The organism is Pseudomonas sp. BRM28 (genome assembly GCF_002939405.1).
GTDB lineage: Bacteria > Pseudomonadota > Gammaproteobacteria > Pseudomonadales > Pseudomonadaceae > Aquipseudomonas > Aquipseudomonas palmensis.
On sequence record NZ_PEFV01000001.1, the window covers coordinates 961139 to 1015122 of the forward strand.

General features: G+C 66.5%; 56 protein-coding genes and 1 pseudogene (2 of these 57 running past the window's edge). 31 read left to right on the forward strand and 26 right to left on the reverse strand.

Annotation, left to right across the window (positions count from 1 at the left end; translation table 11 throughout):
• Together CR917_RS27010 and CR917_RS04565 are read left to right on the forward strand one after the other, a co-directional pair.
• Positions 1-43, forward strand: the final stretch of a protein-coding gene (locus tag CR917_RS27010) for a nucleotidyltransferase family protein (protein ID WP_116055232.1). The gene continues 98 nt to the left of window position 1, outside the view; only the last 43 of its 141 coding nucleotides appear in the window; its start codon lies off the left edge, out of view; the stop codon is at positions 41-43.
• 14 nt (positions 44-57) lie between these two features.
• Positions 58-990: an alpha/beta fold hydrolase gene (locus tag CR917_RS04565; protein ID WP_104571950.1), complete on the forward strand. Its 933-nt coding sequence runs from the start codon at positions 58-60 to the stop codon at positions 988-990.
• Positions 991-1032: 42 nt separating this feature from the next.
• Here the strand turns inward: CR917_RS04565 and CR917_RS04570 are convergent, their stop codons facing one another.
• The 4 genes from CR917_RS04570 to CR917_RS04585 all read right to left on the reverse strand — a co-directional run bounded on the left by CR917_RS04570 (position 1033) and on the right by CR917_RS04585 (position 3047).
• Entirely contained in the window at positions 1033-1374 is a 342-nt protein-coding gene (locus CR917_RS04570; protein WP_043860432.1) for a HopJ type III effector protein, read from the reverse strand.
• Complete coding sequence (locus CR917_RS04575) at positions 1367-1663, reverse strand: DUF1244 domain-containing protein (RefSeq protein WP_104571951.1); 297 nt, start codon at positions 1661-1663, stop codon at positions 1367-1369. Before CR917_RS04575 ends, CR917_RS04570 begins: the two co-directional genes overlap by 8 nt.
• A gap of 26 nt (positions 1664-1689) precedes the next feature.
• A complete protein-coding gene (folM, locus tag CR917_RS04580; protein WP_054914885.1) occupies positions 1690-2388 on the reverse strand; it encodes a dihydromonapterin reductase in 699 nt (232 codons plus the stop codon).
• A gap of 86 nt (positions 2389-2474) precedes the next feature.
• Positions 2475-3047: an antibiotic biosynthesis monooxygenase gene (locus CR917_RS04585; protein ID WP_043860429.1), complete on the reverse strand. Its 573-nt coding sequence runs from the start codon at positions 3045-3047 to the stop codon at positions 2475-2477.
• A 229-nt stretch (positions 3048-3276) separates the two neighbouring features.
• Between CR917_RS04585 and CR917_RS04590 the strand changes: the two genes are divergently transcribed.
• The gene (locus CR917_RS04590; RefSeq protein ID WP_043860428.1) at positions 3277-4227 is read left to right on the forward strand and encodes a MerR family transcriptional regulator; all 951 of its coding nucleotides are present in this window, start codon (positions 3277-3279) and stop codon (positions 4225-4227) included.
• A gap of 85 nt (positions 4228-4312) precedes the next feature.
• On the opposite strand, the gene CR917_RS04595 is transcribed toward CR917_RS04590, so the two are convergent.
• Positions 4313-4921: a hypothetical protein gene (locus tag CR917_RS04595; RefSeq protein WP_043860427.1), complete on the reverse strand. Its 609-nt coding sequence runs from the start codon at positions 4919-4921 to the stop codon at positions 4313-4315.
• A 69-nt stretch (positions 4922-4990) separates the two neighbouring features.
• Complete coding sequence (locus CR917_RS04600) at positions 4991-5452, reverse strand: PAS domain-containing protein (RefSeq protein ID WP_054914883.1); 462 nt, start codon at positions 5450-5452, stop codon at positions 4991-4993.
• 150 nt (positions 5453-5602) lie between these two features.
• Between CR917_RS04600 and CR917_RS04605 the strand changes: the two genes are divergently transcribed.
• Positions 5603-6058 (forward strand): flavodoxin, encoded by a 456-nt coding sequence (locus CR917_RS04605; RefSeq protein ID WP_043860425.1) that lies wholly within the window; start codon positions 5603-5605, stop codon positions 6056-6058.
• On the opposite strand, the pseudogene CR917_RS04610 reads toward CR917_RS04605, so the two are convergent.
• Positions 6059-6947, reverse strand: a pseudogene (locus CR917_RS04610) (LysR family transcriptional regulator).
• A gap of 96 nt (positions 6948-7043) precedes the next feature.
• Here CR917_RS04610 and CR917_RS04615 point away from each other — a divergent pair.
• The 4 genes from CR917_RS04615 (at position 7044) to CR917_RS04630 (ending at position 10227) form a co-directional block, all read left to right on the forward strand.
• Positions 7044-7430 (forward strand): CidA/LrgA family protein, encoded by a 387-nt coding sequence (locus CR917_RS04615; protein ID WP_043860423.1) that lies wholly within the window; start codon positions 7044-7046, stop codon positions 7428-7430.
• The gene (locus CR917_RS04620) at positions 7420-8106 is read left to right on the forward strand and encodes an LrgB family protein (RefSeq protein ID WP_043860422.1); all 687 of its coding nucleotides are present in this window, start codon (positions 7420-7422) and stop codon (positions 8104-8106) included. Before CR917_RS04615 ends, CR917_RS04620 begins: the two co-directional genes overlap by 11 nt.
• A 192-nt stretch (positions 8107-8298) precedes the next feature.
• The gene (locus CR917_RS04625) at positions 8299-9204 is read left to right on the forward strand and encodes an alpha/beta fold hydrolase (RefSeq protein ID WP_058540843.1); all 906 of its coding nucleotides are present in this window, start codon (positions 8299-8301) and stop codon (positions 9202-9204) included.
• Positions 9205-9315: 111 nt separating this feature from the next.
• Positions 9316-10227 (forward strand): SDR family oxidoreductase, encoded by a 912-nt coding sequence (locus tag CR917_RS04630; RefSeq protein ID WP_104571952.1) that lies wholly within the window; start codon positions 9316-9318, stop codon positions 10225-10227.
• A gap of 293 nt (positions 10228-10520) precedes the next feature.
• Here the strand turns inward: CR917_RS04630 and CR917_RS04635 are convergent, their stop codons facing one another.
• Positions 10521-11300 carry an IclR family transcriptional regulator gene (locus tag CR917_RS04635; protein ID WP_043860419.1) on the reverse strand — a complete coding sequence of 260 codons (780 nt, stop codon included), beginning with the start codon at positions 11298-11300 and terminating at the stop codon, positions 10521-10523.
• Positions 11301-11418: 118 nt separating this feature from the next.
• On the opposite strand from CR917_RS04635, the gene hmgA reads away from it, so the two are divergent.
• Genes hmgA through maiA form a run of 3 tightly spaced genes read left to right on the forward strand, consistent with a single transcriptional unit; the run spans position 11419 to position 14654 of the window.
• Positions 11419-12720: a homogentisate 1,2-dioxygenase gene (gene hmgA / locus CR917_RS04640; RefSeq protein ID WP_043860418.1), complete on the forward strand. Its 1302-nt coding sequence runs from the start codon at positions 11419-11421 to the stop codon at positions 12718-12720.
• A gap of 2 nt (positions 12721-12722) precedes the next feature.
• The gene (fahA, locus tag CR917_RS04645) at positions 12723-14015 is read left to right on the forward strand and encodes a fumarylacetoacetase (protein WP_104571953.1); all 1293 of its coding nucleotides are present in this window, start codon (positions 12723-12725) and stop codon (positions 14013-14015) included.
• 12 nt (positions 14016-14027) lie between these two features.
• A complete protein-coding gene (gene maiA / locus CR917_RS04650; protein WP_058540845.1) occupies positions 14028-14654 on the forward strand; it encodes a maleylacetoacetate isomerase in 627 nt (208 codons plus the stop codon).
• A gap of 77 nt (positions 14655-14731) precedes the next feature.
• On the opposite strand, the gene CR917_RS04655 is transcribed toward maiA, so the two are convergent.
• Positions 14732-15538: a SirB1 family protein gene (locus tag CR917_RS04655; protein ID WP_043860415.1), complete on the reverse strand. Its 807-nt coding sequence runs from the start codon at positions 15536-15538 to the stop codon at positions 14732-14734.
• A gap of 116 nt (positions 15539-15654) precedes the next feature.
• On the opposite strand from CR917_RS04655, the gene CR917_RS04660 reads away from it, so the two are divergent.
• Positions 15655-16677: a Glu/Leu/Phe/Val dehydrogenase dimerization domain-containing protein gene (locus tag CR917_RS04660; protein ID WP_104571954.1), complete on the forward strand. Its 1023-nt coding sequence runs from the start codon at positions 15655-15657 to the stop codon at positions 16675-16677.
• Positions 16678-16680: 3 nt separating this feature from the next.
• On the opposite strand, the gene CR917_RS04665 is transcribed toward CR917_RS04660, so the two are convergent.
• A complete protein-coding gene (locus CR917_RS04665) occupies positions 16681-16944 on the reverse strand; it encodes a YebG family protein (RefSeq protein WP_043860413.1) in 264 nt (87 codons plus the stop codon).
• 255 nt (positions 16945-17199) lie between these two features.
• On the opposite strand from CR917_RS04665, the gene CR917_RS04670 reads away from it, so the two are divergent.
• The gene (locus CR917_RS04670) at positions 17200-17670 is read left to right on the forward strand and encodes a phosphate-starvation-inducible protein PsiE (protein WP_043860412.1); all 471 of its coding nucleotides are present in this window, start codon (positions 17200-17202) and stop codon (positions 17668-17670) included.
• Between the two features lie 7 nt (positions 17671-17677).
• Here the strand turns inward: CR917_RS04670 and CR917_RS04675 are convergent, their stop codons facing one another.
• The 5 genes from CR917_RS04675 to CR917_RS04695 all read right to left on the reverse strand — a co-directional run bounded on the left by CR917_RS04675 (position 17678) and on the right by CR917_RS04695 (position 22631).
• On the reverse strand, positions 17678-17986 hold the full coding sequence (locus CR917_RS04675; protein ID WP_104571955.1) for a DUF3509 domain-containing protein: 309 nt from the start codon (positions 17984-17986) through the stop codon (positions 17678-17680).
• Positions 17987-18122: 136 nt separating this feature from the next.
• Positions 18123-18536, reverse strand: coding sequence for an HPF/RaiA family ribosome-associated protein (locus CR917_RS04680; RefSeq protein ID WP_043860410.1), 414 nt, complete (start codon positions 18534-18536; stop codon positions 18123-18125).
• A gap of 248 nt (positions 18537-18784) precedes the next feature.
• Positions 18785-21115 carry a TonB-dependent Fe(3+) dicitrate receptor FecA gene (fecA, locus tag CR917_RS04685; protein WP_054914875.1) on the reverse strand — a complete coding sequence of 777 codons (2331 nt, stop codon included), beginning with the start codon at positions 21113-21115 and terminating at the stop codon, positions 18785-18787.
• Between the two features lie 89 nt (positions 21116-21204).
• On the reverse strand, positions 21205-22134 hold the full coding sequence (locus tag CR917_RS04690; RefSeq protein ID WP_058540849.1) for a FecR domain-containing protein: 930 nt from the start codon (positions 22132-22134) through the stop codon (positions 21205-21207).
• On the reverse strand, positions 22131-22631 hold the full coding sequence (locus CR917_RS04695; RefSeq protein ID WP_054914873.1) for a sigma-70 family RNA polymerase sigma factor: 501 nt from the start codon (positions 22629-22631) through the stop codon (positions 22131-22133). The genes CR917_RS04690 and CR917_RS04695 overlap by 4 nt, the downstream gene beginning before the upstream one ends.
• 201 nt (positions 22632-22832) lie before the next feature.
• Between CR917_RS04695 and CR917_RS04700 the strand changes: the two genes are divergently transcribed.
• The 6 genes from CR917_RS04700 to CR917_RS04725 all read left to right on the forward strand — a co-directional run bounded on the left by CR917_RS04700 (position 22833) and on the right by CR917_RS04725 (position 29101).
• Positions 22833-23138, forward strand: a complete 306-nt coding sequence (locus CR917_RS04700) for a DUF3649 domain-containing protein (RefSeq protein WP_043859706.1) — start codon at positions 22833-22835, stop codon at positions 23136-23138.
• Positions 23135-24712, forward strand: coding sequence for a PepSY domain-containing protein (locus CR917_RS04705; RefSeq protein WP_104571956.1), 1578 nt, complete (start codon positions 23135-23137; stop codon positions 24710-24712). The genes CR917_RS04700 and CR917_RS04705 overlap by 4 nt, the downstream gene beginning before the upstream one ends.
• Complete coding sequence (locus CR917_RS04710) at positions 24712-25038, forward strand: DUF3325 domain-containing protein (protein WP_043859708.1); 327 nt, start codon at positions 24712-24714, stop codon at positions 25036-25038. Before CR917_RS04705 ends, CR917_RS04710 begins: the two co-directional genes overlap by 1 nt.
• Before the next feature lie 4 nt (positions 25039-25042).
• Entirely contained in the window at positions 25043-25606 is a 564-nt protein-coding gene (locus tag CR917_RS04715; RefSeq protein ID WP_088515556.1) for an RNA polymerase sigma factor, read from the forward strand.
• Positions 25603-26583, forward strand: coding sequence for a FecR domain-containing protein (locus tag CR917_RS04720; RefSeq protein WP_043859710.1), 981 nt, complete (start codon positions 25603-25605; stop codon positions 26581-26583). The genes CR917_RS04715 and CR917_RS04720 overlap by 4 nt, the downstream gene beginning before the upstream one ends.
• Before the next feature lie 103 nt (positions 26584-26686).
• Positions 26687-29101: a TonB-dependent receptor gene (locus CR917_RS04725; RefSeq protein WP_104571957.1), complete on the forward strand. Its 2415-nt coding sequence runs from the start codon at positions 26687-26689 to the stop codon at positions 29099-29101.
• Between the two features lie 65 nt (positions 29102-29166).
• Here CR917_RS04725 and CR917_RS04730 read toward each other — a convergent pair whose 3' ends face one another.
• On the reverse strand, positions 29167-30042 hold the full coding sequence (locus tag CR917_RS04730; protein WP_104571958.1) for an AraC family transcriptional regulator: 876 nt from the start codon (positions 30040-30042) through the stop codon (positions 29167-29169).
• Positions 30043-30177: 135 nt separating this feature from the next.
• Here CR917_RS04730 and CR917_RS04735 point away from each other — a divergent pair, with 135 nt between their 5' ends.
• Complete coding sequence (locus CR917_RS04735) at positions 30178-31092, forward strand: DMT family transporter (RefSeq protein WP_104571959.1); 915 nt, start codon at positions 30178-30180, stop codon at positions 31090-31092.
• Between the two features lie 37 nt (positions 31093-31129).
• Here the strand turns inward: CR917_RS04735 and CR917_RS04740 are convergent, their stop codons facing one another.
• Both CR917_RS04740 and CR917_RS04745 read right to left on the reverse strand, forming a co-directional pair.
• Positions 31130-32101, reverse strand: a complete 972-nt coding sequence (locus tag CR917_RS04740; protein ID WP_054914865.1) for a D-glycerate dehydrogenase — start codon at positions 32099-32101, stop codon at positions 31130-31132.
• Positions 32102-32174: 73 nt separating this feature from the next.
• A complete protein-coding gene (locus CR917_RS04745; protein WP_043860975.1) occupies positions 32175-33122 on the reverse strand; it encodes a LysR family transcriptional regulator in 948 nt (315 codons plus the stop codon).
• 186 nt (positions 33123-33308) lie between these two features.
• Between CR917_RS04745 and CR917_RS04750 the strand changes: the two genes are divergently transcribed.
• From CR917_RS04750 to CR917_RS04765, 4 genes are read left to right on the forward strand one after another with little or no spacing between them, the layout of a single operon-like run.
• Entirely contained in the window at positions 33309-34820 is a 1512-nt protein-coding gene (locus CR917_RS04750) for an efflux transporter outer membrane subunit (protein ID WP_104571960.1), read from the forward strand.
• Positions 34817-37003, forward strand: coding sequence for an FUSC family protein (locus CR917_RS04755; RefSeq protein WP_054914863.1), 2187 nt, complete (start codon positions 34817-34819; stop codon positions 37001-37003). Before CR917_RS04750 ends, CR917_RS04755 begins: the two co-directional genes overlap by 4 nt.
• On the forward strand, positions 36993-37193 hold the full coding sequence (locus CR917_RS04760; protein ID WP_043860978.1) for a DUF1656 domain-containing protein: 201 nt from the start codon (positions 36993-36995) through the stop codon (positions 37191-37193). Before CR917_RS04755 ends, CR917_RS04760 begins: the two co-directional genes overlap by 11 nt.
• 11 nt (positions 37194-37204) lie before the next feature.
• Positions 37205-38062 (forward strand): HlyD family secretion protein, encoded by an 858-nt coding sequence (locus tag CR917_RS04765; protein WP_043860979.1) that lies wholly within the window; start codon positions 37205-37207, stop codon positions 38060-38062.
• Between the two features lie 26 nt (positions 38063-38088).
• On the opposite strand, the gene CR917_RS04770 is transcribed toward CR917_RS04765, so the two are convergent.
• Together CR917_RS04770 and CR917_RS04775 are read right to left on the reverse strand one after the other, a co-directional pair.
• The gene (locus CR917_RS04770; RefSeq protein WP_104571961.1) at positions 38089-38865 is read right to left on the reverse strand and encodes an enoyl-CoA hydratase; all 777 of its coding nucleotides are present in this window, start codon (positions 38863-38865) and stop codon (positions 38089-38091) included.
• A 38-nt stretch (positions 38866-38903) separates the two neighbouring features.
• Positions 38904-39356, reverse strand: a complete 453-nt coding sequence (locus tag CR917_RS04775) for a universal stress protein (RefSeq protein WP_043860981.1) — start codon at positions 39354-39356, stop codon at positions 38904-38906.
• A gap of 170 nt (positions 39357-39526) precedes the next feature.
• On the opposite strand from CR917_RS04775, the gene CR917_RS04780 reads away from it, so the two are divergent.
• From CR917_RS04780 to CR917_RS04800, 5 genes are all read left to right on the forward strand, one after another.
• The gene (locus CR917_RS04780) at positions 39527-40438 is read left to right on the forward strand and encodes a LysR family transcriptional regulator (RefSeq protein WP_043860982.1); all 912 of its coding nucleotides are present in this window, start codon (positions 39527-39529) and stop codon (positions 40436-40438) included.
• Positions 40439-40628: 190 nt separating this feature from the next.
• Complete coding sequence (locus CR917_RS04785) at positions 40629-42182, forward strand: MFS transporter (RefSeq protein WP_043860983.1); 1554 nt, start codon at positions 40629-40631, stop codon at positions 42180-42182.
• A gap of 20 nt (positions 42183-42202) precedes the next feature.
• Positions 42203-43279: an HlyD family secretion protein gene (locus CR917_RS04790; protein WP_043860984.1), complete on the forward strand. Its 1077-nt coding sequence runs from the start codon at positions 42203-42205 to the stop codon at positions 43277-43279.
• On the forward strand, positions 43276-44766 hold the full coding sequence (locus tag CR917_RS04795) for an efflux transporter outer membrane subunit (RefSeq protein WP_054914860.1): 1491 nt from the start codon (positions 43276-43278) through the stop codon (positions 44764-44766). The genes CR917_RS04790 and CR917_RS04795 overlap by 4 nt, the downstream gene beginning before the upstream one ends.
• 75 nt (positions 44767-44841) lie before the next feature.
• On the forward strand, positions 44842-45636 hold the full coding sequence (locus tag CR917_RS04800) for an SDR family NAD(P)-dependent oxidoreductase (protein WP_043860986.1): 795 nt from the start codon (positions 44842-44844) through the stop codon (positions 45634-45636).
• A gap of 45 nt (positions 45637-45681) precedes the next feature.
• On the opposite strand, the gene CR917_RS04805 is transcribed toward CR917_RS04800, so the two are convergent.
• From CR917_RS04805 to CR917_RS04820, 4 genes are all read right to left on the reverse strand, one after another.
• Entirely contained in the window at positions 45682-47373 is a 1692-nt protein-coding gene (locus tag CR917_RS04805) for an alpha-keto acid decarboxylase family protein (RefSeq protein ID WP_043860987.1), read from the reverse strand.
• Between the two features lie 40 nt (positions 47374-47413).
• Positions 47414-48775 (reverse strand): phenylacetate--CoA ligase PaaK, encoded by a 1362-nt coding sequence (gene paaK / locus CR917_RS04810; RefSeq protein WP_104571962.1) that lies wholly within the window; start codon positions 48773-48775, stop codon positions 47414-47416.
• 114 nt (positions 48776-48889) lie between these two features.
• Entirely contained in the window at positions 48890-50032 is a 1143-nt protein-coding gene (locus tag CR917_RS04815; RefSeq protein WP_104571963.1) for an acyl-CoA dehydrogenase family protein, read from the reverse strand.
• 71 nt (positions 50033-50103) lie between these two features.
• Positions 50104-50517, reverse strand: coding sequence for a thioesterase family protein (locus CR917_RS04820; RefSeq protein ID WP_043860990.1), 414 nt, complete (start codon positions 50515-50517; stop codon positions 50104-50106).
• A gap of 465 nt (positions 50518-50982) precedes the next feature.
• Here CR917_RS04820 and CR917_RS04825 point away from each other — a divergent pair, with 465 nt between their 5' ends.
• Together CR917_RS04825 and CR917_RS04830 are read left to right on the forward strand one after the other, a co-directional pair.
• Positions 50983-51723, forward strand: coding sequence for an SDR family NAD(P)-dependent oxidoreductase (locus CR917_RS04825; RefSeq protein WP_104571964.1), 741 nt, complete (start codon positions 50983-50985; stop codon positions 51721-51723).
• Between the two features lie 45 nt (positions 51724-51768).
• A complete protein-coding gene (locus CR917_RS04830) occupies positions 51769-52674 on the forward strand; it encodes a CoA ester lyase (RefSeq protein WP_043860993.1) in 906 nt (301 codons plus the stop codon).
• Here the strand turns inward: CR917_RS04830 and CR917_RS04835 are convergent.
• Positions 52663-53331 (reverse strand): TetR/AcrR family transcriptional regulator, encoded by a 669-nt coding sequence (locus CR917_RS04835; RefSeq protein WP_052504232.1) that lies wholly within the window; start codon positions 53329-53331, stop codon positions 52663-52665. The genes CR917_RS04830 and CR917_RS04835 overlap by 12 nt on opposite strands.
• A 241-nt stretch (positions 53332-53572) precedes the next feature.
• Positions 53573-53984 carry the end of an SDR family oxidoreductase gene (locus CR917_RS04840; RefSeq protein ID WP_054914855.1) on the reverse strand. Its footprint extends 413 nt past the window's final position, so 412 of the gene's 825 nt are visible here — the last part of the coding sequence; the start codon falls outside the window, past its right edge; it ends in the stop codon at positions 53573-53575.

Below are 53984 nucleotides of genomic sequence, written 5' to 3' on the forward strand. Positions count from 1 at the left end.
CTGGCCCACCCGCTGGCCGATGCTGCGCTGCGAAGGGCCCTGAAGGAGCCGGCACCGATGAATCAACCCCTCACCACCCAGGCGCCCAGCGTTGCCCAGCCGTTTCGCGAAGAGGCGGCAGACGGCTTCAGCCTGGGCGGCTTCACCTGGCGCCACGGCGCGGCGGACCCCACGCGGGCGGTGGTCATCATCAACGCCGCCACCTCGGTGCGCTGCCGTTTCTATTCGCGTTTTGCCGACTACCTGTTCGCCCATGGCGCCGACGTGATCACCTACGACTACCGCGGCATCGGCGAATCGCGCCCTGCCGCCTTGCGGGGTTTTCAGGCCAGCTGGTCGGACTGGGGCCGGCTGGATTTCGAGGCGATGCTCCAGCGCGCCCGGCGCGAGTTTCCCGGGCAGCCCATCGACGTGGTCGGGCACAGTTTCGGCGGTTGCGCGCTGGGCCTGGCGGCGTCGGCGGCGAGCATCCGGCGGGTGGTCACGGTGGGCGCGCAGTTCGCCTACTGGCGTGACTATGCCCCGGGCAGCCGTTGGCAGCTGCTGTGCAAATGGCACCTGGCAATGCCGCTGCTGACCCGCGTGTTCGGCTACTTTCCCGGCAAGCGCCTGGGCTGGATGGAGGACACCCCGGCCGGCGTGGTGCGCGACTGGGTGACACCCGCCGCTACCTATGAACAGCGGCCCAGCGGTCGCACGCTGGGGGCGTTGGGCTTTGGCCAGGTGCAGGCCAGTATCCTGGCGATCAGCCTGACCGACGACCCGTTCGGTACGGTGCCGGCCATCGAGCGCCTGCTGGGCTACTTTACCGCCAGCGCGTGCACGCACCTGCGTATCGCCGCACAGCAGGTCGATGCCAAGGGGGTCGGTCATTTCGCGTTCTTTCACAGCCGCTTTCAGGCGCAGCTGTGGCCCATAGCCCTGGGCTGGCTGCGCAGTGCACAACTGCCGGCGCAGGTGCCCGGGCAGGTGGTCGAACCCCAGGCATGAAAAAACGGCCCAGGCGGGCCGTTCTTGTGCAGCGGTGTGGCGTCAGCCCTTGCGTTGCAGCGGCGCGCCGGCGAACGTCACGCCGGCCAGGCCGTGCTGCATCAGCGCACGGATATTGGCGTGGTCGCTGCCCTCGGGGGTGGCCAGCACCGAGCGGTAGTGCTCGCCGAACGCCAGCAGCGCGTGCTGGTCGCTCAGGCCTTCGAGCAGTGCCAGGCCCAGGGTCTTGCACGACCCTTCGTTCTGCCCGGCGGCGTTTTCCACACCGCCATTGGTGAAGGCCTGTGGCTGGTAGGTGTAGCCCTGGGCGATGAACGCCAGCGTGTCGGCGAATACGTGTTCGCCACTGTCGAGTTGGCTGCGCAGGGTGTTCAGATCAGTCATGGGTTTTTCCTTTGGCGAACGCCGCTTGCTGTTCGGCGCTGGCTTCTTTCTGGTATTGGGTTTTCCACTCGGCGTAGGGCATGCCGTAGACCACTTCGCGGGCGTCATCCAGGCTCAGGTCGATCTGGCGCTCGTCGGCGGCGGCCTTGTACCACTTGGACAGGCAGTTGCGGCAGAAGCCGGACAGGTTCATCAGGTCGATGTTCTGCACATCGGTGCGCTCGCGTAGGTGCGCTACCAGGCGGCGGAAGGCCGCCGCTTCAAGTTCGAGTTGCTGTTGCGGGTCCATGGGGGTTCCCTTCACGGTGCAGCGGCTCATCCGGCCGCGATGCGGTTCTTCAAATGGCGGCCACCGTTGATGACCACGTTGCTGCCGGTGCTGTACTGGCTGTCGAGCAGGAACATCACGGCCTCGATCAGCGGCTGGGCACCGGGTTCGAATTCAAGCAGGGCCTTCTTCAGCGCCTGCTGGCGGTACTGCTCGTCGCCGTCTTCCTTGAAGATCAGCAGGCCGGGCAGGATGGCGTTGACGCGCACGCTGGGGGCGTACTTCTCGGCGAACGACAGCACCATGTTCTGCAACGCCGCCTTGGTGGCGGCATAGCCGATATGGCTCTTGCTGCCGCGCGAGGAGGTTTCGTCGCAGATGTGGATGATGTCCGACTTGTCCAGCTTGAGCAGTTGCTCACCCAGTGCCAGGTTCAGGTGGTACGGCGCTTCCACGTGCAACTTGAACATGGTGTTCAGGTTGGCCAGGTCATCGTCGAGCCACAGCGAGGCGTTGTGGATGATCGCCCGCAGGCCGTCATAGCGGCTGCGCAGGTGGTCGATCAGGGCCAGGCGGTCCTGCTCCAGGCACAGGTCGGCCTGGAACTGCACGATGTTCGGGTGGGGCGCCTGCGCGCTGATGCTGCGGCTGGCGCTGACGACCGTGTGGCCGGCCTGCGCCAGTTTGATGGCCAGCGCGAGCCCGACTCGCTGGCTGGCCCCGGTAACAAGAATTGGGCTGTTCATGTAATGGGCGGTCAACTTCAGATATTCGCTTGGGTAGGCCCCAGCATACCCGAACTCGCCGCCGTTGCACGCCCCGGGGCGCTGCGTCAGCGGGTGCCCACGGGCGGCGCGGCAACGCTCTGCGGGGCAGGCTTGGGGTGCAGCCAGCTGGCCAGCAGGTGGGTCGACAGCGGGATGAACAGGTAGACCATCAGCGGTGTCAGGGCCAGGGTGCTCAGCAGTACCCGTGGCACCAGGCCGAGCTCGCCCAGCCAGTGGCCAAACAGCAGGTTGAAGGCCAGCGACACCGGAAAGAACGCCAGCCAGATGGCCACGGCCTGTTTCCAGCGCGGTGGACGTTGTGCCAGGGCCGGGCCGAACCAGCCGTCGATGCCGCTGACCCGGTGCTCGTGGGGCTGCTGGAACAGGCCGTTGCCGCGGGCCAGCCAGGCGCTGCGCGAGGCAGAAAACTCCCAGGCATGCAGGGTTTTCTCGTCGGCGAAGCGGAAGATGATCTGGAATTCGTCGTCGTTGGGCGGCGGGGCCAGTACGCCGGAACCCAGGTAGCCGGGAAAGTCGGTAGCCAGCTGTTCGCCTTCGCGCAGCCAGGCGATCAGGTCTTCGTAGCGACCCTCGGCAACGCGGCGCGCCACCATCAAGGTAACCGGAGGGGTAGACATCGTGTATCTCCTGGTAAAAACCGGCGCGGCGGGTAGCCACGGCCATGCAACGCTGCCCGGGGTGGTGGGTGGCGTTCGAGTGTTCGTGTGGGAACAAGCAAGGATTATTCCGCAAATAAGCTGACTCGTCAGTGCTGATGTGTCGGCTGCCCGGCGCATGGTGCTTGCGGCGGGCTGGTACAAGGGGAGTAGAATTGCCTTTCACTACGCAATCACGGTCTTTACGGCGATGATCGAGCCTGATTCGGCTTCCCTCCCTGATGCTCCCCACCGCCAGGAGGAGCTTTTCCCCATCCGTGAAGTGGCGCGCCTGACCGGCATCAACCCGGTCACCCTGCGTGCCTGGGAGCGCCGTTATGGGCTGATCCAGCCGGTACGCACCGAAAGTGGGCACCGCCTGTATTCCCAGGCCGACATCGATGACGTGCGCAGCATTCTGGGCTGGATCGAGCGCGGCGTGGCGGTGAGCAAGGTCGGCAAGATCCTTGCGCGCAACCAGGCGACCCAGCAGCAGGCCCCCTCGGCCCAGGCGCCCGGCACCCAGGCGGACTGGAAGCAGTGGCAGGTGCAGCTGCGCCAGGCCGTCAAGGCATTCGACGAGAGGCGCCTGGAGCAGGTGTACGGGCAGGTCTTCGCCAGCTATCCGCTGGTGGTGGTGTTCCAGGACATCCTGATGCCGGTATGGCACGACCTGTGCGCGGCCGGCGAGGCATTCGGTGCGCAGAGCGAGTGGCTGTTTCTCGACGGCTTCCTGCGTGCCCGGGCCTTGCAGCGCCTGCAGCTGGCCCGCGAGCAGCAGGAGGTAAGCGTGGTGCTGGCGGCGATGCCGGGGCACTGCCGCGAGCTTGAGTTGCTGGTGGCGGCCCTGATGCTGGGCAGCAGCGAGGTGGTGATCAGGGTGTTGGCCGTGGGGCAGCCGCTGGAGGAACTGAGCCTGGTGTGCGAGCGCATGGCGCCGCAGGCACTGGTGCTGTTCTCCAACCATTCACCGACGGCCGAGCTGCCCAAGCGCTTGATGCGCCTGGCCCAGGGCCTGGATTGCCCGTTGCTGTTCGCGGGGGAGGCGGCGGAGCTGGCCCAGGATGCGCTGATGCGCTCGCAGGTGGCGTGCCTGGGCAGTGAGGGGCGCTTGATGCGTCGGCGCCTGCAGCAGTACCTGGCAGAGCACCTGGATACCTGAAACCCCTTCGCCGGCAAGGCCGGCTCCTACAGGCAGTTGCAACCCTGCAGGGGCCGGCCTTGCCGGCGAAGGCCGCGCTGCGGTGTTAATCCGGATGCAATTCGGGATGCGCCAACCGGTGCTGGCGCAGGATGTACTGGCGCAACCGCTCGATCTCTTGGGGTTGGTGCTGGCTCAGCCGATACGCCGCCAGCCCGTCGGCCGTCTTGCGCTGCAAGGTGCCCTGCAGGTTGATCGGCGCGTCGGCCTCAGGGCTGAACCACAGGTTGAAGGTCTTGGGCGGCTTGCGATTGCGCGGTACCTGCACCAGCACACCGCGAAACGACATCTCGCACACCTTGAGGTCGGTGCTCAGGCCCAGCTCGTCGTCCAGCGCAACCGGCGGCTCCAGCGTGAGGCGCCAGGGGCGCATCATCGGCCCGTCTTCATAGATGCTCGGTGCGCCCAGTTGCAGGCTCACCGCATGGAACTCGTCTTCCACCAGCTGCAGTGGAAAGCTCATCTGCTGGTTCTCGAAATTCGCCTGCAGGGTCACCTGCTCCTGGGCCACCAGCCGGGTCAACAGTTGCTGCACCTCGCTGCCGCCATCAAGGCGCAGGCTGGAGGTGACGTCCGTCAGGTTCAGCTGTGGCGAACGGTGCATGGTCTGAATGAAATCCAGCTCATCCTGGGTCAGGAGGGCATCTGATTGCATGGGCGAACTCGGCAATTTCAATCGGGAATCATTTCTTCGTGGGTGATGGACAACGATTCGCTGGCTTTGTTAAGACCGTCCGTCGGGTTTCTGCGCGTGGAGCTTGGCGTACGCCCGGGCCAGTTCCTGCTCCAGTTCCAGCACCCGCTGCTCGGCGGCCACCTGGCGGCTCACGTCCTTCTGGATACCGATGAAGTACTTGAGCTGGTCGGCCTCGTTGAACACCGGGGTGATCGACAGCTCGTTCCAGAACGGCGTGCCGTCCTTGCGGTAGTTGAGCAGCACTTCCCGGCATGGCTGGCCGCTGCGGATGGCGTCGCGGATGCGTGCCCGGGCCGCATCGTCGCGCGGCTCGCCCTGCAGGAAGCGGCAGTCGCGGTACAGAATGTCGTTGGCCGCGTAGCCGGTCAGGCGTTCGAAGGCCGGGTTCACATAGATCAGGATGGTGTCGTCGTCGCCTTCCTGTTCGGCTACCACGATCCCGTCGTTGGAGGCATCAATCATGCGTTGCAGCAGCTTGGCGTTGATCATCGTGTCGAACCGAATGTGAAAGGGGCACCCAGGCGAAGGATTCTAGTGGATTGCCGAGCGGTCGGCATCTGCATGCGGGCCAATTGCCAGCGTCCGGTACCCGCATCAGGTGGTAGTATCCTACGCTTTTACTCAGCTTCGGGATTAGTTATGAAAGTTGCCATTCTTTCCGGCTCGGTCTACGGCACTGCCGAGGAAGTTGCACGCCATGCCGCCTCGCTGCTCCAGGCGGCGGGTTTCGAGACCCTGCTGGCCAACCGTGCCAACCTGCAGGACGTTCAGGGCTTTGCCCCGCAGGCCTTTCTGGCGATCACGTCCACCACCGGCATGGGCGAGCTGCCCGACAACCTGGTGCCGCTCTACAGTGAGATCCGCGATGTGCTGCCAGGTGCCTGGCGCGGCTTGCCCGGTGCGGTGATCGGCCTGGGCGACTCCTGCTATGGCGACACCTACTGCGGCGGCGGCGAGCAATTGCGCGAGCTGTTCGCCGAACTGGGCCTCGACGAAGTGCAGCCGATGCTGCGTCTGGACGCCAGTGAAACCGTCACCCCCGAAACCGACGCCGAGCCCTGGCTGGCCGAGTTCATCGCCAGGTTGCGCGGCTGATCACAGCGGTTGCGGGCGCTCGCGCAGCAGCGCCAGCCAGGCCTGCGCCGCCCGTGACAGGTAGGCGCCCTGGCGCCAGATGAAGGCGATGTCCCAGCGCAGGTCGCTGGGCTCGCTCAAGGTCACACGCACCACCCCCGGCCGTTCCAGGCCCCGCGCCACCACCCGTGGCAGCAACACCACGCCCTGGCCTGCCGCCACCAGTGCCGCCAGAAAATCCGCCTGGCCGCTGCGTCCGCCTTCCTTCGGGGGTAAAGCCATAGGCCTGGCAGGCCGCCAGCAGGCGATCATTGAGCACGAAGCTGCGCTGGTACAGCAGAAACGGCGTGTCGGCCAGTTGCCCCAGGTTGATGCTGCCGGCAGTGGCCAGTGGGTGGGCTACCGGCAGCAGTGCATCCAGCGGTTCGTTGCAGAAGGGCTGGCACTCGAAGCCCGGCGTGGTGGGCGTGAGGCTGCCGCCCAGCTCCAGCTCGCCGCTGCGCACGGCGTGCTCCACGTTCAGGCTGCCGCCTTCGAGCAGTTGCACGGTGATGTTCGGGTAGCGCCGCCGGTACTCGGCGAACAACCCGGCAAACAGCGCGTCGCTGCCCAGCAGCGGCAGCCCCAGGCGCAACTCGCCCCGCGCCAGCTGGCCAAGGTCGTCGAGTTCGTTGTGCAGTTCCTGGCGCAGCCGCAGCATGGCCTCGCCGCGGGCCAGCACGATCTTGCCGGCGTCGGTCAGGTGCAACTGCGAGCCGTGGCGATCGAGCAGGGCCATGCCCAGGTCGTGCTCCAGCTGCGCCACCTGCTTGCTTACGGCCGACTGGCTGATATGCAGGGTCTGCGCGGCCTGGGTGAAGCCGCCGCGATGAACCACTTCGACAAAACTGCGTAGTTGCTTGAATTCCATTGCCTGAATTCCATTATGGAATGGAGGCCAGTCTAACAATTCGCTTTTTGCATGGGCAGCGGGATTTTAAACTGCAGGCCTCAGAGGACCCCTTCGATGACTGCCGTTTCATTCAAGAAATTTTCGCGCTTGCTCGCTGAACTGGGCGTGCTGCTGGTGCTGTACCTGCTCGGTTGCCAGCTGTCGGCCTGGCTGCACTGGCCGATCCCGGGCGGTGTGGTGGGCATGGCGCTGTTGCTGCTGGTGTTCGCCACCGGGCGGGTCAAGCCGGCCACCCTGCAGACCGGCGCCACCCTGCTGATGGCAGAGATGCTGCTGTTCTTCATTCCGGCGCTGATGAGCCTGCTCGACTACGGCCCGCTGCTGCGCAGCGAAGGCTGGCGCATTCTGCTGGTGATCGGTGCAAGCACGCTGCTGGTGATGCTCGCCACTGCCTTCACGGTGGAGTGGGCGTGCCGCTGGAGGCTGCGCCATGACGCTTGAGCCGATGTCGCTGTTCTGGCTGGCGCTGACTCTGCTGGCCTACCTGGGCAGCCGCTGGCTGTACCGACGTACCGGGCGCTACCTGCTGTCGCCGCTGATCCTGGTCCCGGTGGTGCTGCTGGCGGTGGCGGTGCCATTGCACACCGGTTACGCCGAGTATGCGCGCAACACCCACTGGCTGATGTCGGTGCTGGGCCCGGTCACCGTGGCCTTTGCGGTGCCTATCTGGCAGCAGCGGGCGCTGCTGGCACGCCACTGGCCGGCCCTGTCGCTGGGCATGCTGGTGGGCAGCGCGGCGTCCATTGGCAGTTCGTGGGCCCTGGCCCATGCGTTGTCGCTGGACAATCAGGTGAGCCTGTCGCTGCTGCCACGCTCGATCACCACACCCTTTGCCATGCCGCTGGCCCACGACCTGGGCGGTGTGCCGGAACTCACCGCGGTGTTCGTGATGTTCACCGGGGTGCTCGGTGCCCTGATGGGCGGGGTACTGCTCAAGTACCTGCCCTTGCGCACGCCGCTGGCACGCGGGGCGCTGTTCGGGGTGGGGGCGCATGGTGCCGGGGTCAGCCGAGCGCATGAGGTGGGCGGCGAAGAGGGCTCTGTGGCGGGGCTGGTAATGGTGCTGACGGGCATTTTCAACCTATTCATGGCGCCACTGTTACGTCACCTGCTGTAACTATTTACTGCCCTGACCCGGTGGGCCAATAAGCTGGCTGGCAATGCAACACCCGCTATCGAGTCGCGCCTCTAGACTGACCGGCAGCAGAGCACACCCATGTGCCGAGGTGATTGCAATGACCGCCGCCAACCCTTTGCCCGACAACGCGCTGCCCCCAGGAAGTTGCAGCCCCGAACCAGGACCTGCGTGATGCCCCTCGCCGAGATTCCCTTGAGTGTCTGGCGTACCCGTGGTCGCAGTTTCACGTTTCGCCAGCAATCGATTCGCTACTGGAGCGCAGGGCAGGGCGAGCCCCTGCTTCTGCTGCACGGCTTCCCCACCGCCAGCTGGGACTGGCACTACCTGTGGCAACCCCTGGCCCAGCGCTTTCGCGTGATCGCCTGCGACATGCTCGGCTTCGGTGACTCGTCCAAGCCGTTGCACCACACCTACAGCCTGCTGGAACAGGCAGACGTACAGCAGGCCCTGCTCGAACACCTGCAGGTTCAGGAGCCGGTGCACCTGCTGGCCCATGACTATGGCGCCACGGTGGCCCAGGAACTGCTGGCCCGTCACCACGAGGGGGCGGCCCAGGTGGCCAGTTGCGCGTTTCTCAACGCCGGCCTGTTCCCGGAGTGCCACCGTGCGTTGCTGGTGCACAAGCTCCTGCTCAGCCGGCTTGGCTGGCTGGTGGCGCGCTCGTTCGGGCGCGACGACCTGGTCAAGAATGTCACCCACCTCTATGGCCGCAGCACACGCCCCAGTGAAAGCGTGCTGGATGACTGCTGGAGCCTGATCGCCTCCAACCGTGGCAATCGCATCCTGCACAAGCTGGCAGCCTATGTACCCGAGCGCGTCACCTGGCGCGAGCGCTGGGTGGCGGCCTTGCAGCAGTCAGGCGTACCGCTGCGCCTTATCAATGGAGCCGCCGACCCGGTATCGGGCGCGCATGTGGTGGCGCGTTACTGCGAACTGGTGCCCCAACCCGACACCGTGACCCTGCAGGGCATCGGCCATTATCCGCACACCGAGGCACCGGTACAGGTGCTGCGCCACTACCTGGCATTTCGGCAGCAACCCCTGCCAAGCCTGGCGCACAAGGTCGCCTGGTCCTGATCATCCCGCTGCCTTATTGCCTGCCATTCAGCGTCCGCCCGGTTGATTGTCCGGGGCCGGGCGCTGGCTGACACTGGCTGCCATATTCCTTGCAGTTAACGGAGTGCCGAGATGACCGAGTCGATTCGCCTGGATGAAAAAGTAGTGATTGTGACCGGCGCTGGCGGGGGCCTCGGGCGTGCCCATGCGCTGCTGTTCGCCCGTCATGGTGCCCACGTGGTGGTCAACGACCTGGGAGGCTCCACCCATGGTGAAGGCGCCAGCGCATCGGCGGCCGACCGTGTGGTGGCCGAGATTCGCGAAGCGGGCGGCACGGCGGTGGCCAGCCATGACTCGGTCACCGATGGCGAGCGTATCGTCCAGCAGGCGCTGGACACCTTCGGTCGCGTGGATGTGCTGGTCAACAACGCCGGCATCCTGCGGGACAAGACCTTTCACAAGATGGAGGACAGCGACTGGGACCAGGTGTACCGCGTGCATGTGGAGGGTGCCTACAAGCTCACCCGCGCCGCCTGGCCGCACCTGCGCGAGCAGAACGCGGGGCGGGTGATCTTCACCTCGTCCACCTCGGGCATCTATGGCAATTTCGGCCAGGCCAACTACGGCATGGCCAAGCTGGGCCTGTACGGGCTGACCCGCACCCTGGCGCTCGAGGGGCGCAAGCACGGCATCCTGGTCAATGCCATCGCCCCCACCGGTGGCACGCGCATGACCGAGGGGCTGATTCCGCCGCAGGTGTTCGAACAGCTCAAGCCCGAGCTGATCAGCCCGCTGGTGGTGTACCTGGGCAGTGATCGCTGCCAGGACACCGGCGGGCTCTACGAGGTCGGTGGCGGCTGGGTGGGCAAGGTGCGCTGGGAACGCAGCCTGGGGGTGGGCTTCGACCCGCGCCAGGGCATGAGCGTGGAAGACATCGCCGCAAGTTGGGATGCCATCGGCGATTTCGAGGGCGCAGTGCACCCGCGGGACAGCCTCGAGGCGTTGCAGCAGATGATGGCCAATCTGCACAGGCACGCAGGCTGAACCGGCCCGCACAAATAAAAAAGGCCGCTGCAAAAGCAGCGGCCAAGCAAGACGTAGATCAAGGAGCTTCAAAATCAACGTCGGTGAACCTGAAGGGGGAGGGTTCAACGTGTCAGGTGGTTACTCTAGGGGGAGAGGATTAACCTGACATTAACCGCCAAACCATCGGCCCAGCGCCTGGCGAAACCGCGTTTCGCTGCAAGCACGGCCAGCATAGCCAGCCCCCCTACCGAAAAAAATAGACGTTTCGGACATTCACTGTTGCAAAGTGGGTAACAGTGCACCAAAACAGGTCACTGTGGTTCATAGCCCATGCGCCAGCTGATTGCCTGAGCCGCCGCCTGCAGCTGCTGCGCCGCCGGGCCCTGTTCATCGGCATGGAAAATCGAGGTAGGGCCCACCACGGTCAGCACGGCAGCGATGTTGCCCATGGCGTTGAACACCGGTGCCGACAGCGCATCCACCCCCGGCATCAGCAGGCCATGCACATGGTGCAGGCCGCGTGCGCGGATCTGCGCAAACAGCGCTTCGTAGTCTGCGGCGTCCTGGCCCAGGGCAAGCAGTTCCTGGTCGCGCAACTCGATGGTCTCGCGCTGGGGCAGGTAGGCCCCGAACACCAGCCCGGTGGACGAACTGAGCAACGGCAGCACCGAACCGATCTGCGTCACCACCGTCACGGCGCGCACCGCAGGTTCGATGTTCACCACCGTTGCGCCCTGGTTGCCCCACACCGCGATAAAGCAGCTTTCATTGAGCGCGTCACGCAGCTGTGACAACGGCATGGCCGCCACTTTGAGCACGTCCATCCCGCCCAGCGCGGCCAGGCCCACGCGCAGGGCTTCACGGCCCAGCCCGTAGTGGTTGGTGGCCGGGTTCTGCTCGGCAAAGCCGCTGGCGATCAGGGCCTGCAGGTAGCGATGCACCTTGCTCGCGGGCATCTGCACATGCTCGGCCAGGCGCGACAGCGAGGTGGCCGGCGAGAGCTGGGCCAGCGCCTTGAGAATGTCGGTACCGACCTCCGCCGAGCGGACCTTCTGTTTGCCGTTGCTGTCGGCGGTGCTGGTTTTGCTCATGGGAAAGGGGTCCGTGTTGACAGGTGGGCGTCTTTATAGCTTGACGGGTTACAGGTATCAAATTACGTTATGCGTAATCAGTTTACGATAATAATAACGCTACCTGACTGGAGGCTCGATGAACGTCGATTCCACTCCCGCCCTCGCTTACCAGAGCGGCTTCGGCAACGAATTTGCCAGCGAGGCATTGCCCGGCGCCCTGCCGGTTGGCCAGAACTCCCCGCAAAAAGCCCCGTATGGCCTGTATGCCGAGCTGTTTTCCGGCACCGCATTCACCATGGCGCGCAGCGAGCAGCGGCGTACCTGGCTGTACCGTATCCGGCCATCGGCACTGCACCCGGCATTCGAACGCCTCGAGCGCCAGTTGAGCGGCGGCCCGCTGGGCCCGGTAACTCCCAACCGGCTGCGCTGGAGCCCGCTGGACATCCCGGCCGAGCCCACCGACTTCATCGACGGCTGGGTGGCCATGGCGGCCAACTCGGCGGCGCAAAAGCCGGCCGGCATCAGCATCTACAACTACCGCGCCAACCGTTCCATGGAGCGGGTGTTCTTCAACGCCGATGGCGAACTGCTGCTGGTACCCGAGCAGGGTCGCCTGCGCCTCGTCACCGAGCTGGGCGTGCTGGACGTGGAGCCGCTGGAAATCGCCGTGCTGCCCCGTGGCCTGAAGTTTCGCGTCGAGCTGCTCGACAGTCAGGCGCGTGGCTACATTGCCGAGAACCACGGCGCGCCGCTGCGCATTCCGGACCTGGGCCCGCTGGGCAGCAACGGCCTGGCCAACCCGCGCGACTTCCTCGCGCCGGTGGCCCACTACGAAGAGCAGCAGGGCCCGGTGCCGCTGGTACAGAAGTTCCTCGGCGAGCTGTGGGGCTGCGAACTGCAGCACTCGCCGCTGGACGTGGTGGCCTGGCACGGCAACAACGTGCCGTACAAATACGACCTGCGCCGTTTCAACACCATCGGCACGGTCAGCTTCGACCATCCCGACCCGTCGATCTTCACCGTGCTCACTTCGCCCACCAGCGTACCGGGCATGGCCAACATCGATTTCGTGATTTTCCCGCCGCGCTGGATGGTGGCCGAGAACACCTTCCGTCCACCGTGGTTCCACCGCAACCTGATGAACGAGTTCATGGGGTTGATCAAGGGCGAGTACGACGCCAAGGCCGAAGGCTTCCTGCCCGGCGGCGCCTCGCTGCACAGCTGCATGAGCGCCCACGGCCCGGATGCCGAAACCTGCGCCAGGGCGATTGCCGCCGACCTTGCACCGAGCAAGATCGACAACACCATGGCGTTCATGTTCGAGACCAGCCAGGTGCTGCGCCCGACCCGCCATGCGCTTGAATGCCCGCAACTGCAGGCCGACTACGACACGTGCTGGGCCACCTTGCCGAGCACCTTCACCCCGAATCGGAGATAACCATGAACCAGTCCGCCATTGCCCGCAGTTGGGTCGAGCACGCCAACGGGCATAGCGATTTCCCGCTGCAGAACCTGCCGCTGGGTATCTTCAGCCGTGGCAGCGACGAGCGTCGCTGCGGTGTGGCCATCGGTGACGCGATTCTGGACCTCGACGCGGGCCTGGCCGCCGGGCTGTTCGACGGCCAGGCCCGCAATGCGGTGCAGGCCACCCGCGGTGGTGCGCTGAACGCCTATTTCGCCCTGGGCCGTGAGGCCCGCGTGGCCCTGCGCGAGCGCCTGCTCGAACTGCTGGGTGCCGACAGCCCGCACCAGGCTGCGCTGAAGCCGGCCCTGTACCCGGCCGCCGAGTGCCAGTTGCACCTGCCGGCGCGCATCGGCGACTACACCGACTTCTACGTAGGCATCGAGCACGCCAAGAACGTCGGCAAGCTGTTTCGCCCCGACAACCCGCTGCTGCCCAACTACAAGTACGTGCCGATCGGCTACCACGGCCGAGCCTCGACCATTCGCCCGTCGGGTACCGATGTCCGTCGGCCCAACGGCCAGACCCTGCCCGCCGGGCAAACCGAGCCGAGCTTCGGCCCGTGCGCGCGGCTGGACTACGAACTGGAGCTGGGCATCTGGATCGGCCAGGGCAATGCCATGGGCGATGCCATCCCGGTAGCGCAGGCAGGCGAACACGTTGCCGGCTACTGCCTGCTCAACGACTGGTCGGCCCGCGACATCCAGGCCTGGGAATACCAGCCGCTGGGCCCGTTCCTGTCCAAGAGCTTCATCTCCACCGTGTCGCCCTGGGTGGTCACCGCCGAAGCGCTGGAGCCGTTCCGCTGCGCCCAGCCGGCACGCCCCGAAGGCGATCCGCAGCCGCTGGCGTACCTGCTCGACCCGCGTGACCAGGCGGGTGGCGCGTTCGACATCGAGCTGGAAGTGCTGCTGCTGACCGAGCGCATGCGCGAGCAGAACCTGCCGGCGCATCGCCTGACCCTGAGCAACACCCTGAGCATGTACTGGACCGTGGCGCAGATGGTTGCGCACCACAGTGTCAACGGCTGCCAGTTGCAGCCAGGCGACCTGTTCGGTTCGGGCACCCTGTCGGGCGCCAAGCCTGGCCAGTTCGGCAGCCTGCTGGAGATTACCGAGGGCGGCAAGGTGCCGATCGAACTGGCCAGTGGCGAGGTGCGCAGGTTCCTCGAAGACGGCGACGAGATCATCCTGCGCGCGCGCTGCAAGCGTGATGGCGTGGCGTCGATCGGTTTTGGCGAGTGCCGCGGCAAGATCCTGCCGGCACATTGAGAGGGTACGAGCATGGAACTGTATACCTACTACCGTTCTACCTCGTCGTACCGCGTGCGCATTGCGCTGGCGCTCAAGCAGCTGGATTACCAGTCGCTGCCGGTCAATCTGCTCAAGGGCGCGCAGCGCGAGGCCGAGTTCCTGGGGCTGAACCCCCAGGGGCGCATCCCGGCGCTGCGTATCGACTCGGGCGAGCTGCTGGTGCAGTCGCCGGCCATCATCGAGTACTTGGAGGAGGTTTATCCACAGCCTGCGCTGTTGCCGCAGTCGCCGGTGGCGCGGGCGCAGGCGCGCGCCGTGGCGGCGTTGATCGGTTGCGACATCCACCCGCTGCACAATGTCAGCGTGCTCAACCAGCTGCGTGAGCTGGGGCATGACGACACCCAGGTGAACGCCTGGATCGGCCACTGGATCACCCAGGGGCTGGCGGCGGTGGAGCAGATGATCGGCGAGGCGGGGTTCTGTTTCGGCGATGAGCCGGGGCTGGCGGATGTGTACCTGATCCCGCAGGTGTATGCGGCCGAGCGGTTCAATGTGGACCTGTCGGGCTGGCCACGGATTCGCCGGGTGGTGGCGCTGGCCGGTGAGCATGATGCGTTCGTGCAGGCGCATCCTTCGCGTCAGCCGGATACCCCCTGATGGCCCATTCGCCGGCCAGGCCGGCTCCTGCAGGCGCTGCGCGGCCCGTGTAGGAGCCGGCCTGGCCGGCGAAGCTTTCAGTGCACCGAAGGCGTCGGCGGCGGCAGGTGGCTCAGCCGCTCGGTCAGGCGCAACCGCTGGATCGGGTCATCCGTCAGCATCAGCGCATGCTCCAGGTCAAACCGCTCTGCCTGCGGGCAATCCAGCCGCTGATACAGTGTCGCCCGCGCCAGGTAGTCGCTGGCGCTGGCCGAGCCCAGCAACAACACCCGCTCGGCATCCTTCAGCGCCGCAAGGTCATCATCATTGCTCGCATGCAACTGACGCAGGTTGCGCGACAGTCGTTGCAGCATCTGCTGTGCGCTGGCCGTCACCAGATGCTCGGCGCTCAACGGCAACTGCGGGCCGAACTGGCGGCTGAGCAACTCGCGACAATCGGCCGGGTACAACCGGCGCCCGCCGCAGGGGTCCAGCAGGTGATCGGCCCCCGGCACGCGCAACAGGAAATGCCCCGGAAAATTCACCCCCTCCAGTGGTATCGACAGCCCGCGGGCCAGCTCCAGCGTGAGGATCGCCAGTGCCAGTGGTTGTCCGCGACGACGTTGCAGCACCTTGTTCAGCAGCGCCGCCTGCGGGCGCAATGGGTGATATTCGTCCTGCTGGAAGCCCGCCGCGCTGAGCGCCCGCAGCAACGGCTGCGCCAGTTCGCTCACCGGCAGCATGGGCAGGCTCTGGCTGACCTGCTGCTGCACGAGCTGCAATTCGCCCAGCACCTGGGCCGGCTGCACGCTGGCATCGTGTTCGGCAGCGATCCACAGCGCCGCCTCGAACAGGGCGGCGGGGTTGCGTTCCAGGCAGGCCAGGCAGGCTTGGCGTGGGGTCATGGCAGTCTCCGCTCAAGCTTCTGTTGTAGCGCCGGCAGGGGCGTTCGTCCAGTGCCGCAACGTGTGCCTTCGCGCCGCCTATACTGGTGGGAGCACTGACTCACGAGGGCTGGGCAATGTTCGCTCTCATGCAAAGCACGCGCACCCACTCACTGCACCTGTGCGTCGACCCGGCCACGGGCCTCAAGGCGGTGATCGCCATTCACAACCAGCGGCTGGGCCCGGCCATGGGCGGTTGTCGCTATCTGCCTTACCCGGACGACGAAACCGCAATGACCGATGCCATTCGCCTGGCCCAGGGCATGAGCTACAAGGCTGCCCTGGCGGGCCTGCCGCTGGGCGGTGGCAAGGCGGTGATCATCCGCAACCCCCATGTGGAAAACCGCGCTGCGCTGTTCGAGGCCTTCGGGCGCTTCGTCGACAGCCTGGAGGGGCGCTACATCACCGCGACCGATAGCGGCACCTCGACCCTGGACATGGACTGCATCGCCCAGAGCACCCGGCACGTCACCAGTACCACCACCGCCGGCGACCCTTCGCCGCATTCGGCCATGGGCGTGTTCGCCGGCATCCGCGCCACGGCGATGGCGCGCCTGGGCACCGACAACCTGGAAGGGTTGCGCGTGGCTGTGCAGGGGTTGGGGAATGTCGGGTTTGCCCTGGCCGAGCAGTTGCATGCGGCGGGGGCGGTACTGCTGGTCAGCGACCATGACCCGGGGCGGGTGCAACTGGCCATGGAGCAGTTGAATGCGCTGCCGGTGGCCAGCGAAGCGCTGGTCAGCACGCCTTGCGACATCTTCGCGCCGTGCGGGCTGGGCCCGGTGCTCAACAGCCAGAGCGTCATGCAGCTGCGCTGTGCCGCGGTGGCCGGCTCGGCTAACAACCAGCTGACCCACCTTCAGGTCGCCGACCAGCTCGAAACCCGCGGCATTCTGTATGCCCCGGACTACATCATCAATTCCGGCGGGCTGATCTACGTGGCGCTGACCCACCAGGGCCAGGACCTTGGCACCATCACCGCGCACCTGGCGCGCATCCCCACGCGGCTGACCGAGGTCTTCGCCCACGCCCAGGCCGAGAAGAGTTCGCCGGCCCGCGTGGCCCAGCAACTGGCCGAGAAGCTGGTGTACAACGCCTGATGCCTACTCGGCGGGCTGCTCGGCAAGCAGCTCGGACAACGCGTCGGGCTGGCTCTTGAAGGCCTTGGCGAACACATCGCGGTTCTTCGCCATGTAGATACCCGCTTCCTCGACCTGCTGTTCGCTCAGCGACGGCACGGCCTTCTGCAGCACCTCGGCGAGCAGTTCGGCCAGCTCGAGCATCTTGTCGTGACGGTCTGCTTCAGCTTTATCCATGAACAAGCGCTCCAGATCGCGGCTGCTGCGGTATACCACTTCGACGGCCATTCATCACCTCACATGCCTTTCGATAATTGATGTGTACGAGTACTGTGTTTTTATACAGGTAAAAGCATAAGGCAAACCACCACGTTTGGGTAGTGGCATTTTTATAGCTCAATTTGCTCGCAATGGTGGGGTGGCGGGTGTCTTGCGGCAATCGGTCGCCTTCTCAAGCTGTGCCGCTGGCCTTTTTACTGCATGCAGGCAAAGCGTCACCTGGGTGGCGCATCCTCCCTTCGTCGTTTCCAAGGAATTCGCATCGTGAACATCAAATGGGCTGAAAAAGTGCGCAAGGGCCTGCATGGCTCGGCGGATTCGCTGGGCAACCTGTGCGTGGAGGCCTTTCATTACCTGGCACTGTTCGGCATCGGTGCCATCACCGCCTATGCGGCGGTGTCGGCATTCATCGAGATGATCGGCAAGGGTGGGGTGAGCGTCGATGACATCCTGCTGCTGTTCATCTACCTGGAGCTGGGGGCGATGGTGGGGATCTACTTCAAGACCAACCACATGCCCATCCGCTTCCTGCTGTACGTGGCGATCACCGCGCTTACGCGCCTGCTGATCGGCGATGTGTCGCACCACAAGGCCCCCGACGTGGGCCTGCTGTATGTGTGCGGCGGGATCCTGCTGCTGTCGTTCTCGATCCTGGTGGTGCGCTACGCCTCGTCGCGCTACCCCTCCACCAAGGCCATCGACGCCAGCGGCAAGGAAATCGAAGAGGCCAAGTAGCCTTGGCTCACGCCCCCGCGCAGCGCTCGCTGGCGGCGCGCAGGCTCGGGGTGCGTGCACCGTCGCGGGTCATGCTGGCCAGAATTTCCATGGCGCTGTGTCCCTGCTCGATGGCAATGCCAAAGCGCACGCTCTCGATCAGGCGCGCCAGGCGCTTGGGGTCATTGCGCTGGGCCGGGCTGATCAGGCGCTTGGCCACCACGCCCTGATCGTCGGACAGGGTCAGCATGATGCTGCCATCGAGCCGCTCGATACTCAGGTTGACCCGGTAGGTGTCGGCAAATGCAGCGTTGATCTGTTGGAAGGGGTTGACCATGGGGCTGTACCTGGCAAAGACATGTTCTGATTGACCGGGCCCTGGCCAGGTTGGTTCAGGTGGCGTTGCGGGGCAGGTGCCGAGTGGTCAATAAAAAAGGCGAGCCGTGGCTCGCCTTCTTTCATTGCCTTGGCTGTCAGGCCTGACGGGCCTGCAGGGCTTGCTCGTTCTCCAGGAATTCTTCCTGCAGCAGGGCATCGGCTGCCGGGGCGGTTGCGACCTTCTGGGTCACGCCACGTTTGCCGCGCAGTTTGCCGAACAGGTGCTCGAGGGAATGCTCGAGTTTGGTCGCGGCGCCTTCGATGGCCTGCTCCAGGCTATCGGCCTTGTGGCTGACGGAAATCGGTTGATGGCCTTTGGGGCGTGCCTCCATCTGGCAGCGCATGTCGTGGGGGCCTGGCTTGTCGCCGTTCTCATCGCGCAGGTGGACTTCGATGCGGGTGAGGTCTTCTTCGTAGCGTTCGAGCGTGCTTTCTACCGTAGTGCGTACCCACTCTTCGAGACGGGCACTGCTTTGGATATGGTTGTCGCTGTTGACTTGGATTTGCATAGTTCAATCCCTTATTCAGCTAGCTCGCAAGAGAACGATGCGGGCCATTGCGGCCTGTGGAAATCATCGCCTCTTGACTACAAGGTCAGGCAGTTGGCAGAACTTTTCAAGTGCTTGAAGAAGAAAAATATTTTGTGGCAATTAAACAGGTGAAAGGTTGTCTGGGGGTGTCCTGAGTCAATGCGCGGCCCTCCGGCAAGGTGCGCTCCTGTAGGAGCCGGCCTTGCCGGCGAAGCAGGCGCTACCGATCAGAAAGCGACCGATGTCTGCAGATAGACCGTCCGTGGCTCACCCACATACTTGCCCTTGTTGTTGTCGTCGAACGAGCGCGTGAAGTACTGGTGGTTGAAGATGTTCTTCACCCCCACCGCCACGTTCAGGTTCGACAGCTGCGGCCCGAAGTCATAGCCGGCGCGGCTGCTGAACAGCATGTAGCCCGGGATGCGCCCGGCCGCGCCGTCTGCGCTTTGGGCCGAGGTGTTGGCGTTGTCGGCGAACTGGCTGCTCTGGTAGGTGCTGTCCAGGTTCAGCTTCCACGGCCCATCGGTGTAACCCAGCCCCAGCGTACCCTTGTGCCTGGAGGAGAACGGCACACGATTGCCCTTGTTCGGCCCATCTTCGCGGATGGTCGCGTCAACGAAGGCATAGCTGGCGTACACATCGAACCCGGCCAGCGCCGGCGTGAGGCCGTCCAGCGCGTACTTCACGCTCGTTTCCAGGCCCTGGTGGCGGGTTTCACCACGGGCGATCACGTCGTCGGTGGTCTGGTTGCTTTCGTACTGGTTGTCGAAATTGATCAGGAACAGCCCGGCCTCGGCCTGCAGGTTGCCGTTGTCGTAGCGCGTGCCCAGCTCCCAGGTGCGGGCCTTCTCGGGCTTCACTTCACCCTGGTTCACGCGGTTGGGCATCTGGCTGTACTGCACGCTGCCGAACGAACCCTCGGTGTTGGCGTAGAGGTTCCAGCTGTCGCTCAGGTGGTACATCACGTTCAGCGCCGGCAACGCGGTGTTGTAGTCGCCCTTGTATTCCAGGCCCTTGAGCTTGTTGCTCTGCTGCGACTTGATCATCTCGTAGCGGATACCCGGGGTGATGGTCCACTGGCCGATGTCGATGCGGTCATCCAGAAACAGCGCATGGGCATCGGTGCCGCCACGGGTGTCGCGGTCGTTGGGGCTGGAGGTGGTCGGCAACTGGCCAGCGCTGACGCTCTCCATGTAGCGCAGCTCGTGCCCGGCCTCGTTGATGTAGCGGTAGCCAAGGCCCACCTCGTGGTGGCTGTCGCCCAGCGCAAAGCCCTGGGTGAAACGGGTTTCGATGCCGCGCACCCAGTACTCGCGCGGCGACAGCGAGATCGACCTGTTCTGCACCAGGTAGCCACTGCGCAGGGTCTTGGTGAAGAAGCTGTTGACGCTGAACTGGCGCTCACCTTCCTTGTAGTCGTAACCGGCGTTGAACATCGTGCGCCGGCCCCAGAACTTGTCCTGCAGGCGGGTCGACTGGTACGGGTCGGCGTCGTAGTCGGCCACGTTGAGGCCGCCGGGCATCTGCGCCTCGCCCTCGTAGTACTGCGCCATTGCATGCAGGCTGTTGGCCTCGTCCAGTTGCAGCTTGCCCTTGAGGATCAGGTCGTCGATCTGCGTGTCGCTGTGCTCGCGCCAGTCGCCACCGCGGGTGCCCGAATACAGGATCGCGCCGCCCAGGCCGTTGTCGGCGGTGCCGCCGGCCAGCAGGTTGGCGCTGCTCTTGAAACCGTCGTGGCTGGAGGAGGGGCTGGTCTGGGTCTGCAGGCCGGCCTTCAGCGTGGGTTCGTCGGGGATCGCGCGGGTCACGAAGTTGACGATGCCGCCCACGTTCTGCGGCCCGTAGCGCACGGCGCCGCCGCCGCGTACCACGTCCACCGCGTCCATGTTGCCCAGGCTGATCGGCGCGAACGACAGCTGTGGCTGGCCATAGGGCGCAAACGGCACCGGAATGCCGTCCATCAGCACCGTTGAGCGCGAGGCCAGGCGCGGGTTGAGCCCGCGAATGCCGAAGTTCAGCGCCATGTCGTGGCTGCCGGTGCCGTTGTTTTCCGGCGCATTCACCCCGGGTATGCGGTTGAGCACTTCCCGTGCGCTGCTGGCGCCGGTGCGTTCGAACTCTTCACGGCGGATCACGTCCCGTGCGCCGGGGTGTTCGAACACGTTGTCCTGGGTGGCTTCACCCAGCCAGTCGCCGACCACGCTGGAGCTGCCCAGCTCCAGCGGCGCGCCGGCGGCCGGGGCCAGCGGTTGCAGGCTGTAGGCGTTGTCGCCTTCGGCGCGGGCCTGCAGGCCGGTGCCTTCAAGCAGCGCGGCCAGGCCCTGTGCAGTGGAATACTCGCCTTCCAGGCCACGGCTTTTCACGCCCTGGGTCACCTGCGAGCCGAACGAGATCAGCACGCCGCTTTCACGCCCGAACTGGTTCAGGGCGTCTTCCAGCGACATCGGGGCGATGTGGTAGGTGCGTGCCTGGGCGGCGTGCAGGGGCGCAACGGCGCCGAAGGTGAGGCTGGCGCCCAGCAGCAGGGCATGGGCGAGGGGGCTTAGGCGAAGCGGCATGCAAAGGGTCCTTGAGAAGGTCGGGGCAAAGGGTTCTGCCTTCTCTGTCACGCGAGATGAAAAAACGGCTCAAGGTTCTGAAAATAATCTCAGGCGCGGGCTTCTACCGTGACCCAGTAGCGGGTGAAGCGCCGCACGCGCACCGGCAGCGACACCTCCAGCAGGTCCAGGATGCGTTCGCTGTCGGCCAGCGGGTAGCTGCCCGACAGCAGCAGGTCGGCCACCGCCGGATCGCACGTGAGCTGGCCGCGACGGTAGCGGGCCAGATCGTCGATGAAGTCCCCCAGGCGCGTATGCGCAGCCACCAGCATGCCGTCGACCCAGGCGCCGGTGTTGGCATCCACCGCATGGGTGGCGCCCCAGCGTGGCCCGTCGAAACGCGCCTGCTGCCCGGCTTCAAGCGCATGCCCGGCAAGCATCGCCCGGCCCTGCAGCACCGCCACCTGGCTGTGGTCGGCCCACTGTCGCACGTTGAAGCGCCCGCTCGACAACTGCAGCAGGCCGTTGCCGGTCACCACGCGCAGGGGGCGGGGGTCGTCGGCCACATTGAGCAGCAGTTCGCCTTCGAGCAGGTGGATCAGCCGCTGTTCGCGGTCCAGGCGCACGTCGGCGGCGCTGGCGGTGTTCAGGTGCAGGTGCGTGCCGTCGTCCAGGCGCATCTGGCGGCGCTGGCCCAGCGGGCTGCGGTAGTCGGCCAGCAGGGGCGGCAGCGGGTTGTGCTGCTGCAGGGCCAGCCCGCAGGCGCCGCCCACCCCGAGCAGCAACAGCGCCTTGAGCGCGCGCCGCCGGCTGGCCGAGCGTGGCGCCTGCAGGGCGGCGTGCGCCAGTGGCGAAGACAGCCCGCGCAGGCGCTGATTGACCCGCTGTATGTGTTCCCAGGCGCGGCGGTGTTCTTCGCTGGCCTGCAGCCAGCGCTCCATGGCCAGTTGCTGGCGGCTGTCGAGGGCACCGCCCTGCAGTTCGATCAGCCAGTGCACCGCCTGTTCTGCCACCTTTGGCGAGAATTCCTGGGCGTTCACAGGGCGAAGTAGCAGCGCATGGCCGCCTTGTTCAGATGGCGCTTCACGGTGGCCAGCGAAATGCCCAGCTGCCGGGCGATGTCGGCGTAGCCCAGGCCGTCGACCTGAGCCATCAGGAAGGCGCGCTTGACCACCACGGGCAGGCCGTCGAGCAGCCGGTCGAGTTCGATCAGGGTTTCCAGAATGATCGCGCGATGTTCTTCGCAAGGCGCCACCGCTTCGGGTAGCTGGGCCAGTGCCTGGTAGTAGGCGCGTTCCAGGTCCTGGCGGCGGTAGTGGTTGAACAGCACGCGCTTGGCCACCGTGGTGAGGAAGGCGCGAGGTTCGTTGAGCGTTGGTGTTTCGCGCGCCTGCAGCAGGCGCATGAAGGTGTCCTGGGCCAGGTCGGCGGCGCTGTGCGGGCAGCCCAGGCGCTGTCGCAGCCAGCCGGTGAGCCAGTTGTGATGGGCGCTGTAGAGGCCTTCGAGCGAAGCAGGGGCGGGCTGGGCACTGGGCACCGTGACAACTCCGGCGCCGGGGGATGCGCAAAAGAATAAGAATTGTTCGCATTGTAGGATTTGACGCCACAGGCTTCAAGCCACCCGCTGCAAGCGGCCATACCACCGATCTGCTTCTTCAGGGCCGTTTGAAGCGGTGTCTTTGCATCTGCGAATATTAATCATTAATATTACGCCCCTCCTCACACTGGACCCGCTGTCATGAAAAGCAAAGCCGCCGGGCTGCCCTTCAGTTATCGCCTGGCCGTGACCTCGCGCAGCCTCGCGGCGCTGCTCGGCGGTTACCTGCTGGCGGCCATGGCCAGCGTGTGCATCACCCTGTTGCTGCCCATGCCCAAGGCCGACGCGGTCGTCACCGGCATGATGCTGTCGTTTCTGTTCTACCTGGTGGCGATCCTCTGGTGCTTCGCCTGTCGCAGCGCCTGGCATGCCTGGCTCGGGGTGCTGCTGCCCGGCGCCGCGCTGGCCGCCATCAACGGCCTGGCCTACTGGATGCAAACCCCATGAAAGAAGGCTTTCGCCAGGCCATGGCCTGGCTGCACACCTGGGCCGGGCTGATCTTCGGCTGGCTGCTGTTCGCGATCTTCCTCACCGGCACGCTGTCGTACTTCAAGAGCGAAATCAGCCACTGGACCCAGCCGGAGATCCCGTACCGCACCCTCGACACCACCGCCAGCCTGAGCCTGGCGCAGCGCTACCTGCAAACCAACGCCGCCGATGCCGGCAGCTGGTTCATCCAGTTGCCCGAAGCACGCGACCCGACCCTGCGCGTGGGCTGGCGTGCACCCGGCGCCGGCCGGCGCGATTTCAACGAAAAGATCCTCGACCCCGCCACCGGCAATCAACTGCACCCGCGCGACAGCAGCGGCGGCGAGTTCTTCTACCGCTTCCACTTCCAGTTGCAGATGCCCTACCCGTGGGGCCGCTGGCTGTCGACCTTCTGCGCGCTGATGATGCTGGTGGGGCTGGTCACCGGCATCATCACCCACAAGAAGATCTTCAAGGAGTTCTTCACCTTCCGCCCCGGCAAGGGCCAGCGTTCCTGGCTCGACGGCCACAACGCGATCGGCGTGCTGGTGCTGCCGTTCCACCTGATGATCAGCTACAGCAGCCTGGTGATCTTCATGGCCATGGTGATGCCGGCCAGCATCAGCACGATGTATGGCGACAACCTCCAGGCCTATTACAACGAGCTGTTTTCGCGCGACGAGCCGGTCAAGCCGGCGGGCACCCCGGCACCGCTGGTGCCGTTGGCGCAGCTGTATGCCCAGGCGCGCCAGCAGGCGCCCGGCAGCGAGATCAGCTGGGTCGAGGTGCAGAACCCCGGCGACCTCAACGCACGGGTGCGCCTGGTGCGTGCCAGCAACGAGGGCATCGCCCAGAACCGCGGCGCCGGCTGGCTGTTCGACGGCGTGCAGGGCACCCCGCTCAAGGCCCCGGGCGAGCAGAGCACACCGTTGGTGATTGCCGCCGGTATGTACGGCCTGCACATGGGCCACTTCGCCGGCCCGACGCTGCGCTGGCTGTACTTCGTGTTCGGCCTGGCCGGCACTGCCGTGATCGGCACGGGGCTGGTGATGTGGCTGGGCAAGCGCCAGCTCAAGCACGCCAAGAGCGGCACCCAGCCCTTCGAGCTGCGTCTGGTCGAGGTGCTCAACATCGCCAGCATGAGCGGGCTGATCCTCGCCGTGGCGGCGTTCTTCTGGGCCAACCGCCTGTTGCCGGTGGCCCTTGAAGGACGTGCCGATCTTGAGGTCGACAGCTTCTTTGCCGTCTGGGGCCTGGCCCTGCTGCACGCACTGTTGCGCTCCGGGCGCCGCGCCTGGGGCGAGCAACTGCTGCTGGGCGCGGTACTGTTCGCCGCCTTACCGGTGCTCAACGCCCTGACCACCGGCACCGGCCTGCTGCCTGCGATCGCCCAGGGCGACTGGATGATTGCCGGGTTCGACTTCACGGCGCTGGGCTGTGGCCTGCTGCTGGCCTGGATGGCGCGCAAGATGCTGCGCCCGCAGGTGTTGGCGCCCAAGCGCGCGGCACGCACGCCCAGGGCCGCACCGCTGATCGAAAGCGAGGTGCAGTGATGCTGGCCATCGCATTGTTCGGTTTTGCCGCAGTGGCGGCGTTGTGCCTGGCCATGGAGCGCCATTACACCGACCTGCTGGGGCACAAGCCCACGCCCCGCCGCCTGCGTGGCCTGCGCATGGGCGGCTGGTTGCTGATCGCCGTGGCACTGGGGCTGGCGGTGCGTCACAGCGGCTGGGCCATGGGCCTGGTGGAGCTGAGCGCGGTAGTGATGGGCGGCTTGTGCGCGTGGGTGTTCGTCCTTCCCTACGCCCCGCGCCTGCTGCTGGGCCTGGCCGCGGCCAGCCTGGTGCTGGCGCCGCTGGCACTGCTGGCGCCGTACTGAAACGATGAGCGAGCCGCTCGACAGCCACGACGACGCCCCGGGCCGCGCACGTTTCGTGCAGGTGTTCGTGGCCCAGCGTGCGCGCATGGAGCGCCTGGTCAGCCGCCGCGTGGGCTGTCGGGCCACCGCCGCCGACCTGGTGCAGGAACTGTTCCTGCGCTTCTGGCGTCGCCCGCAGGTCGAGGTCGAGGCGCTGGACACCTACCTGCTGCGCTGCGCCGGCAATATCGCCATCGACCACCTGCGCAGCCAAGGCGCCCGCGAGCGGGTCAACGACAGCCTGCTGGCGCCGCATCAAGACAACCATGCCAGCGAGCCCGAGGCCGCGCTGGAGGCCGACAGCGACCTGCGTCGGATCGAGGCTGCCCTGCGCGAGCTGCCCGAGCGCACCCGCCAGATCTTCCTGCTCAACCGTATCCATGGCCGCACCTATGCCGACATTGCGCGGGCCATGGGCCTGTCCCAAAGCGCCGTGGAAAAACATATGATGCGTGCCCTCGAGGCCTGCAAGGCGAGTATCGCCGCCGAGCCTGCCGTGCCCCGCAAGCCAGGGAATGCCCCGCGATGAACGCTCCAGCCCCACCTACCGCCGAACAGCAGCAGGCCGCGCTCGCCTGGCTCGGCCAGATCAACCAGCAGCCCGCGCGTGCCGAGGGCGCCGCGTTCAAGCGCTGGTTGCTGGCCGACCCTGCGCACCCGCAGGCCTGGCGCCAGGCCCAGGCGCTGTGGCAGCAGACCGCCGCGCCTGCAGCACGCCTGGCCGCCGAAGACGCCCCGGCACTGGAGGCCTACCTGCGCGCGATGGACCGGCCTCGGCGCCGTTGGCCGGCCCGTGTGGCCGGGTTGGCACTGGCTGCCAGCGTGGTGCTGGGCGTGGCGATGGGGGCGGGCTGGCACCCGGCCAACTGGGTCGATGACCTGGGCGCCGATTACGTGGCCGCGGTGGGCGAGCTCAAGGCCGTGACCCTGGCCGACCAGTCGCACCTGCTGCTGGATGCCGACAGCGCCATCGACGTGGACTTCAGCGGTGGGCAGCGTCGCGTGCAGGTGCGGCGCGGCGCGGTGTTCTTCGAGGTGACGCATACCGGTGCGCCGTTCACCGTACAGGCCGATGGCGGCGAGGTGCGGGTGATGGGTACCCGGTTCGAGGTGCGTCGCCAGCCCCAGGGCACCACCGTTACCGTGCTGTCGGGCAAGGTCGGGGTCACGCCGGCGCCGGGGCAGGCGCAGCAGGTGCTCACGGCCGGCCAGCAGGTGGAGTACGCCCAGGGCCTGGCCGGTGCAGTGCAGGGCGTGGACAGCGAGAACCGCCTGGCCTGGCGCCAGGGCTGGCTCAACTACTACCAGGCGCCGCTGGCGCAGGTGGTCGACGACCTGGCGCGGCATTACCCCGGGCGCATCGTGCTGCTGGACGACGCCCTGGCGGCGCGCAAGGTCAGCGGCAGCTTCCCCGCCGCCGACCCGCTGGCGGCGCTGGACGCCCTGGGGGCGGTGGCCGGCTTCCAGCGCAAGACCCTGCTCGGGCGGGTCACGCTGCTGCGCTGAAAAATATTTTCACGGCCCGGTGAGGTAAGTACGTGCGGCAACCGTGTAGTGATTGAAAGTGCGATTCATTCGCATGAAACAGGTTCACTCACAGGTCGACGGCATGAAGTTCAGGGCAAAATCATCGTTGGTGCGTTGCGTTTCAATCGGGCTTGGGGCGGCAGCGTGGCTGCCGCTGGGGGCGGGCGTGAGCCAGGCGGTGGCGGCGCAGCAGGTCGAGCAGGTGTACCGCTTTGCCCAGCCCAGCAAACCCTTGCCCCAGGCGCTCAACGACTTCAGCCGGGTCACCGGGTTGAGCGTGGTCTACACCGTCGAGCTGCCCGGCCTTGCCGCGCCGGCCCTGACGGGCACGTTCAGTGCCGAGCAGGCCCTGCAGCGCCTGCTGGGCAACAGCGGCTTCACCTACCGCCGCGTGAATGCGCGCACCCTCACCGTCGAACCGCTGGCCCAGGCCGGTGCACTCAACCTCGAGCCCACCACGGTCTCGTCCCAGCAGGACAGCGTCGGCAGCTACCAGCCGCCGGCCACCAGCGCGATCATGCGCAGCCAGGTGCCGAACCTGGAGATCCCCCAGGCCATCAACGTGGTGCCGGCCCAGGTGCTCGCCGACCAGGCGCCGCGCAACCTCGACGATGCGCTGAGCAACGTCAGCGGCATCACCCAGGGCAACAACTTCGGCGCCACCGCCGACACCGTGATGAAGCGCGGCTTCGGCGACAACCGCGACGGCTCGATCATGCGTGACGGCATGCCGCTGGTGCAGGGGCGCAGCCTCAATGCCAGCACCGAGCGGGTCGAAGTGCTCAAGGGCCCGGCCTCGCTGCTGTACGGCATCCAGGACCCGGGCGGGGTGATCAACGTGGTCAGCAAGCGCCCGCAACTGCAGCGCTACAACGCCGTGAACCTGCGCGGCTCCAGCTATGGCAGCGGCAAGAACGGCAGCGGCGGCGGGCTCGACAGTACCGGCGCGCTGGGCGACAGCAACTTCGCCTACCGCCTGGTGCTCGACCACGAGGACGAAGACTACTGGCGCAACTTCGGCACCCACCGCGAGACGCTGGTGGCGCCGTCGCTGGCCTGGTTCGGCGAAGACACCCAGGTGCAACTGGCCTATGAGCACCGCGAGTTCCTGTACCCGTTCGACCGCGGCACGGCCATCGACCCGCGCACCAACCACCCGCTGAACATCCCCAGCACACGTCGGCTGGACGAGCCCTTCAACAACATGGAAGGGCGCTCGGACCTGTACCGCCTGGAGGTCGACCATCAGCTTGCCGATGACTGGAAACTCCACTTCGGCTACAGCTTCAACCGCGAAACCTACGATGCCAGCCAGGTGCGCGTCACTGCGGTTGACCCTGCCAAGGGCACCCTCACGCGCAACCTGGACGGCACCCGTGGCGCCCTGAGCAGCGACCGCTTCGCCACCGTCAGCCTGGACGGCAAGCTGCAACTGGCAGGCATGCAGCACGACGTGCTGGTGGGGGTGGATGACGAGTACCGCAAGGTGTTTCGTGCCGACCTGATTCGCGGCGCCCGCAACACCTTCGATTACCTGAACCCGGTGTACGGCCAGGTCCAGCCCGGCACCGCCGTGCGCGACAGCGACAGCGACCAGACCGACAAGCTGCGCAGCAACTCGTTGTTCTTCCAGGACTCGATCCACCTCGACGAGCACTGGATTCTGGTGGCCGGTGCGCGCTATCAGCAGTTCGACCAGTACGCCGGTCGCGGCCGGCCGTTCAAGGCCAACACCGACAACAGCGGCCAGGCCTGGGTGCCGCGTGCGGGGCTGGTGTACAAGGTCGACGACACGCTGTCGTTCTATGGCAGCTACACCGAGTCGTTCAAGCCCAACTCCAGCATCGCGCCGATGACCGGTGGCCTGGTGCTGGATTCCTCGATTGCCCCCGAAGAGGGCAAGTCGTGGGAGCTGGGCGCCAAGCTCGACCTGCCGGGGGCGATCACCGGCAGCGTGGCGTTGTTCGACATCACCAAGCAGAACGTGCTGGTGGCCAATTTCGACACGGCCACCGGCGATACCCTGTACAGCAGCGCCGGCGAAGTGAAGTCGCGCGGCCTGGAGATGGACCTCACCGGGCAGGTGAGCGAGCGCTGGAGCCTGATCGGCAGCTATGCCTTCACCGACGCCCAAGTGTCCCAGGACCCCAAGCTCAAGGGCAACCGCCTGCAGAACGTGGCGCGGCATACCGGGTCGCTGTCGGCGGTGTATGACGTGGGCAGCCTGTTCGGTGGTGATCGCCTGCGGGTCGGCGCCGGGGCGCGCTATGTGGGCGAGCGGGCCGGCAACGCGGAGAACGATTTCGACCTGCCGGCGTACACCGTGGCGGATGCGTTCGCCAGTTATGAAACCCGGCTGGATGAGCACAAGGTGCGCTTTCAGCTGAACGTGAAGAACCTGTTCGACAAGACCTACTACAGCTCGGCGGTGAACCGCTACTTCGTGGCAGTGGGGGATGCGCGGCAGGTGAGCCTGTCGAGCACCCTGGAGTTCTGAGAGCACAGGAAGAACACCCGCCGTGAGGGCGGTGGGGGCCCTGTGGGATCGGGCTTGACCCGCGATCAGCGGCGCATGGCCAACCGGTAATCCCCCGGCGTGGCCCCCACCACCTGCCTGAAGCGATTGCTGAAATGGCTGGCACTGGCAAACCCGCACGCCAATGCCACCTCGCCCAACGCCCCGTCGCCACAGCGCAGCAACTGGCGTGCCCGGGCCAGGCGCCGCGCCAGCAGGTATTGGTGCGGCGGCAGGCCGAAGCTTGCGCGGAACATCCGTGCAAAGTGGTAGTGCGACAGGTTGCACAGCAACGCCAGCTCACCCAGGCTGATCGCCTGCTCCAGGTGCGCCTCGATGTAGTCGGCCAGGTGCCGGCGCTGATGCGTCGCCAACCCGCCCTTCAGGCGCAGCCCCCGACGCAGCCCCACCTGGTTGAGCACGGCATGGTCGAGAATCTCGTGGGCCAGGCTGCTGGTCAGCAGGCGCTCGCCGGGCTCGTCCCAGTTCAGCTCGATCAGCCGGCCAAAGCGCAGCGCCTGCTCCGGGTCGTCTATGAAGGTCGCTTCGTGCAGTTGCACCTCGCGCGGTTCGCGGTCCAGCAGGCGGGTACAGGCCAGGGCGAACTGCGACTGGCTGATGTACAGGTGCGCCAGGCGGATGCTGCCATTGATCACCCAGTTCGAGGCGTGCTCGGCCGGCAGGATGCACAGCTTGCCGGGCCCGCCCTTGGCGGCGGGGCGATCCCGGCGAAAGGTGCCGGTGCCGCCGGCGATATAGCACGACAGCGTGTGGTGGCTGGGCGCTTCGTAGTCGCGGGCGTCGTGGCGGTTGTTCCACAGGGCTGCGACCAGCTCGTCGCCGAGCTGCGCACTGTGTTCCAGGCGGGCATTGGGCGAGGCGTGCATGGCTTGAAAGACTTGCAACTGGTCCAGCGGCGTCATGGGGTCTACCTCTGTCGGCCATCCTACTCGCGGCCACCGGGCCTGACAGCCCCGCCCAGCAAAAAACCGCAAGTTTGTGCAAGCGCACGGGCGGCCCGCGCCGGACACTGCAGGCTGTCGTGAGGAGTGCATGCCATGAACCTGTCGTTGTACCTGCTGACCGTGCTGATCTGGGGCACCACCTGGATCGCCCTGAAACTGCAACTGGGGGTGGTGGCCATCCCGGTGTCCATCGTCTATCGCTTTGCCCTGGCGGCGCTGGTGCTGTTTGCCGTGCTGTTGATCGGGCGGCGCTTGCAGGTGATGAACCGGCGCGGGCACCTGATCTGCCTGGCCCAGGGGCTGTGCCTGTTCTGCGTGAACTTCATGTGCTTTCTGACGGCCAGCCAGTGGATCCCCAGCGGCCTGATCGCGGTGGTGTTCTCCACCGCCACGCTGTGGAACGCACTCAATGCGCGGGTGTTCTTCGGGCAGCAGGTGGCGACCAACGTGCTGGCGGGTGGGGCGCTGGGGCTGGGCGGGTTGGGGCTGCTGTTCTGGCCGGAGCTGGCCGGGCATGCGGCCAGCCGCGAAACCCTGATCGGCCTGGGCCTGGCGTTGCTGGGTACGCTGTGTTTCTCGGCGGGCAACATGCTCTCGAGCCTGCAGCAGAAGGCCGGCTTGCGGCCGATGGCCACCAATGCCTGGGGCATGCTCTACGGGGCCGGAATGCTGGCGCTGTACTGCGTGGTCAGCGGTATTCCGTTCGCGATGGAATGGAATGTGCGGTATGTGGGGTCGCTGCTGTACCTGGTGATCCCGGGGTCGGTGATCGGCTTTACCGCGTACCTGACGCTGGTGGGGCGCATGGGGCCGGAGCGTGCGGCGTACTGCACGGTGCTGTTCCCGCTGGTGGCGCTGAACGTGTCGGCGTTCTACGAGGGGTACCAGTGGACAGCGCCGGCGCTGGGCGGGCTGGTGCTGGTGATGCTGGGCAATGTGCTGGTGTTCAGGAAGGGGCGGATGGTGACGCCTTCGCCGGCAAGGCCGGCGCCTACCAGGGCCGCGTAACCCTTGCAGGAGCCCGCCTTGCTGGCGAATGGCAGCCTTACTTCCACACCTGCGGGTTCACCAGGTCGCGCGGGCGCTCGCCCAGCAGTGCCGCGCGCAGGTTGTCGATGGCACGGTTGGCCATCGCCTCGCGGGTTTCGGCCGTGGCCGAGCCCACATGCGGCAAGGTCACCGCATTGGCCAGCTGGAACAGCGGCGAATCGCTCAGCGGCTCTTTCTCGTACACATCCAGCCCTGCACCGCGAATCGTGCCCTGCTGCAACGCCGCCACCAGCGCCGCCTCATCCACCACCGGCCCGCGCGACACGTTGACCAGAAACGCACTGGGCTTCATCAGCTTCAGTTCGCGCTCGCCAATCAGGTGCCTGGTGTTGGCCCCCAACGGCACCACCAGGCACACGAAGTCGGCTTCGGCCAGCAGTTGATCCAGGCTGCGGTACTGCGCGCCCAGTTCCTGCTCCAGCGCGGTCTTGCGGCTGTTGCCGCTGTAGATCACCGGCATGTTGAAGCCGAACCGGCCACGCCGCGCAATCGCCGCGCCAATGTTGCCCAGCCCGACGATGCCCAGCGTCTTGCCATGCACGTCGCTGCCAAAGTGTGCCGGGCCCACGGTGGCTTTCCATTCGCCGGCCTTGGTCCAGGCGTCCAGCTCGGCCACCCGCCGCGCCGCGCTCATGATCAGCGCAAAGCCGAGGTCGGCGGTGCTTTCGGTGAGGACGTCAGGGGTGTTGGTCAGGGCGATGCCGCGCTGGTTGAAGTAGGCCAGGTCGTAGTTGTCGTAACCCACCGACACGCTCGACACCACCTGCAACTGCTCAGCGTTGTGCAACTGCGCTTCGCCCAGCTTGCGCCCCACTCCGATCAGGCCGTGGGCCTGGGGCAGCGCTTCGTTGAACTGGGCATTGATGTCGCCCAGCTTGGGGTTGGGCACGATCACGTTGAAGTCTTGCTGCAGACGCTCGACCATCGGGGCGGTGATGCGGCTGAAGGCCAGTACGGTCTTTTTCATCGGCGAACTCGCTGCGGGCAGGGGAGAATGGGTAGCACGCTATCATTCTCCGCCGCCCCTGTGCAGCAAGATTTCAGGTGGCGATAAGCAGCTCGTGGGTCTTGAGGTCGGCCTCGTGGGCCGCGAGGATCTCCGGCAGCGAGTTGCGCAGGTACTCGACCCAGGTCTTGATCTTCGCATCCAGGTACTGGCGCGAGGGGTAGATCGCGTACAGGTTCAGCTCCTGCAGGCGGTACTCGGGCATCACCCGTACCAGGCTGCCGTCGCGCAGGCCGTCGATGGCCGAGTAGATCGGCAGCACGCCCACGCCCATGCCGCTGCGGATCGCCGCCTTCATGGCATCGGCCGAGTTCACCTGGAAGGGCGCCTGGGTGATGTTCACCACCTCCTGGCCCTCGGGGCCGTCGAACAGCCATTTTTCCAGCGGGATCACCGGGCTCACCATGCGCAGGCAGGCGTGCTTGAGCAGGTCGGCCGGCTTGTGCGCCACGCCGTGGCGCTTCACGTATTCGGGCGAGGCGCACACGATGCTGTAGGTGATGCCCAGGCGCTGCGACACGAAACCCGAGTCCGGCAGCTCGCTGGCGAGCACGATGGACACGTCGTAGCCCTCGTCCAGCAGGTCGGGCACGCGGTTGGCCATGGTCAGGTCGAAAGTCACGTCGGGGTGGGTTTCGCGGTAGCGGGCGATGGCGTCGATGACGAAATGCTGGCCCACGCCGGTCATCGAGTGCACCTTCAATTGCCCGGCCGGGCGCGCATGCGCGTCGCTGGCCTCGGCCTCGGCTTCCTCCACGTAGGTGAGGATCTGCTCGCAGCGCATCAGGTAGCGCTTGCCCGCTTCGGTCAGTGCGATGCGCCGGGTGGTGCGATTGAGCAGGCGGGTTTGCAGGTGCGCTTCAAGATTGGAAACCGCCCGCGACACGTTCGCGGTGGTCGTATCCAGTTGCACGGCAGCGGCGGTGAAACTGCCGACTTGCGCGACGCAACTGAAAGCACGCATGTTTTGCAGGGTGTCCATGGGGCGCTCTCAAGGAAGACGACAGAATTGTGACATGAAGTAACCAAAGCAGTCTTCAGACTAAAGCCGGATTATCGCGGTTTTCGTAACAAAGATTCGCAGTAAAGCACGCTTATCGCCAGTGCGGCGGCCCCCTAGAATTGCGTCACCTAGCGTCATCCACCTTCTAGTCGGGAACTCGCAGCTGTGCCGCGTCGCATCATCAGAGCGCTGAATGCGCTCAGTGTCTGTGCCTTTAGCTTGACCTTGAGCGGCTGTATCGGAACCTGGGGCATCGCCCCGCAAAGCAAGACGCTGCAAGCCAATACCCTGACCACCGACGCGGCCATCCGAGCAGCCGCGCAGGATGCCCACTGGCCCGACCAGCAATGGTGGCAAGCCTATGGCGATCCGCAACTGGCGCGCTGGATCACCCTGGCGCTCCAGGGCAGCCCGACCATGGCCATGGCCGCTGCTCGCGTGCGTGAAGCCAGGGCCATGGCCGGGGTGATCGAGGCCGACGAAAAACTGCAGGTCAACGGCCAGTCCAGCCTCAAGCGCCACAACTGGCCCGAAGACCAGTTCTATGGCCCCGGCGCGCTGTCCGGTGCCAACACCTGGGACAACAATGCCACCCTGGGCCTGAGCTATGCGCTGGACCTGTGGGGCCGCGAGCGCAATGCCAGCGAGCAGGCCGTGGACATGGCCCACATGAGCGTGGCCCAGGCGCGACAGGCGCAGCTCGAACTGCAGAACAACATCGTCAAGGTGTACATCCAGCTGTCGCTGCACTTTGCCCAGCGCGACATCGTCAAGGCCGAGCTGGCCCAGCAGGAGCAGATCCTGGCCCTGGCCGAACGGCGCCTGGCCGGCGGCATCGGCACCCATTTCGAGGTCAGCCAGGCGCAGACGCCGCTGCCCGAAACCCATCGCCAGCTCGACAGCCTCGATGAAGAAATCGCCCTGGCGCGCAACCAGCTGGCCGCGCTGGCCGGCAAGGGCCCGGGCGAGGGCGCGCAGTTGCAGCGGCCGAATCTCTCGTTGGCCACCGCACTCAAGCTGCCGTCGGCGCTGCCTGCCGAGCTGGTGGGGCAGCGTCCCGACGTGGTTGCCAGCCGCTGGCAGGTGGCGGCCCAGGCGCGCGGTATCGATGTGGCGCATGCCGGCTTCTTCCCCAACGTCGACCTGGTCGGCGGGCTCGGCTTCATGGCCACCGGCGGCGGTGCGCTGGAGTTTCTCACCGGGCGCAAGTTCAACTACAACGTCGGCCCGGCCATCAGCCTGCCGGTGTTCGACGGTGGCCGCCTGCGCTCGCAACTGGGCGTGGCCTCGGCCGGCTACGACATCGCCGTGGCGCGCTACAACCAGACCGTGGTCGAGGCCCTCAAGGGGGTGTCCGACCAGTTGATCCGCCGCCACTCGATGGACGAACAGCAGCACTTTGCCGCCGAGTCGGTGGCCTCGGCGCAGAAGACCTACGACATCGCCATGATCGCGTTCCAGCGCGGCCTCACCGACTACCTCAACGTGCTCAATGCGCAGACCCTGCTGTTTCGCCAGCAGCAGATCCAGCAGCAGGTGCAGGCCGCGCGCCTGACCGCGCATGCCGAACTGGTCACCGCCCTGGGCGGTGGGCTGGGCGCCGGCAACGATGTGCCGACGCCGGATAAGCAGGCCGCACCGGCCACCCCGCGCACCCTGGCGGTGTTCGACAAATGAGCGCCATGACCCTGCCGTTTCGCTGGCTGGCATCACTTGAATGGCGTCGCGGCTTCTTCGAATGGGCGCGTAGCGACGGCGTCACCTGGGTGTACATCTTCAAGGTGCTGAGCGCGGCGTTTCTCACCCTGTGGCTGGCCATGCGCCTGGAGCTGCCGCAGCCGCGCACCGCGATGATCACCGTGTTCATCGTGATGCAGCTGCAGAGCGGCCACGTGTTCGCCAAGAGCTTCTACCGCCTGCTCGGCACTCTGGCCGGTTCGTCGGTGATGGTCGCGCTGATCGCGATCTTCCCGCAGAACACCGAGCTGTTCCTGCCCAGCCTGGCGATCTGGGTGGGCATCTGCTCGGCGGGGGCGATGCGCTACCGCAACTTTCGCGCCTATGGCTTCGTGCTGGCCGGCTACACCGCGGCCATGGTCGGCCTGCCGGCCCTGCAGCACCCCGACGGTGCATTCATGGCGGCAGTGTGGCGGGTGCTGGAGATCTCCCTGGGCATCCTGGTGTCGACCCTGGTCAGCGCCGCGATCCTGCCGCAGTCGGCCAGTGCCTCGATGCGCAACGCCCTGTACCAGCGCTTTGGCGTGTTCGCCGGCTTCGTCGCCGAAGGCCTGCGCGGCGACAGCCAGCGCGACCGTTTCGAAAGCAGCAACGTGCGCTTCATCGCCGAGGCAGTGGGCCTGGAAAGCCTGCGCAGCGTGACCGCCTTCGAAGACCCGCACATGCGCCGGCGCAACGGCCGCCTGGGCCGCATGAACAGCGAGTTCATGGCCATCACCACGCGCTTCAACGCCCTGCACCAACTGCTCGAGCGCCTGCGCCAGCGCGGCCCGCTGCAGATCGTCACGGCCATCGAGCCGGGCCTCGACGCCCTGGCCAACCTGCTCGACGGCTATGCCGGGCGCTCGCTGACCCACGCCGATGCCGCGCGCCTGGCCGAGCAACTGGCCGCCTACAAGGACGACCTGCCCGAGCGGGTACGCAGCCTGCGCGCCGCCTACCTCGACACCGCGCCCAGCGACGCCGACCTGCTCGACTTTCACACCGCCTACGAACTGCTGTACCGCTTCGTCGACGACCTGCACAGCTATGCCCAGACCCACGCCTCGCTGGCCGAGCACAGCCACGCCCGTGAGCAATGGGACGAACCCTACGTGGCCCAGACCAACTGGCTGGTGTCGCTGGCCGCCGGCGTGCGGGCCGCGTTCATCCTGCTGGTGCTGGGCAGCTTCTGGCTGGCCACGGCGTGGCCCAGCGGGGCCATGATGACCCTGATCGCGGCGGCCACCGTGGGCCTGTCGGCGGCCACCCCCAACCCCAAGCGCATGTCGTTCCAGATGGCCTGCGGCACCCTGTTCGGCGCGCTGGTGGGGTTCTTCGAAACCTTCTTCGTGTTCCCCTGGATCGACGGCTTCCCGCTGCTGTGCATGGTGCTGGCGCCGGTGTTCGTGGTGGGCGCGTTCCTGGCCTCGCGCCCGGCCTACGCCGGTTATGGCCTGGGCCTGTTGATCTTCTTCTCGACCGGCTCGGTGCCCGACAACCTCACCGTGTACAACCCCTACACCTTCGTCAACGACTACATCGCCATGGTCATCGGCATGCTGGTGTGCGCGGCGGCCGGGGCGATCATCCTGCCGCCCAACAGCCGCTGGCTGTGGAGCCGCCTGGAGCAGGACCTGCGCGGCCAGGTGCTGTTCGCCATCAGCGGGCGCCTGCGCGGGCTGGGCTCGGCGTTCGAGAGCCGTACCCGTGACCTGCTGCACCAGGCCTATGGCCTGGCCGTGGGCCAGCCCCAGGTGCAGAGCAAGCTGCTGCGCTGGATGTTCGTGGTGCTGGAGGTGGGCCACGCGATCATCGAGCTGCGCAAGGAACAGGCGATACTCCCGGTGCACCCGTGCTATGCCGAGTCCCAGCCCTGGCGCCAGGCGATCCGCGTGATGGGCCGGGCGCTGGCGCGGCTGTTCCTGCAGCCCACCGCCAGCAACCACGAGCGTGCGCTGGTGGCAGTGGACCATGCGATCAGCCGCGTGCAGGCCACCGACGAACCTTTTGCCCGGCACTTCGACACCTCGGCTCTGCGCCGGGTGCAGAGCTACCTGCACTTCATCCGTACCTCGCTGCTCGACCCACAATCGCCGCTGGCCCACCTGCCCGCGACGCAAGGACTGCCCGATGCCCCGTGAAATCGCCTTCCACGGCCTGTACATGCCGACCATGACCTTGATGTTCCTGTTCGCCGCAGGGCTTGCCTGGGGGCTGGACCGGTTCATTGCCGGGCATGACGGCTACCGTTTTTTCTGGCACCCGGCGCTGCTGCGCCTGTGCCTGTTCATTTGCCTCTTTGGCGCCATGGCGCTGACCGTCTACCGTTGAGACCCTAGTCGATGAAAAAGTTTTTCAGCCTGATCGCCACCTTGCTGGTACTGGCAGCTGCCGTGGCGATCGGCCGGCAATTGTGGGTGCAGTACATGAACACGCCCTGGACCCGCGACGGGCGGGTACGCGCCGACATCATCAACGTGGCCGCCGACGTGCCCGGCTATGTGGTGGACGTGCCGGTGCGCGACAACCAGCTGGTGAAGAAGGGCGACCTGCTGATCCAGATCGACCCCGAGCACTACGAGGTGGCGGTCAGGCAGGCGCAGGCGCTGGTAGCCTCGCGCAAGGCCACCTGGGAGATGCGCAAGGTCAATGCGCACCGGCGTGCCGACATGGACAACCTGGTGATCTCGCGAGAGAACCGCGACGACGCCAGCAACATCGCCAACTCGGCCCTGGCCGACTACCAGCAGGCCCAGGCGCAGCTGGCGGCGGCAGAGCTGGACCTCAAGCGCACACGCATACTGGCCACGGTGGACGGCTACGTGACCAACCTCAACGTGCACCGCGGCGACTATGCGCGCACCGGTGAGCCGAAGATGGCGGTGGTCGACAAGGACTCGTTCTGGGTCTACGGCTTCTTCGAGGAGACCAAGCTGCCGCATGTGAAGGTGGGCGATCAGGCCGACCTGCAGATGATGAGCGGCGAGGTGCTCAAGGGGCATGTGGAGAGCATCTCGCGCGGCATCTATGACCGCGACAACCCTGAAAGCCGCGAGCTGATCGCCGATGTAAACCCCACCTTCAACTGGGTGCGCCTGGCCCAGCGGGTACCGGTGCGCATCCACATCGACGAGGTGCCCGAAGGCTTCCTGCTGGCAGCGGGCACCACCTGCACGGTGGTGGTCAAGCCGCGCGATTGAGCGCGTGCCGCTGCCATGGCGAACGTTCAGCGGTGCATGAACTGCGGCTCGCGCTTCTCGGCGAAGGCGGCCATGCCTTCCTTCTGGTCTTCGATGGCGAAGGTGGAATGAAACAGCCGGCGCTCCTGGCGTACGCCTTCGCTCAAGGTGGTTTCGAAGGCGCCGTTCACCGCCTCCTTGGCCATCATTGCTACCGGCCCGGAGTAGCCGGCGATCCGCGCCGCGACACGCAAGGCTTCGTTGAGCAGCGCCGCATCGCTCACCACCCGGCTCACCAGGCCGCAGCGCTCGGCTTCGTAGGCGTCCAGGGTGCGCCCGGTGAGCACCATGTCCATGGCCTTGGCCTTGCCGATGAAGTGTGCCAGGCGCTGGCTGCCGCCGGCACCGGGGATGGTCCCCAGCTTGATTTCCGGCTGGCCGAAGCGCGCGCTCTCGGCGGCGATGATGAAGTCGCACATCAGCGCCATCTCGCAGCCACCGCCCAGTGCGTAGCCGGCCACCGCGGCGATCACCGGTTTGCGAAAGCTGGCCAGGCGCTCCCAGTCCACGGTCACGAAGTCGCTGGTGTACACGTCGATGTAGTTGCGGTTGCGCATGGCCATGATGTCGGCCCCGGCGGCGAACACCGTGTCGGTGCCGGTCAGCACCACGGCGCGCACGCTGCGGTCCTGTTCCAGACGGTCGAGCACGCCGGCCAGCTCCGCCGCCAGTTCGGCGCACAGGGCATTGAGCGACAGCGGCCGGTTGAGGCGAATCAGCGCCACCGCGTCAATCTGTTCCAGCAGCAGGTAATCGAGTTTCATCCGTGTAGTCTCGTTCAAGGGGTGAGGGCAAGGGGGCGTCAGAGATGACGCGCATCGACCAGTACCGGGCAACCGGCCTTGTCGATGACTTTGCTGCTGATCGAGGGGTCGAACATGCGGTCCAGCCGCGACAGGTGGCGGTGGCCCATCACGATCAGGTCGCTGCCCAGGCGCTTGGCCTCGGCGACGATGCTCGACACCGGGTCGCCATTGACCAGGTTGCCTTCGGTCTGGAAGCCGCGTTCGCGCAGGTGGGTCACCGCCTGCAGCATGCTCATGTCGGCCACCTGCTGTTCATGGCTGGCCGCCGGGTATTCGGTTTCGTCCTGCGGGCTGATGTGGCCGTCCTGTTCGGGCAGCGCGTAGGCACGGTCGACCGCCAGCAGCACATGCAGGCGATGACGGGTCTGCTCGCAGAACGTGCTGACGGTTTCCAGGATGCCGTGGCTGCGTGGCGAGCCATCGATGGCGATCAAAACGACGCTGTACATGGGGCAGGGTCCACTCACTGTGCAAAGAGCAGCATTCTTGAAAAAAGCATGCGGCGCGGTAAATGGTGCAGCGTGCAATGACTAGTTGCGCCACATGCAGGGGCTGTGAGCGCGGCGGAAACTGTTAAGCTTTGCCCCGGACTCAACGAAGCAATGAATGGATGCTTGCCATGCACTTTCCAGATATGAATTTGCTGGTCGCGCTGGATGCGCTGCTCGATGAAGGCAGTGTGGTCGGCGCGGCGCGGCGGATGAACCTGAGCCCCGCGGCCATGAGCCGTACCCTGACGCGCATTCGCCATGCGGTGGGTGACCCGATTCTGGTGCGCGCCGGCCGCGGCCTGGTGCCCACGCCCAAGGCCATGGCCCTGCGCAGTCAGGTGCGCAGTGTGGTGGAGCAGGCCAACCAGGTGTTCAGTTCCAGTGACGAGGTCGACCTGCAGAGCCTGGAACGGGCCTTCAACCTGCGCGCCAACGATGTATTCATCGCGCCCTTTGCCGCGCCCCTGCTGGAAACCATGCGCGAACAGGCGCCGCACACGGTGCTGCGCTTCGTGCCCGAAGGCGAGGGCGGCGACGAGGACGCCGCACTGCGCGACGGGCGCCTGGACCTGTACATCAGTGCCACGCGCAACCTCGGCCCCGAGATCAAGGTGCAGAGCCTGTTCTCCACCACCTTCGTCGGCCTGGCGCGGGTCGATCACCCGATCTTCGATGACGAGATCACCCCCGAGCGCTTCGCCGGCTACGAGCAGATCAGCGTGTCGCGCCGTGGCCGCGCCGCCGGCCCGATCGATGCGGCGCTGGCCGGCATGGGCCTGCAGCGGCGCGTGGCGCTGATCACCCCGAGCTTTCATTCGGCGATGTTCTCGCTGCCCGACTCCGAGTTGCTGCTGGCGCTGCCCGAGCACGTGCTGATGAGCGTGGCCCGGCTCGGCCTGCCGCTGCGCTCGTTCCGCATCCCGATGGCGCTGGAGGCGGTGACCATCATGCAGGCCTGGCACCCGCGCTTCGACAACGACCCCGCCCACCGCTGGTTGCGCCAGACCCTCAAGGAATGCTGCTCCAGGCACTACGCCTGAGCCCGGGGCAGGCACGCGTTAGCGCGACTTTTGTGGATTGCGTTTGACGCAGCAATAAACTGCGAATATGTCAGTTTTCGTCATCTATTGGCCTCCATAGACTTGCCGGGTACTTAACTACCCGGAGTCCTCCTGCCATGTGTGTGCCTTTTTTCTGCCGTGCTTCAGCGCCTGTGGGCGGGGGCCGGCCATGACGTCGCTGGCGGCCCAGGCGCCCTTGGGGGCCACCCCGGCGCCCGCCGCGGCGCCTGCCAAACCGGCCGCCCCGGCTGCTTTCGGCCTGCGTATCGTGGTGGGCCTGGTCGGCGTGCTGCTGGCGGTGCTGTGCGCCGGCCTCAACGAGATGGTCACCAAGATGGCCCTGGCCGACATCCGTGGCGGGATGCACATCGGCGCCGACGAAGGGGCCTGGCTGGTGGCGCTGTACTCGGCCACCTCGGTGTCGGCCATGGCCTTTGCGCCCTGGTGCTCGGTGACCTTCTCGCTGCGCCGCTTCACCCTGTGTGCCATCGGCGCCTTTGCCGTATTGGGGTTGCTCTGCCCGTTTGCACCCAACCTCGAAAGCCTGATGCTGCTGCGCACCCTGCAAGGCCTTGCCGGGGGCGCGCTGCCGCCGATGCTGATGAGCGTGGCGCTGCGCTTTCTGCCTCCCGGCATCAAGCTCTACGGCCTGGCCGGCTACGCCCTGACCGCAACCTTCGGGCCGAGCCTGGGCCTCCCGCTGGCGGGCATGTGGACCGAGTATGTCGGCTGGCAGTGGGCGTTCTGGCAGATCATCCTGCCCTCGCTGGTGGCCATGGGCTGCGTGGCCTGGGGCCTGCCGCAGGACCCGTTGCGCCTGGAGCGCTTCAAGCAGTTCGACTGGCGCGGCCTGTTGCTGGGGCTGCCGGCCATCTGCTCGATCGTGATCGGCCTGTCCCAGGGCGACCGCATGGGCTGGTTCAACTCGCCGCTGATCTGCTGGCTGCTGGGCGGCGGGGTGGTGCTGCTGGTGCTGTTCATGATCAACGAATGGTCGCACCCGCTGCCGTTCTTCAAGCTGCAGATGCTGCGCAACCGCAACCTGACCCACGCCCTGATCACCCTGGGCGGGGTGCTGGTGGTGCTGTCGGCCGTGATCATCATCCCCACCAACTACCTGGCCCAGGTCCAGGGCTATCGGCCCGTGCACAGCGGCCCTGTGATGCTGCTGGTGGCGCTGCCGCAACTGCTGGCGCTGCCGCTGACCGCGGCGCTGTGCAACATCCGCGCGGTGGACTGCCGCTGGGTGCTGGCCATCGGCCTGGGCATGCTCGCCATGTCGTGCCTGGGCGGCACGCAGATCACCTCGCAGTGGGTGCGCGAAAACTTCTATGTGCTGCAACTGTTCCAGATCTTCGGCCAGCCGATGGCGGTGATCCCGCTGCTGATGCTCGCCACCGGCGGCATGACCCCGCAGGACGGCCCGTTCGCCTCGGCCTGGTTCAACACCATCAAGGGCCTGGCTTCGGTGGTGGCTGCCGGGGTGCTGGAGGCCCTGACCACGGTGCGCCGGCACTTCCACTCCAACATGCTGGTGGACAACCTGGGCAACTCGCCGCTGGCCGCCAGCGATGCGCCGGGGTTGGCCAGGCGCATCCATGAGCAGGCCGTGGTGCTGACCTCGGCCGACCTTTACCTGTGCATGGCGCTGCTGGCACTGGCGCTGATCGTGCTGATTCCCTTTGTGCCTACCCGGATCTACCCGCCGCGTGCAGTGGCCTAGTCCCGTCGAGAGAGAAAGACATGACCTCAAGTAAAACTTCCAGACTCACCCTGATCGCCGTGGCGGTGATCGTCGTCGCCGGCCTGGCCTATGTGGCGCTGCCCGCGCTGTTCGGCAGCGGCGGCACGCAGTCCACCAACGATGCGTACGTCACGGCCGACTACACCGTGGTGGCGCCCAAGGTGTCGGGCTTCATCAAGGCGGTCCACGTCGAGGACAACCAGCAGGTCAAGGCCGGCCAGGTGCTGGCGCAGATCGACGACCGCGACTTCCAGGCGGCGCTGGCCGCCGCCGACGCGCAGTTGCTGATGTCCCGCGCGCAGTACCAGAACGCCCGCGCCACCCTCGAACGCCAGGCTTCGCTGATTGCCCAGGCCCAGGCCACGGTGGCTGCCGACGAGGCGGCGCTGGCGTTTGCCAACCATGAACTGACCCGTCACACCCGCCTGGCCGAGCAGGGCGCCGGCACCGTGCAGAACGCCCAGCAGGCGCGCAGCCGGGTCGACCAGGCCCAGGCACGCCTGGCCAACACCCGTGCGGCGCTGGCCGCGGCACGCAAACAGGTGGACATTCTCACCGCGCAGGTGGAGGCGGCCCAGGGCGGCCTCAAGCATGCCGAGGCCGCGCTGGACCGTGCCCGCCTGGACCTGTCCTACACGCAGATCGTCGCACCCATCGACGGCATGGTCGGCGAGCGCGCCGTGCGCGTGGGCGCCTACGTCAACCCGGGCGCACGGCTGCTCTCGGTGGTGCCGCTGGCACAGGCCTACGTGGTCGGCAACTTCCAGGAAACCCAGCTGACCCACGTGCAGCCAGGCCAGGCAGTGCTGGTGAGCGTGGATACCTTTGCCGGTGAACAGCTGCGCGGCCATGTACAGAGCGTGGCCCCGGCCACCGGCCTGACCTTTGCCGCAGTCAAGCCGGACAACGCCACCGGCAACTTCACCAAGGTTGTGCAGCGCATCCCGGTGAAGATCGTGCTCGACGCCGACCAGCCATTGCTCAGCCGCCTGCGCGTGGGCATGTCGGTGATCGCCAAAATTGATACCCAGAGCCCGGCCAGGGCCCAGGCCGGCAACGAGGTCAGCGCTCGATGAACTTCGCACAGGCTACTTCGCCCTTGCTGCTGGGCGCCACGCTGACCCTCGGCGCCTGCAGCCTGGGCCCCGATTTCGAAGCGCCGCGTTCCACCGCGCCGTCGGCCTGGCCGACCCTGCAGGACAAGGCCGGCCCCAGCCAGCCCGAGGCGACACCGCTGCAGGCGCGCTGGTGGGAGCAGTTCAACGATGCGCAGCTGTCGTCACTGGTACAGCGCGCGGTCGAACGCAACCTGGACCTGCAGGTGGCCACCGCCCGGCTGATGCAGAGCCGCGCGGTGCGCAGCAGCATTGCCTCCGAGCAGTACCCGTCGGTCGACCTGAACGGCAACTACAGCCGCGCCCGCAACAGCGAGGACGGCCTCAACGACCCGTCCGGCAAGAACGGCAAGTCGGCCTTCAACCTGTGGCAGGGCGACTTCACCGCTGCCTGGGAACTGGACCTGTGGGGCCGGGTGCGGCGTGAGGTGGAGGCCGCCGACGCCAGCGTCGAGGTGGCCGAAAACGACCGCCAGGGCGTGCTGCTGTCGTTGCTGGCCGAGACCGCCCACGACTATATCCAGCTGCGTGCGGTGCAGAGCACCCTGGCGGTGATCCGCGAGAACCTCGACGTGTCGCGCCACAGCCTGCGCCTGTCGCAGATGCGCCTGAACGATGGCGTGGCGACCAACCTCGACGTGGCCCAGGCCAAGGCGCAGGTGGCGTCCATCGAGGCGCGCCTGCCCACCCTGGAAGACCGCCAGGCGCAACTGATCAACGCCCTGAGCCTGCTGCTGGCCGAACCGCCACGCAGCCTGCAGAACGAACTGCTGCAACCGGCACCGATGCCGCAGACCGCGCAGCGCTTTGCCATGGGCCTGCCCTCGGAACTGGCCGAGCGGCGCCCCGACATCCGCCAGGCGCAGGCGCAACTGCACGCCGCCACGGCCAGCATCGGGGTGGCCAAGGCAAACTTCTACCCGAGCATCCGCCTGTCGGGCAGCGCGGGGTTCCAGTCGCTGCAACTGTCGGACTTCGGCAACTGGAGTTCGCGCCGGTTTGCCATCGGCCCGCAGTTGAGCCTGCCGATCTTCGAGGGCGGGCGCCTGACCGGCGTGCTCAAGCTGCGCGAGGCGCAGCAGCAGGAAGCGGCTGTGCAGTACCAGCAGGTGGTGCTGCGCGCCTGGCACGAGATCGACGATGTGCTGCGCCTGTACAACGCCAGCCAGCTGCGCCGCGACCTGCTCGACGAAGCGGTGCGCCAGAGCCGGGTGGCGCTGGACACCGCGCGCAACCAGTACGTGGAGGGCGCGGTCGACTTCCTCAACGTGCTGACCGTGCAGAGCGCCTTGCTGGCCAACCAGGAGCAGTGGGTCGAAAGCTCGGCGGCGGTGTCGCTGGCCATGGTCGGCCTGTACAAATCCCTGGGCGGGGGCTGGCAGTCATTTGCCCCACCGGCCCAGGCCAGCGCTGAACTCGATCGAGGGCAGCGGTCAAAGCACCCATGAGGCCTGCGCCGGCCGTGCCCCGGCACGGCCGGCGCCGCGCCGGGGTTCACATGTCATCCAGAAAAGGACGCAGGTATGAATATTTCCTTGCACGGCAAGCGTGCGATCGTCAGCGGCTCCACCGCCGGTATCGGCTTTGCCATTGCCCACGGGCTGGCCGAGGCCGGTGCCGAGGTGGTGGTCAACGGGCGCACCAAGGCCCGTGTCACGCGCGCCGTCGAACAGATCCAGCGCAAGTTGCCGGGGGCCAAGGTCAAGGGCATTGCGGCCGACCTGGGCACGGCCGAGGGGGCGGACATCCTGTTTGCCAAGGAGCCGGAAACCGACATCCTGGTCAACAACCTGGGCATCTTCGAGCCCAAGGGCTTCTTCGAGATCAGCGACGAGGACTGGCAGCGCTTCTTCGAGGTCAACGTGATGAGCGCGGTGCGCCTGTCGCGCCATTACGCCAAGGGCATGGCCACGCGCGAGTGGGGCCGGGTGCTGTTCCTGTCGAGTGAATCGGCGCTGCAGATCCCGACCGAGATGGTGCATTACGGCACCACCAAGACCGCCCTGCTGGCGATTTCCCGCGGGCTGGCCGAGACCCTGGCCGGTACCGGCGTGACCGTCAATGCGGTGCTGCCGGGCCCGACCCGCTCCGAAGGCGTGGGCGGCTACTTCAGCCAGATGGCCAGGGAGCAGGGGGTGGACAGCGAGACGCTGGAGGCCCGGTTCATTGCCGAGCACCGCCCCAGCTCGGTCATCAAGCGCCTGGCCACGGTCGAGGAGGTCGCCAACATGGTGGTCTACCTGGCCTCGCGCCAGGCCAGCGCCACCACCGGCGCAGCCCTGCGCGTGGATGGCGGCGTGGTTCGTTCCATCGCCTGATGCACCCTGCCGCGCCCGGGCGAGCGACTCGCCCGGGCGCGGCCTTCAGCCGGCAATCGCCGGCAGGCTGGCCGGTTGCAGCCCGTAGTCGAACTCGGCGAACAGCCGGGCAAAGCGCTTGAGCGATTCGGGCGCGTCCATGCGTTCCATCACCACTTCGATGAACACCAGCGTGTCGGCCTGTGCGGCCTGGGCCAGCGCATCTTCGAGCTGGTCCTCGGTGTGCACGGTGAAGCTGCGCGAGCGCTCGCGGGTGTCCAGCACGCTGGCCAGTTGCGCATAGCGCCAGGGGTTCACGTCGTTGTAGCTGGCATGCTCGCCCAGGATCAGCCGTTCGATGGTGTAGCCATCGTTGTTGATCAGGAAGATCACCGGCTTGAGGTTGTGCGCCAGAATCGTCGACAGCTCCTGCACGGTCATCTGCAACGAGCCGTCGCCGATGAACAGCAGTTGGCGGCGTGTCGGTGCGGCCAGCAGGCTGCCCAGCAGCGCGGGCAGGGTGTAGCCGATCGAACCCCAGATCGGCTGGGTGATGCAGGTTGCCCCGGTCGGCAGGCGCAGGCCGCTGATGCCCGCCGACGAGGTACCGCTTTCGGCGATGACCAGGTCGTCGGCTTCGATCAGGTGGCCGATGCGCTGCCAGAAGCGCAGCTGGCTCAGCGGCTTGCCCGACAGCGCGGCGAACGCCGGGCTGGCACTGAACGGCGGGATGCGCTGGGCGCGGCGCTCGCGTGCCAGCGCCTGTTGGCCCAGCGCCTGGAGCACCTGGCCCAGGCTCACGGCGGTGTAGTGCTGCCTGGCGATCGAGGCCGCGTAGGCGTGCAACTGGATCAGCGCGCCGTCCATGAAACTGTGGGAGAACAGCGCGGTGCTGGTGTCGGTGAAGCGTGCGCCAAGGCTGATCACGCAGTCGGATTGCTCCAGTGCCGCACGCACGCCGGGCGCGGAGCCGGCACCGGCGTAGGTGCCGAGGAACAGCGGGTGCGACTCGGGCAGCATGGCCTTGGCCGGCGGCAGGCAGGCGAAGGGCAGGTCGAAGCGCTCGATCAGCTCGAGCACCTGGGGCACCAGGCCAAAGCGCGCCACGTCCATGTCCACCAGCAGCACCGGCGAGCTGGCGGCATCCAGGCGTGCCACCAGCGCCCGTACCACCGCCTGCAGTTGCCCCGGCTCGCTGCGCGGCTCGCTCAGTTGCAGCGGCGTGTCGGGCACCTCGATCGGCAGGGTGGCCAGGTCGCTGGGCAGTTGCAGGTACACCGGGCGGCGTTCGCGGTAGCAGGTCTGCAATACGCGGTCGATTTCCATGGCGGCGTTTTCCACGGTGATGCGCGCCTGGGCCACAGTGAACTGGCGCAGGGTCACCATGATGTTGTCGTAGTTGCCGTCGCCCAGGGTGTGGTGCATCAGGGCCCGGTCGATGATCGCGTGCAGCGGCGGCATGCCCGACACCATGATCACCGGCACCCGCTCGGCATAGGCGCCGGCGATGCCGTTGAGTGCACTGAGGTCGCCCACCCCGTAGGTGGTCAGCACCGCGCCGAAGCCCTGGGTGCGGGCGTAGCCGTCGGCCGCGTAGGCCGCGTTGAGTTCGTTGCAGTTGCCGATGAAGTCGAGCGTGGGCAGCGCCTCGACCTGTTCGAGCAGGGTCAGGTTGTAGTCGCCGGGCACGCCGAACAGGTGGCGGATGCCGAATTCCTGAAGGCGGCGCAGCAGAAAATCGCCAATGGTCATGTCCATGAGTAGGGGAGCCTCGTGATCCTTGAGAGAGGGTGCGCCGCTAGGGCTGGCGGCGCAGGTCGATGACGTTGCCGGCCTTGCCTTCGGAACGCTTGAGGGTGTGGCACGGGTGCAGCTGGATGTGGGTGCTGATGCCCACGTGCACCTTGATCTGGTGGCTCAGCTGCTGGCAGGCGGCCTGTTGCTGCTGGGCGCTCAGGCCGCTGTGTTCCGGGCGCAGCTCGACGTGGACGGCCAGCACGTCGAGGTTGCCCTGGCGGCTGACATGCAGCTGGTACACCGGGCTGAACATCAGCAGCTTGAGCAGTTGCTCCTCGATCTGGCTGGGGAACACGTTGACCCCGCGGATGATCAGCATGTCGTCGCTGCGCCCGGTGATGCGGTCGATGCGGCGCATGGCGCGACCGTTGCCGGGCAACAGGCGGGTGAGGTCGCGGGTGCGGTAGCGCACCATCGGTAGCGCTTCCTTGCTCAGGGTGGTCAGCACCAGTTCGCCGAACTGCCCGTCGGGCAGCACCGCGCCGGTGACCGGGTCGATGATCTCGGGGTAGAAGTGGTCTTCCCAGAGTGTCGAGCCGTCCTGGGTGTCGAGGTGCTCCATGGCCACCCCCGGGCCCATCACTTCCGACAGGCCGTAGATGTCCAGGGCCTTGATGCCCAGGCGCTGTTCCAGCTCGCCGCGCATCTGTCCGCCCCACGGCTCGGCGCCGAAGATCCCGGCGCGCAGCGACAGCGACTGCGGGTCGATGCCCTGGCGTTCGATCTCTTCGGCGATGTTGAGCATGTAGGACGGCGTCACCATGATGATGTCCGGCTGGAAGTCCTTGAGCAGCTGCACCTGGCGTGCGGTCTGCCCGCCCGACATCGGGATCACCGTGCAGCCGAGTTTCTCGGCGCCGTAGTGTGCGCCCAGGCCGCCGGTGAACAGGCCGTAGCCATAGGCGATATGGATGCGGTCGCCGCGCCGCCCGCCCGCAGCGCGGATCGAGCGCGCCACCAGCGAGGCCCACACGTCGATATCGTTGCGCGTGTAGCCGACCACGGTGGGCTGGCCGGTGGTGCCGCTGGAGGCATGCAGGCGCAGCACCTGGTCCATCGGCACGGCAAACAGGCCAAAGGGGTAGTGGTCGCGCAACTGTGCCTTGCTGGTCAGCGGGAAGTGCGCCAGGTCGTCGAGGTGCTTGAGGTCGTAGGGGTGCACGTCCAGTGCATGGAACTGCTCGCGGTACCAGGCCACATGGGTATAGGCATGCAGCAGGGTCTGGCGCAGGCGCAGCAACTGGTGCTGGCGCAACTCGTCGAGGCCGGCCTGTTCCAGGTGGTCATCGAACGGTTGGGCGAAGGGCACCGGGGCCAGGGCGGCGACAGGGCTTGCGTGCAGTAAAGTCGATTCGATCGGCATCGGGTCTGTTCTCTACCAGGAAGGGGAGTGGTCAAGGGCGCCCACGCTCGCGCTGCCATGCCCGCGCGCCGGGTGGGGCCGGGCGCGCAGGTGGCAGGGGCGGGCGCTGCGGGATCAGTCGGCCTGGGTCAGGCGCAGCAGCTGGTTGAAGATGTTCTTCTGGTGCATCTCTTCGGTGCCGCCCACGCTGGCAAAGCCCAGCGCGTCCTTGACCAGGGTGGCGATGTCGCCTTCGTGGTAGCCCAGGCTGCCATACAGCTTGAGCAGGCTGATGGCGCTGTGGATGAAGTCCTGCGCGGCGCCGAGCTTGGCGATCGAGCAGCTCATCAGCGCCTGGGGGTCGTTGCCCAGCAGCTGGTCGAGCGCGGCGTACACCATCCAGCGGTTGCGCTCCATGCCCATGGCGATGTCCACCAGGCGCTTCTGCACGTACTGGTGGGTGTCGATGGCGCTGTTGAAGCTCTGGCGGTTGGCCGCGTAGTGCATGGCCTCGGCCAGGAACGGCGTGGGCAGGTTGGCCGCTACCAGGCCGTAGTACGCACGCCCCAGCGAGATGATCCTGATCAGTTGCTGCAGGCCGCGGCCCGGCTCGCCCAGTACCTGTTCGGCCGGCACCGGCAGGTTGTCGAAGTGCAGCGGGCCGGTGGGCAGGTGCTTGTTGCCCAGCTTGTCGTCCGGCTCGCCACGGGTCAGGCCGGGGGTGTCCTTGTCGATGATCACCAGGGCGATGTTGTGCTTGGAGTCGGTGGCCAGGCGGGTCACGATCAGCAGGAAGTCGGCCACCGGTGCATGGGCGATGTTGAACTTGCTGCCGGTCAGCCGGTAGCCGTCCGCGCACGGGGTCAGCAGGCTGTGGATACTGCGCACGTCGGTGCCGGTGCCCGGTTCGGCGATGCCGGTGGCGCTCAGCGCGCCGGCCAGGATCGCGCTCAGGTAGCGGTCCTTCTGGGCGTCGCTGCCGTAGAGCATCAGGGCACGGACCATGCCGGCCTGGGCAATCACCGACAGCAGCAGCTCGGGCGTGCGGATCGACGAGGCCAGGCCTTCCAGCGCGGCACTGAAGCCCCACCAGTCTTCACCCAGGCCGCCGTATTCGAGCGGGATGACCAGCTTCCACAGGCCCGCGTCGCACAGGCGCTGCCAGCCGTAGTGATCGAAACCGGGGGCGGCGCTGCGCCGCGCCTCGGCCAGTTCCACGCCGATGGCGCGGTAGGTCGACAGCAGCGCGAGCTGCTGTGGAGTCCAGGAGAGTTTCATTGAGCGTACCTTTGCAGTCGGTTCGCCGGGGCGCCTGAGCGTCGGCGAACGGTTCGTCCCTGAGCGCCGGCTCAGCCTTCCTGGAAAGCCAGGACCTGATCCTTGAATGCCTGGGGCACAGGCACGGTGGCCTGTTTGTCGTAGTCGAACATCACGTGGTACGACTTGGCCCTGGCCACCACCTCGTGGGTATCGTCCTGGCGGCGCATGGTGTGCTCGATCTCGAAGCTCTTGGTGCCGAATTTCACCACGGCGCTGCTGACCACCAGGGTTTCGCCGTACATGGCCTGCTTGAGGTAGTCGCACTCGCTGCGCACCATGATGTGCGGCAGTTTTTCGCTCTTTGGCAGTTGCAGCAGGTGGTGCATGTAGCAGAGGTAGGCATGTTGCATGTAGTCATAATAGATGGGGCTGCTTACATGGCCCATCGAGTCGGTGTCGCGGTATTTGATTTCAATGACGGTCTCAAAGCCTTTCTGGCTCATGGTGCACTTCCTTTTGTTTGTTCTGTTTGAAGTTGGCGAAATGTTCTTGAAACTTCTCGGCAACTTTTTCGGTCCCTTGAAAGTGGGTTTCAAGTTGTTTCAAATGCTAGGCAAGTTGAACTTGCAAGGCTACTCGCGTTTGTTTGCGTAAAACTCGATTTCGCGCTGCAACGCTTGTCTGCCGTGGGGTTGCTGGCTGCTGGTTGTACGCCATGGTTCGTTTGTGGGGGCGGCCTTGAGGGTGGCGTTGAATTGCTCGCATTTCGCCGCCGACAACGAACTTTGGTCATGAATATTTAATATTCCTGGCAATGCGAGCAATCCACGGCGGGTACACGGGCACGGCTCTTGTGTGTGGGGTTTTTAATGCGAGTAGTTGTTCGGCAGGCATTCTTTTAGCATGGCCGCCACTCAGGCGCCGTTGTTGTAGCGGCCCTGTATCGCCATTCAGGGAGTGCAGTGTTCATGACCAATCAACACAAGGTGGCGGTGGTCACCGGTGCGGCCAGCGGTATTGGCGCGGCGACCGCCCTGCAGCTGGCACGGGAGGGTTTTCAGGTGGCGTGCCTGGACCGTGACGAAGGCGGCCTGGATCGCACCCTGCATGCGCTGGGCCCAGGCCATCGGCCGTTCGCCCTGGACCTGTGCGATGAACAGGCAGTGGCCGCGGTGTTCGCCGAAATCGCCCGGTGGCGCGGGCGCATCGATGGCCTGGCCACCTGCGCCGGGGTGGTCGACACCACGGCATTCGACGACCTGAGCGTGGCGCGCCTGCGCCAGTTGCTGGAGGTCAACCTGCTTGCCACCTTCAGCGTGGTGCAGCACAGCGTGCCCTTGATGCGCGCCGGCGGGCATATCTGCACCGTGGCCAGCGTCGCCGGCATTCGCGGCGGCGGCCTGGCCGGCACGCTCGGCTACGCCACCAGCAAGGGCGCGGTAATCACCCTGAGCAAGGGCCTGGCGCGCGAACTGGGCCCGCGCGGGCTGACGGTCAATTGCGTCGCCCCGGCGGTGATCCGCACGCCGATGCTCGATGACACCACGCGCGTCGCCGGCAAGCTCGAACAGCTGCACGGCATGACCGCCTTGCGCCGCGAGGGCCGTGCCGAGGAAGCCGCCGAGGTGATCGCCTGGCTGCTGTCGGGCAAGGCCTCGTTCGTCAGCGGCACCACCATCGCCGTGGACGGCGGCCTGGCGATGCTCTGAGGCGCTTTCTTTTCTTCCTTTTCTTCTCTGTACAGGACGTCAACCATGGCAGTTTCCAAGGACAACCCACTGGCGCTTTGCCGCACCTTTTTCTTCATTCCCGGCGCCGACGAGCGCGCGTTGCTGGCGGCACTCGACGGCGATGGCGACGTGCTGGTGCAGGAGCTGGAGGACTTCACCCCACCGGCGCGACGCCCCGAGGCGCGTGCACTGGCGGTGGATATCCTGCAGCGCTGGCGCGCCTGCGGGCGGGTCAGTGCGGTGCGCATCAACCCGTTTGAAACCTGTGGCCACGAGGACCTGGCGGCAGTGATGGCTGGCCGCCCGCAGGTGGTGATGATGTCCAAGGTCGAGCGCCGCGAACAGATGATCGAGCTGGACCAGTTGATCACCGAGCTTGAGGGGCGCCATGGCATCGCTGCCGGCAGCACGTTGATCGTGCCGAACATCGAGACCGCGCTGGGCGTGGTGCGCGCCATCGAGATCGCCGCCGCCAGCCCGCGTATCAAGGCGATGCTGGTGGCCACCGAGGACATGGTGGCCGACCTGGGCGCCGGGCGCAGCCGCGCCGGCACCGAGCTGTATTACCCGCGCTCGCGCTTTCTGCTCGAATGCGCGGCGGCGGGGGTGCTGGCCATCGACTCGCCCTACACCTTTGCCGACGCGCAGGGTGCCGAAGCCGACATGCAGTTCGCCCGCTCCATCGGCTACCAGGCCAAGGGTGTGGTCAACCCGGCGCACGTGGCGGTCGCCAATCGCTACCTCACCCCCGCTGACGCGGACGCCGAACTGGCGCGCCGGCAGGTGGCGGCGTTCGAGGCGGCTGCCCAGGGCGGCAACGTGCGTGCCGAAGTCGATGGCCTGGTGGTGGAAGTGCCCAGCTACCTGCAGGCGCTGCGCTTGCTGGAGCGTTACGAGCAGTTGCAGGCGCGCCAGGCGCTACGCCGCTGAGCTGTGCGGCTGCGCGCGGGCGCGGGCGGTGGCCAGCGGCATGGCCGGCGGGAGGCACAACAGCCCGATCAGCGAGCTGCTGATCGCATCCTCGATCTGCGCCTGGCTCATCTGCGGCGAGTCGAGGATGTAGGCCTTGACCATCGAGGTGATCACCTGCGCCGCCAGCCAGGCGGCCAGGTGCAGGTTGCTGTGAGCCAGCGTGGCCCGCCAGCGGTCCAGCAGGCGCTCGATGGACAGGGTGATGCGGGCCTTGTGCTGCAGGTCGTCGACGCTGCGGCTCAGGTTGGCCAGGTCGGTGTCGAGCAGCCGGTGCAGCTCCGGTTCCTGCTGGTGCAGGTGCAGCAGGGCTTGCACCAGCAGCCTGAGGTGGGCCGGCAGGTCGGCCACCTCGTGGGCGCCGGCGACCTCCAGAATCACCCGGTTCATGGCCTGCGCATGGCGCTCATGCAACGCCGCGATCAATGCATCCTTGTTCGGGAAGTACTGATAGACCGAGCCCACGCTGACCCCGGCGCGCTGGGCCACCAGGTTGGTGTTGGTGCCCTGGTAGCCATGCTTGACCACCACCTTGGCGGTGGAGGTGAGGATGGTTTCGACCATCATCCGCGAGCGGGCCTGGGTGGGGATCTTGCGCGGAAGGTTAAGGTGTTTCACGAATGTCTCCAGAAAGGGCCTGATTGCATTTGTGAGAAAGGCTGCCAGCAGGCAGCGGTGCTCCGACCTTGGAGATTTCTCCCTGATTGCCTGGAGCGCGCCGCCGCTGTGGCAATGCAGCCGATCCAGTACGAGGGCGATTCTTGGCCTTGGAGACGCTTTGGAAAATGCTCTGGTGTGCACTTTATAGTTAGCGATAGGGTCAGCTATCGCCGGCGCAGGCCCCCGCAAACCGGGCAGATCACAGGCTGCGGTCGAGGCCGAAACGTTTCTTCAGCACCTTTTCCAGCAGCCGTTTGGGCAGCACGCCGGCCAGCAGCGGCAAGGCGCGGCTGCCGTTGCCCAGGCGCAGCAGGTCGGGCGGGGTACGCTGCTGTACGGCCTTGAGCAGGCCCTGGGCGAACGCGCTGGCGGGGGTCGGTCTGTCCTGCGAGGCGCGGGCGCGGGCGCGCACCTGCTCGCGCAATGGCCACCACGGCGAGTCTTGCGCCAGCACCTGCTCGGCCTCGCGCCCGGCATTGCTGGCGAAGCTTGAGGCGATGGCGCCGGGCTGCACTTCCATCACGCCGATGCCGAACGGCGCCAGTTCCAGGCGCAGCGCATCGCTGAGCGCATGCACCGCCGCCTTGGATGCGCAATAGGCGCCGGCGAAC

What these genes read in the sequence shown, in the direction of transcription:
- CR917_RS04565 (WP_104571950.1), top strand. Translation starts at nt 58, where the DNA reads ATGAATCAACCCCTCACCACCCAGGCGCCCAGCGTTGCCCAGCCGTTT.
- paaK (WP_104571962.1), bottom strand. Translation starts at nt 48,775, where the DNA reads ATGCCGATCGAATCGACTTTACTGCACGCAAGCCCTGTCGCCGCCCTG.
- CR917_RS04615 (WP_043860423.1), top strand. Translation starts at nt 7,044, where the DNA reads ATGACTGCCGTTTCATTCAAGAAATTTTCGCGCTTGCTCGCTGAACTG.
- CR917_RS04595 (WP_043860427.1), bottom strand. Translation starts at nt 4,921, where the DNA reads ATGCAATCAGATGCCCTCCTGACCCAGGATGAGCTGGATTTCATTCAG.
- CR917_RS04700 (WP_043859706.1), top strand. Translation starts at nt 22,833, where the DNA reads ATGAAAAGCAAAGCCGCCGGGCTGCCCTTCAGTTATCGCCTGGCCGTG.
- CR917_RS04570 (WP_043860432.1), bottom strand. Translation starts at nt 1,374, where the DNA reads ATGACTGATCTGAACACCCTGCGCAGCCAACTCGACAGTGGCGAACAC.
- CR917_RS04735 (WP_104571959.1), top strand. Translation starts at nt 30,178, where the DNA reads ATGAACCTGTCGTTGTACCTGCTGACCGTGCTGATCTGGGGCACCACC.
- CR917_RS04800 (WP_043860986.1), top strand. Translation starts at nt 44,842, where the DNA reads ATGAATATTTCCTTGCACGGCAAGCGTGCGATCGTCAGCGGCTCCACC.
- CR917_RS04710 (WP_043859708.1), top strand. Translation starts at nt 24,712, where the DNA reads ATGCTGGCCATCGCATTGTTCGGTTTTGCCGCAGTGGCGGCGTTGTGC.
- CR917_RS04635 (WP_043860419.1), bottom strand. Translation starts at nt 11,300, where the DNA reads ATGAGCAAAACCAGCACCGCCGACAGCAACGGCAAACAGAAGGTCCGC.
- CR917_RS04730 (WP_104571958.1), bottom strand. Translation starts at nt 30,042, where the DNA reads ATGACGCCGCTGGACCAGTTGCAAGTCTTTCAAGCCATGCACGCCTCG.
- CR917_RS04785 (WP_043860983.1), top strand. Translation starts at nt 40,629, where the DNA reads ATGACGTCGCTGGCGGCCCAGGCGCCCTTGGGGGCCACCCCGGCGCCC.
- hmgA (WP_043860418.1), top strand. Translation starts at nt 11,419, where the DNA reads ATGAACGTCGATTCCACTCCCGCCCTCGCTTACCAGAGCGGCTTCGGC.
- CR917_RS04765 (WP_043860979.1), top strand. Translation starts at nt 37,205, where the DNA reads ATGAAAAAGTTTTTCAGCCTGATCGCCACCTTGCTGGTACTGGCAGCT.
- CR917_RS04600 (WP_054914883.1), bottom strand. Translation starts at nt 5,452, where the DNA reads ATGATCAACGCCAAGCTGCTGCAACGCATGATTGATGCCTCCAACGAC.
- CR917_RS04660 (WP_104571954.1), top strand. Translation starts at nt 15,655, where the DNA reads ATGTTCGCTCTCATGCAAAGCACGCGCACCCACTCACTGCACCTGTGC.
- CR917_RS04725 (WP_104571957.1), top strand. Translation starts at nt 26,687, where the DNA reads ATGAAGTTCAGGGCAAAATCATCGTTGGTGCGTTGCGTTTCAATCGGG.
- CR917_RS04680 (WP_043860410.1), bottom strand. Translation starts at nt 18,536, where the DNA reads ATGCAAATCCAAGTCAACAGCGACAACCATATCCAAAGCAGTGCCCGT.
- fecA (WP_054914875.1), bottom strand. Translation starts at nt 21,115, where the DNA reads ATGCCGCTTCGCCTAAGCCCCCTCGCCCATGCCCTGCTGCTGGGCGCC.
- CR917_RS04585 (WP_043860429.1), bottom strand. Translation starts at nt 3,047, where the DNA reads ATGTCTACCCCTCCGGTTACCTTGATGGTGGCGCGCCGCGTTGCCGAG.
- CR917_RS04740 (WP_054914865.1), bottom strand. Translation starts at nt 32,101, where the DNA reads ATGAAAAAGACCGTACTGGCCTTCAGCCGCATCACCGCCCCGATGGTC.
- CR917_RS04775 (WP_043860981.1), bottom strand. Translation starts at nt 39,356, where the DNA reads ATGTACAGCGTCGTTTTGATCGCCATCGATGGCTCGCCACGCAGCCAC.
- fahA (WP_104571953.1), top strand. Translation starts at nt 12,723, where the DNA reads ATGAACCAGTCCGCCATTGCCCGCAGTTGGGTCGAGCACGCCAACGGG.
- CR917_RS04830 (WP_043860993.1), top strand. Translation starts at nt 51,769, where the DNA reads ATGGCAGTTTCCAAGGACAACCCACTGGCGCTTTGCCGCACCTTTTTC.
- CR917_RS04655 (WP_043860415.1), bottom strand. Translation starts at nt 15,538, where the DNA reads ATGACCCCACGCCAAGCCTGCCTGGCCTGCCTGGAACGCAACCCCGCC.
- CR917_RS04825 (WP_104571964.1), top strand. Translation starts at nt 50,983, where the DNA reads ATGACCAATCAACACAAGGTGGCGGTGGTCACCGGTGCGGCCAGCGGT.
- CR917_RS04795 (WP_054914860.1), top strand. Translation starts at nt 43,276, where the DNA reads ATGAACTTCGCACAGGCTACTTCGCCCTTGCTGCTGGGCGCCACGCTG.
- CR917_RS04590 (WP_043860428.1), top strand. Translation starts at nt 3,277, where the DNA reads ATGATCGAGCCTGATTCGGCTTCCCTCCCTGATGCTCCCCACCGCCAG.
- CR917_RS04715 (WP_088515556.1), top strand. Translation starts at nt 25,043, where the DNA reads ATGAGCGAGCCGCTCGACAGCCACGACGACGCCCCGGGCCGCGCACGT.
- CR917_RS04780 (WP_043860982.1), top strand. Translation starts at nt 39,527, where the DNA reads ATGCACTTTCCAGATATGAATTTGCTGGTCGCGCTGGATGCGCTGCTC.
- CR917_RS04620 (WP_043860422.1), top strand. Translation starts at nt 7,420, where the DNA reads ATGACGCTTGAGCCGATGTCGCTGTTCTGGCTGGCGCTGACTCTGCTG.
- CR917_RS04625 (WP_058540843.1), top strand. Translation starts at nt 8,299, where the DNA reads ATGCCCCTCGCCGAGATTCCCTTGAGTGTCTGGCGTACCCGTGGTCGC.
- CR917_RS04665 (WP_043860413.1), bottom strand. Translation starts at nt 16,944, where the DNA reads ATGGCCGTCGAAGTGGTATACCGCAGCAGCCGCGATCTGGAGCGCTTG.
- CR917_RS04790 (WP_043860984.1), top strand. Translation starts at nt 42,203, where the DNA reads ATGACCTCAAGTAAAACTTCCAGACTCACCCTGATCGCCGTGGCGGTG.
- CR917_RS04720 (WP_043859710.1), top strand. Translation starts at nt 25,603, where the DNA reads ATGAACGCTCCAGCCCCACCTACCGCCGAACAGCAGCAGGCCGCGCTC.
- CR917_RS04630 (WP_104571952.1), top strand. Translation starts at nt 9,316, where the DNA reads ATGACCGAGTCGATTCGCCTGGATGAAAAAGTAGTGATTGTGACCGGC.
- CR917_RS04755 (WP_054914863.1), top strand. Translation starts at nt 34,817, where the DNA reads ATGAGCGCCATGACCCTGCCGTTTCGCTGGCTGGCATCACTTGAATGG.
- CR917_RS04575 (WP_104571951.1), bottom strand. Translation starts at nt 1,663, where the DNA reads ATGGACCCGCAACAGCAACTCGAACTTGAAGCGGCGGCCTTCCGCCGC.
- CR917_RS04705 (WP_104571956.1), top strand. Translation starts at nt 23,135, where the DNA reads ATGAAAGAAGGCTTTCGCCAGGCCATGGCCTGGCTGCACACCTGGGCC.
- CR917_RS04815 (WP_104571963.1), bottom strand. Translation starts at nt 50,032, where the DNA reads ATGAAACTCTCCTGGACTCCACAGCAGCTCGCGCTGCTGTCGACCTAC.
- CR917_RS04820 (WP_043860990.1), bottom strand. Translation starts at nt 50,517, where the DNA reads ATGAGCCAGAAAGGCTTTGAGACCGTCATTGAAATCAAATACCGCGAC.
- CR917_RS04760 (WP_043860978.1), top strand. Translation starts at nt 36,993, where the DNA reads ATGCCCCGTGAAATCGCCTTCCACGGCCTGTACATGCCGACCATGACC.
- folM (WP_054914885.1), bottom strand. Translation starts at nt 2,388, where the DNA reads ATGAACAGCCCAATTCTTGTTACCGGGGCCAGCCAGCGAGTCGGGCTC.
- CR917_RS04805 (WP_043860987.1), bottom strand. Translation starts at nt 47,373, where the DNA reads ATGGACATGACCATTGGCGATTTTCTGCTGCGCCGCCTTCAGGAATTC.
- CR917_RS04675 (WP_104571955.1), bottom strand. Translation starts at nt 17,986, where the DNA reads ATGGTCAACCCCTTCCAACAGATCAACGCTGCATTTGCCGACACCTAC.
- maiA (WP_058540845.1), top strand. Translation starts at nt 14,028, where the DNA reads ATGGAACTGTATACCTACTACCGTTCTACCTCGTCGTACCGCGTGCGC.
- CR917_RS04605 (WP_043860425.1), top strand. Translation starts at nt 5,603, where the DNA reads ATGAAAGTTGCCATTCTTTCCGGCTCGGTCTACGGCACTGCCGAGGAA.
- CR917_RS04745 (WP_043860975.1), bottom strand. Translation starts at nt 33,122, where the DNA reads ATGGACACCCTGCAAAACATGCGTGCTTTCAGTTGCGTCGCGCAAGTC.
- CR917_RS04770 (WP_104571961.1), bottom strand. Translation starts at nt 38,865, where the DNA reads ATGAAACTCGATTACCTGCTGCTGGAACAGATTGACGCGGTGGCGCTG.